33 protein-coding genes (1 of these 33 cut by a window edge) are annotated in these 45,051 nt (G+C 73.1%); 13 read left to right on the forward strand and 20 right to left on the reverse strand.

Annotated features, from left to right (window positions below):
* Window positions 1-565, reverse strand: the beginning of a protein-coding gene (locus tag ACH4SI_RS06660; protein ID WP_398293937.1) for a DUF5941 domain-containing protein. Its footprint begins 1,358 nt before the window's first position; 565 of the gene's 1,923 nt are visible here — the first part of the coding sequence; its start codon is at window positions 563-565; its stop codon lies beyond the left edge, outside the window.
* A gap of 268 nt (window positions 566-833) precedes the next feature.
* Between ACH4SI_RS06660 and galE the strand changes: the two genes are divergently transcribed.
* From galE to idi, 3 genes are all read left to right on the forward strand, one after another.
* Window positions 834-1,823 carry a UDP-glucose 4-epimerase GalE gene (gene galE / locus ACH4SI_RS06665; RefSeq protein ID WP_398293310.1) on the forward strand — a complete coding sequence of 330 codons (990 nt, stop codon included), beginning with the start codon at window positions 834-836 and terminating at the stop codon, window positions 1,821-1,823.
* Window positions 1,824-1,924: 101 nt separating this feature from the next.
* Entirely contained in the window at window positions 1,925-2,836 is a 912-nt protein-coding gene (locus tag ACH4SI_RS06670; RefSeq protein WP_398293312.1) for a cation diffusion facilitator family transporter, read from the forward strand.
* Window positions 2,837-2,891: 55 nt separating this feature from the next.
* Entirely contained in the window at window positions 2,892-3,503 is a 612-nt protein-coding gene (gene idi / locus ACH4SI_RS06675; protein ID WP_398293314.1) for an isopentenyl-diphosphate Delta-isomerase, read from the forward strand.
* On the opposite strand, the gene ACH4SI_RS06680 is transcribed toward idi, so the two are convergent.
* On the reverse strand, window positions 3,436-4,011 hold the full coding sequence (locus ACH4SI_RS06680) for an ATP-binding protein (protein WP_398293316.1): 576 nt from the start codon (window positions 4,009-4,011) through the stop codon (window positions 3,436-3,438). The two genes, idi and ACH4SI_RS06680, sit on opposite strands and share 68 nt — an antisense overlap.
* Window positions 4,012-4,254: 243 nt before the next feature.
* Between ACH4SI_RS06680 and ACH4SI_RS06685 the strand changes: the two genes are divergently transcribed.
* From ACH4SI_RS06685 to ACH4SI_RS06700, 4 genes are all read left to right on the forward strand, one after another.
* A complete protein-coding gene (locus tag ACH4SI_RS06685; RefSeq protein ID WP_398293318.1) occupies window positions 4,255-5,022 on the forward strand; it encodes an enoyl-CoA hydratase/isomerase family protein in 768 nt (255 codons plus the stop codon).
* Window positions 5,023-5,103: 81 nt separating this feature from the next.
* Window positions 5,104-5,967: a hypothetical protein gene (locus ACH4SI_RS06690; RefSeq protein ID WP_398293320.1), complete on the forward strand. Its 864-nt coding sequence runs from the start codon at window positions 5,104-5,106 to the stop codon at window positions 5,965-5,967.
* Window positions 5,968-6,153: 186 nt separating this feature from the next.
* Window positions 6,154-6,297 (forward strand): LPFR motif small protein, encoded by a 144-nt coding sequence (locus ACH4SI_RS06695; RefSeq protein ID WP_398293322.1) that lies wholly within the window; start codon window positions 6,154-6,156, stop codon window positions 6,295-6,297.
* Between the two features lie 142 nt (window positions 6,298-6,439).
* Entirely contained in the window at window positions 6,440-8,836 is a 2,397-nt protein-coding gene (locus tag ACH4SI_RS06700) for a Tex family protein (RefSeq protein WP_398293324.1), read from the forward strand.
* 304 nt (window positions 8,837-9,140) lie between these two features.
* Here ACH4SI_RS06700 and ACH4SI_RS06705 read toward each other — a convergent pair whose 3' ends face one another.
* The 4 genes from ACH4SI_RS06705 to ACH4SI_RS06720 all read right to left on the reverse strand — a co-directional run bounded on the left by ACH4SI_RS06705 (window position 9,141) and on the right by ACH4SI_RS06720 (window position 16,652).
* The gene (locus ACH4SI_RS06705; RefSeq protein ID WP_398293326.1) at window positions 9,141-10,778 is read right to left on the reverse strand and encodes an ABC-F family ATP-binding cassette domain-containing protein; all 1,638 of its coding nucleotides are present in this window, start codon (window positions 10,776-10,778) and stop codon (window positions 9,141-9,143) included.
* 605 nt (window positions 10,779-11,383) lie between these two features.
* Window positions 11,384-13,192 carry a BCCT family transporter gene (locus ACH4SI_RS06710; protein ID WP_398293328.1) on the reverse strand — a complete coding sequence of 603 codons (1,809 nt, stop codon included), beginning with the start codon at window positions 13,190-13,192 and terminating at the stop codon, window positions 11,384-11,386.
* Between the two features lie 84 nt (window positions 13,193-13,276).
* A complete protein-coding gene (locus tag ACH4SI_RS06715; protein ID WP_398293330.1) occupies window positions 13,277-14,608 on the reverse strand; it encodes a M14 family metallocarboxypeptidase in 1,332 nt (443 codons plus the stop codon).
* A gap of 79 nt (window positions 14,609-14,687) precedes the next feature.
* Window positions 14,688-16,652, reverse strand: coding sequence for a Xaa-Pro dipeptidyl-peptidase (locus ACH4SI_RS06720; protein ID WP_398293332.1), 1,965 nt, complete (start codon window positions 16,650-16,652; stop codon window positions 14,688-14,690).
* A gap of 188 nt (window positions 16,653-16,840) precedes the next feature.
* Here ACH4SI_RS06720 and ACH4SI_RS06725 point away from each other — a divergent pair, with 188 nt between their 5' ends.
* Entirely contained in the window at window positions 16,841-18,325 is a 1,485-nt protein-coding gene (locus ACH4SI_RS06725; RefSeq protein ID WP_398293334.1) for a M1 family metallopeptidase, read from the forward strand.
* A 7-nt stretch (window positions 18,326-18,332) separates the two neighbouring features.
* Here ACH4SI_RS06725 and ACH4SI_RS06730 read toward each other — a convergent pair whose 3' ends face one another.
* Window positions 18,333-19,232 carry an oxygenase MpaB family protein gene (locus tag ACH4SI_RS06730; RefSeq protein ID WP_398293336.1) on the reverse strand — a complete coding sequence of 300 codons (900 nt, stop codon included), beginning with the start codon at window positions 19,230-19,232 and terminating at the stop codon, window positions 18,333-18,335.
* 88 nt (window positions 19,233-19,320) lie between these two features.
* Window positions 19,321-23,076: a glycoside hydrolase family 2 TIM barrel-domain containing protein gene (locus ACH4SI_RS06735; RefSeq protein ID WP_398293337.1), complete on the reverse strand. Its 3,756-nt coding sequence runs from the start codon at window positions 23,074-23,076 to the stop codon at window positions 19,321-19,323.
* Between the two features lie 200 nt (window positions 23,077-23,276).
* Between ACH4SI_RS06735 and ACH4SI_RS06740 the strand changes: the two genes are divergently transcribed.
* Window positions 23,277-24,035: a MerR family transcriptional regulator gene (locus tag ACH4SI_RS06740; protein ID WP_398293339.1), complete on the forward strand. Its 759-nt coding sequence runs from the start codon at window positions 23,277-23,279 to the stop codon at window positions 24,033-24,035.
* Between the two features lie 21 nt (window positions 24,036-24,056).
* Here ACH4SI_RS06740 and ACH4SI_RS06745 read toward each other — a convergent pair whose 3' ends face one another.
* The 6 genes from ACH4SI_RS06745 to ACH4SI_RS06770 all read right to left on the reverse strand — a co-directional run bounded on the left by ACH4SI_RS06745 (window position 24,057) and on the right by ACH4SI_RS06770 (window position 32,981).
* Window positions 24,057-24,902: an alpha/beta hydrolase gene (locus tag ACH4SI_RS06745; RefSeq protein ID WP_398293341.1), complete on the reverse strand. Its 846-nt coding sequence runs from the start codon at window positions 24,900-24,902 to the stop codon at window positions 24,057-24,059.
* A 105-nt stretch (window positions 24,903-25,007) separates the two neighbouring features.
* The gene (locus ACH4SI_RS06750; RefSeq protein WP_398293343.1) at window positions 25,008-27,191 is read right to left on the reverse strand and encodes a 3-hydroxyacyl-CoA dehydrogenase NAD-binding domain-containing protein; all 2,184 of its coding nucleotides are present in this window, start codon (window positions 27,189-27,191) and stop codon (window positions 25,008-25,010) included.
* 893 nt (window positions 27,192-28,084) lie between these two features.
* The gene (locus ACH4SI_RS06755; protein WP_398293345.1) at window positions 28,085-29,299 is read right to left on the reverse strand and encodes an acetyl-CoA C-acetyltransferase; all 1,215 of its coding nucleotides are present in this window, start codon (window positions 29,297-29,299) and stop codon (window positions 28,085-28,087) included.
* A 27-nt stretch (window positions 29,300-29,326) separates the two neighbouring features.
* The gene (locus ACH4SI_RS06760) at window positions 29,327-30,493 is read right to left on the reverse strand and encodes a CaiB/BaiF CoA transferase family protein (RefSeq protein WP_398293347.1); all 1,167 of its coding nucleotides are present in this window, start codon (window positions 30,491-30,493) and stop codon (window positions 29,327-29,329) included.
* A 101-nt stretch (window positions 30,494-30,594) separates the two neighbouring features.
* Window positions 30,595-32,046: a sialate:H+ symport family MFS transporter gene (locus ACH4SI_RS06765; protein ID WP_398293350.1), complete on the reverse strand. Its 1,452-nt coding sequence runs from the start codon at window positions 32,044-32,046 to the stop codon at window positions 30,595-30,597.
* On the reverse strand, window positions 32,043-32,981 hold the full coding sequence (locus ACH4SI_RS06770) for a dihydrodipicolinate synthase family protein (protein ID WP_398293352.1): 939 nt from the start codon (window positions 32,979-32,981) through the stop codon (window positions 32,043-32,045). Before ACH4SI_RS06770 ends, ACH4SI_RS06765 begins: the two co-directional genes overlap by 4 nt.
* A 158-nt stretch (window positions 32,982-33,139) precedes the next feature.
* Here ACH4SI_RS06770 and ACH4SI_RS06775 point away from each other — a divergent pair, with 158 nt between their 5' ends.
* Window positions 33,140-33,451, forward strand: a complete 312-nt coding sequence (locus ACH4SI_RS06775) for a DUF1203 domain-containing protein (RefSeq protein ID WP_398293354.1) — start codon at window positions 33,140-33,142, stop codon at window positions 33,449-33,451.
* Here ACH4SI_RS06775 and ACH4SI_RS06780 read toward each other — a convergent pair.
* From ACH4SI_RS06780 to ACH4SI_RS06790, 3 genes are all read right to left on the reverse strand, one after another.
* Window positions 33,448-34,167, reverse strand: a complete 720-nt coding sequence (locus ACH4SI_RS06780) for an endonuclease V (RefSeq protein WP_398293356.1) — start codon at window positions 34,165-34,167, stop codon at window positions 33,448-33,450. The two genes, ACH4SI_RS06775 and ACH4SI_RS06780, sit on opposite strands and share 4 nt — an antisense overlap.
* 31 nt (window positions 34,168-34,198) lie before the next feature.
* Entirely contained in the window at window positions 34,199-35,281 is a 1,083-nt protein-coding gene (locus ACH4SI_RS06785; protein WP_398293939.1) for a WD40/YVTN/BNR-like repeat-containing protein, read from the reverse strand.
* 172 nt (window positions 35,282-35,453) lie between these two features.
* Window positions 35,454-36,935: an RNA polymerase sigma factor gene (locus ACH4SI_RS06790; RefSeq protein WP_398293359.1), complete on the reverse strand. Its 1,482-nt coding sequence runs from the start codon at window positions 36,933-36,935 to the stop codon at window positions 35,454-35,456.
* Between the two features lie 246 nt (window positions 36,936-37,181).
* On the opposite strand from ACH4SI_RS06790, the gene ACH4SI_RS06795 reads away from it, so the two are divergent.
* A complete protein-coding gene (locus ACH4SI_RS06795) occupies window positions 37,182-37,598 on the forward strand; it encodes an SsgA family sporulation/cell division regulator (RefSeq protein ID WP_398293361.1) in 417 nt (138 codons plus the stop codon).
* A 16-nt stretch (window positions 37,599-37,614) separates the two neighbouring features.
* On the opposite strand, the gene ACH4SI_RS06800 is transcribed toward ACH4SI_RS06795, so the two are convergent.
* A complete protein-coding gene (locus ACH4SI_RS06800; RefSeq protein WP_398293363.1) occupies window positions 37,615-38,301 on the reverse strand; it encodes a GPP34 family phosphoprotein in 687 nt (228 codons plus the stop codon).
* A gap of 149 nt (window positions 38,302-38,450) precedes the next feature.
* Here ACH4SI_RS06800 and ACH4SI_RS06805 point away from each other — a divergent pair, with 149 nt between their 5' ends.
* A complete protein-coding gene (locus tag ACH4SI_RS06805; RefSeq protein ID WP_398293366.1) occupies window positions 38,451-39,617 on the forward strand; it encodes a helix-turn-helix domain-containing protein in 1,167 nt (388 codons plus the stop codon).
* 3 nt (window positions 39,618-39,620) lie between these two features.
* On the opposite strand, the gene ACH4SI_RS06810 is transcribed toward ACH4SI_RS06805, so the two are convergent.
* A complete protein-coding gene (locus ACH4SI_RS06810) occupies window positions 39,621-40,583 on the reverse strand; it encodes a LysR family transcriptional regulator (RefSeq protein ID WP_398293368.1) in 963 nt (320 codons plus the stop codon).
* A 110-nt stretch (window positions 40,584-40,693) separates the two neighbouring features.
* Here ACH4SI_RS06810 and ACH4SI_RS06815 point away from each other — a divergent pair, with 110 nt between their 5' ends.
* Window positions 40,694-41,320, forward strand: coding sequence for a LysE family translocator (locus ACH4SI_RS06815; protein WP_398293370.1), 627 nt, complete (start codon window positions 40,694-40,696; stop codon window positions 41,318-41,320).
* A gap of 4 nt (window positions 41,321-41,324) precedes the next feature.
* Here ACH4SI_RS06815 and ACH4SI_RS06820 read toward each other — a convergent pair whose 3' ends face one another.
* Window positions 41,325-44,726, reverse strand: coding sequence for a hypothetical protein (locus tag ACH4SI_RS06820; RefSeq protein WP_398293372.1), 3,402 nt, complete (start codon window positions 44,724-44,726; stop codon window positions 41,325-41,327).
* Between the last annotated feature and the right edge of the window lie 325 nt (window positions 44,727-45,051).

Genomic DNA, 45,051 nt, shown 5'->3' on the forward strand with positions numbered 1-45,051 from the left:
CGTCCACGGCGGCGGTCTCCGCCAGCGCCGCCGCCCGCCGCTCCTCGTCGGCGGCCACGGTGGCAATGAGCACACCCAGCTCGGGCCGGTGCGGGGGGACGCCTTCGGCGTCGAGGGCGGTCGCGATGTCGTCCACGAGGGAGGGCGTACGGGCCTCTCCCGTTTCCTCGGCCGTCTTCTCGGCGTCGCCGACCGTGGCCACCTGCCCGGCCGCCGTGGCGGCGGCGCCCGCGGGCGACGGCGTGTGTCCGGCGTCACCGCCGGACCGCGTGGCGGCCGTCACCGCGCGGGACAGCGCGGCCCGTGCCTCTGGCTGCGCCGTCAGCGCGCCGGGCACGGCGGCCGCGGGGAACCGGGGGTCGGTCAGCGCCAGGCGGAGGGCGTGGCCGTGTCCGACGAAACGGGGGTCGACGAGGGCCACCCGCTCACGCGGCGGGACGGCGGCCAGCTCCGTCGCCACCCCGGCCGCGTCGATCGCCGTGCGCACGTCGAAACCCAGCGACCGCAGGTCGTCCTGGACAGACGAGCCGGCGACCGGGGACCCGGTGAGAATCGCGGTCGACAGACGAACTCACTCCTTGGAGCTGACATGTGGCCGCGCCGCTCTGGCACAGGCCTGGAGCCCTGGAAACAGGGGGCATCGCGCATCCCGGTCCCGGGTGGGGCGGGCGGCATGTCGGCAGAGGCTATCGGATCGATGGAAGCAGCCGTTCACCGCGCATTCACCACACGATCGGGGGAACGACCGCTTCCGCGCGCCGTCGATCATCATGGTGGATGGCGTGTCCCCTCGACAAACGGGCGCCGCGCTGACCTGTGGATAGGGTGCCGTCATGACGTGGCTGATCACAGGTGGTGCCGGATATATCGGGTCGCATGTCGTGCGGGCGATGGCCCAGGCCGGCGAGCGGGTGGCCGTCCTCGACGACATCTCCAGCGGAATCCCCGGGCGGCTGCCCGAGGACGTTCCGCTCGTGCGCGGCTCCACGCTGGACCGTGCGCTGCTGGACCGTACGTTCGCCGAGCTGGACGTCACCGGTGTGGTGCATCTCGCGGCGAAGAAGCAGGTCGGGGAGTCGGTCGAGCAGCCGCTGCGGTACTACCGGGAGAATGTGCACGGCCTCACCGTGCTGCTGGAGGCCGTGGTGGCCGCCGGGATCGGCAGCTTCCTCTTCTCCTCCTCCGCCGCCGTCTACGGCATGCCGGATGTGGAACTGGTCACCGAGGACACCCCGTGCGTGCCGATGAATCCGTACGGAGAGACCAAACTCGCCGGAGAATGGCTGGTCAGGGCCGTGGGGGCGGCGCATTCGGTGTCGACGGCCTGTCTGCGCTACTTCAATGTGGCGGGTGCCACGCGGCCCGAGTTGGCCGACACCGGAGTGTTCAACATCATCCCGATGATGTTCGAGCGGATCACACATGGGGAGGCCCCGAGGATCTTCGGTGACGACTATCCGACCCCGGACGGCACCTGCGTCCGCGACTACATCCATGTGGAGGACCTGGCCTCCGCCCACCTCGCCGTGGCCCGCCGACTGGCCGAGCGGCCGGGCGCGGGCGATCTGACGGTGAACATCGGCACCGGTCAGGGGGTCTCGGTGCGCGAGATGGCCGACCTGATCGCCCAGGTCACCGGCCGCCACGAGCCCGCCCCCGTGGTCGAGCCCCGCCGCCCGGGCGACCCGGCCCGGGTCGTCGGATCGACCGAACTGATCACCAAGGAGCTGGGCTGGAGCGCCCGGCACGACGTGCGCGCGATGGTGGAGTCGGCCTGGGAGGGCTGGTGCCACCACCACCCGGAGGCTCGCGGTAAGGGCTGACCCCGGGGCTGGACCGGACGGCGGTACGGCCCGCTGAGGGCATGGCCCCGGCGTAGTTCACTGGGGAAAGGGGCCGCCCCGGGCAGGAGGGCCGTACCGACATGGTCGCAGGTCATGACCACCGCACCGCGGGCGCCGGGCATCGGTGGCGGTTGCGGATCGCGCTCGTCATCACCGTCACCGTGATGGTCGTGGAGATCGTCGGCGGGCTGCTCGCCGATTCGCTCGCGCTGCTGGCGGACGCCGGGCACATGGCCACGGACGCGCTCGGTCTTGCCATGTCGCTGCTGGCGATCCACTTCGCGGGGCGCCCGCCCAGCCCGCGACGTACGTATGGATACGCGCGCGCCGAGATCCTGGCGGCGCTGGGGAACTGTCTGCTGCTGTTCGGGGTCGGCGGCTACATCCTGTGCGAGGCGGTGCTGCGCTTCCTCCACCCGGCCGCCACCCAGGGCCGCCTGGTGATCGTCTTCGGCGCGGTCGGCCTGGCCGCGAATCTGGTGTCGCTCGCCCTGCTGCGGGGCGGGCAGCGGGAGAGCCTGAATGTGCGGGGCGCGTTCCTGGAGGTCCTGGCGGACGCCCTGGGCTCGGTCGCGGTGCTGGTGTCGGCCGGGATCATCCTGGCCACCGGGTGGCAGGCGGCGGATCCGATCGCGTCGCTCGGGATCGCGCTCATGATCGTGCCGCGTACGTACACCCTGCTCCGGGAGACGCTGAACGTCCTCCTGGAGGCGGCACCGCGGGATGTCGACATGGCCGCGGTGCGCGCCCACATCCTCGCCCTGCCCGGCGTGGAGGGGCTGCACGATCTCCACGTGTGGACGATCACCTCCGGGATGCCGGTGCTCTCCGCGCATGTGGTGGTCGGCCGGCCGGTGCTCGACGCGGTGAGTCATGAGCGGCTGCTGCACGATCTCCAGGGGTGTCTGGGGGAGCATTTCGACGTCGCGCACTGCACGTTTCAGCTGGAACCGGGTGGACATGCTGATCATGAAGCCCGGCTGTGCCAGTGACACGTGCCTGTGTGCGGCAGACTTGGGGGCCAACGTCGTAACTATGAGGACGGTCATGCCGATCACACCCGCCAACGGCCCTTCCGCCGAGACCGCCGCGCCTCCCGGGCCGGACGGTTCGACGGAAGACATCATGCTGGAACTGGTCGATGAGGACGGCACCACGATCGGCACCGCGGAGAAGCTGTCGGCCCACGTCGCACCCGGGCAACTGCACCGGGCCTTCTCCGTCTTCCTGTTCGACGCGCAGGGGCGACTGCTGCTCCAGCGCCGCGCGCTGGGCAAGTACCACTCCCCCGGCGTCTGGTCGAACACCTGCTGCGGCCACCCGTACCCCGGTGAGCCGCCGTTCGTGGCCGCGGCGCGGCGTACCGGCGAGGAGCTGGGCATCGCGCCCGCGCTCCTCGGCGAGGCGGGCACGGTCCGCTACAACCACCCGGACCCGGCCTCGGGTCTGGTCGAGCAGGAGTACAACCACCTGTTCGTCGGGCTGGTCAAGGAGACGCCGCGGCCGGATCCGCAGGAGATCGGCGAGACCGCCTTCGTCACGCCGGAGGAGCTGACGAAGCTGCACGCGGAGGGCCCGTTCTCGGCCTGGTTCATGACCGTGCTGGACGCGGCCCGGCCGGCGATCCGGGAGCTGACCGGGACGGCCGCAGGCTGGTGAGCGGGCCGCCCGGCACGGGTCCGGCTGCGGCGGCGGACAGCGGCAGGGTGGCCCAGACCGCCTTGCCTCCGCTCGCCGTGTGATCGACGTCGTACTTCCCGCCGGACTCCTCCGCGATCGCCTGCACCAGCAGCAGTCCGCGGCCGCCGGTCCGCCCCTGGTCCGCCTCCAGCTCCAAGGGCCTGGGCCGGTACGGGTGGTTGTCCTCGACGGAGACCCGCACCCAGCCCCGGCCGATCGACACCTCGACGGCGATCTGCGGGGAAAGCAGCGCCGCGTGCCGCACCGCGTTGGTAACCAGCTCGGAGACGATCAGCAGCAGATTCGGCATCAGATCGCCGTGCCCGGACACCCCCTGATGGGTCAGCAGGTCACGCACCGCGTGCCGGGCCTGCGGTACGGAGGACTCCAGGGCCGGAGCGGTGAACCGCCACACCCCCTCGCCGACCGCCGGTCCGCGCGGCGGGGCGTGCCCCGGTTCGGAGGGGACTCTCCCGACGATCTCCATGCCCGACACCCACCCATCGCCACGGCTCGACCTCTCAGGTCGAGTGTTGGGAATGGTCTGGTACGGATCGGCGAAGTGAACACAACTTTGCACTTATCGACCGCTTTTGTTCGTTGGCGTATGCCAGGGTCACTCGCTCGACTGTTCCTGCCCGTCTGAAGAACGCCCCCTGGCACCTATGACGTGACCCCGGCTCTGACACCCCGGCCCGGTGTCCCGGACGGCCCGGATACGATCCGCCGCATGGAGCCCACGGAGCCCGGCCTGCGGCACGACGTCACGGACGGCATAGCGACCGTCGTCATCCGCAATCCCGCCAAGCGCAACGCGCTGACCCCCGCCATGTGGAGCGCGCTGCCCCCGCTGCTCGACCGGCTCGCCGCCGACCCCGCCGTACGGGCGCTCGTGCTCACCGGCCACGGGGACACCTTCTGCGCGGGCGCCGACATCGGCTCGCTGAGCGCGACGTACGAGCGGACGACGGGCCTCGCGCTGCCCGCCGAGGAGGCCCTCGCGGCCTTCCCCAAGCCGACGCTGGCCGCCGTGCGCGGCTACTGCGTGGGCGGCGGCTGCCAGCTGGCGGCCGCCTGCGATCTGCGGTTCGCGGAGGAGGGCGCGCTCTTCGGGATCACCCCGGCCAAGCTCGGAATCGTCTACTCCGCGGGCTCCACCCGGCGGCTGGTGGAGCTGATCGGACCGGCGAGCGCCAAGTACCTGCTGTTCTCGGGCGAGCTGATCGACACCGCGCGGGCGCTGCGCACCGGGCTGGTCGACGAGGTACTGCCGACCGGCGGGCTGGAAAAGCGGGTCGCGGAGTTCACACGGACGCTGGTGTCCCGGTCGCAGCTCACGCAGGCGGCGGCCAAGGAGTTCGCGGCCGGGCCGGCCGATGCGGAGCGTATCGCGTACTGGCAGGAGCAGGCGCGGATCAGCGGGGAGGCCGGGGAGGGGGTCGCCGCCTTCCTGGAGCGCCGGGCGCCGCGCTTCCGATGGACGCCGCCGGCCCCCTGACCGCGGCGGGGCCGCGAGCCCGGGGCGCGGGCTTTCGGACCCGGCTGACAGCCTTTCCTACCAGCCGGTAGCGTGCGGCCCATGACCACTCTTCCCGAGCGCGCCGTACGGCGCTGCCACTCCGTCGTCAATCCGCTTCACTCCACCGTCTACTTCGCCCCGGACTATGCCGAAGAGCTGGCGAAACTCGGCCTGGAGGAGCGCGGCGCCGTCTACTTCGTGGGCCGTGCGGCGGCGTTCGGCCGGGTGGGCGCGGGGACCGTCACCGCGACCTTCTACAACTTCAAGCACGAGCTGATCGCCCGCCACATCCCGCGCGCCTGGGACGTGGTCTCCCCCGAGGCCGCCCTGGACGCCCGGTTGCGGGCGGCCGACTCCGTGCTGCGGCGGCTGCTGGGGGACGACGCGCTGGCCTCGAAGGAGATGGCCGAGGCGGCCGAGCTGGCGCTGCGCGCCGCCGAGGGGTGTTCCCGCTCCGCGCGCCCCCTGTACGCCGCCCACGCCGACCTCCCCGTACCCGAGGCCCCGCACCTGGCCCTGTGGCACGCCGCCACCCTGCTGCGCGAGCACCGCGGCGACACCCATCTGATGACCCTCGTCGCCGCCGGGCTCGACGGGGTGGAGGCCCTGGTCAGCCATGCCGCGACCGGCAAGGGCATGTCCCCGAAGTGGCTCCTGGCGACCCGTGGCTGGAGCGCCGAGGAGCTGGCCGCCGGGCAGGACCGGCTGCGCGAGCGCGGGCTGCTCGACGCGGACGGCGAGCTGACGCAGGCGGGCGTCGACCTGCGCGAGTCCGTGGAGGACGAGACGGACCGCCTGGACGCCGCCCCGTACGAGCACCTGGGCGCGGCGGGGGTGGCCCGGCTGACGGAGCTGGCCGGGGCGTTCACGACGCGGGCCATGGAGGCGGGCGCCTTCCCCGCGGACCTCCGCGGCAAGGGCTGACGCACCCCCTGGGGTCGGGGGCGGGTTTGCGCGAAACGAGGCGGGATACCCGATCGTTGAGCGATCGGCCGCCCTTTCACCGGGCGCCCAACCGCGCGCCGCACGCCGGCGAGTGCCCGTGCTCCGCGTACGCGCGGCGCCCAGCTGCGGCTGCCGACCGGCTCCCGACCCGATGGGAGGTCTGAAATGTTGCGCGCTGTCGCCGATGTGCCTCGCACCATCGGATCCGCGATCGCCACAGTGGTGACTCTTCCGTTCCGTGCCATTGCCCGGCTGTTCGGCGGGGCCGCCGACACGGCGGGTGGCGCACGCCGCCGCAGGCACGTGTGAACCCCGCACGTGTGAACCCCGTACGCCCCTTGAGACCCGATTGGGCCCTTCTGCGGCCCGCCGAACACGTCGTCCGTGACCGCTTCGTCAGTGCCACCTGCCACAATGCAGATGCAGTGCAGACCGAAAGCGGAGCGTGATCGTGACGACGTCCATCGAAGGCAGGATCGCCGAAGAACTCGGCGTACGGGAACGGCAGGTCAAGGCCGCCGTCGAGCTGCTCGACGGCGGCTCCACCGTGCCGTTCATCGCGCGCTACCGCAAGGAAGCGACGGAAATGCTCGACGACGCGCAGCTGCGCTCCCTGGAGGAGCGGCTGCGCTATCTGCGCGAGCTGGAGGAGCGGCGCACCGCGATCCTCGAATCGGTCCGGTCGCAGGGGAAGCTGGACGAGGCGCTGGAGGCGCAGATCCTCGCCGCCGACTCCAAGGCCCGGCTGGAGGACATCTACCTCCCCTACAAGCCGAAGCGCCGCACGAAGGCGCAGATCGCCCGCGAGGCCGGTCTCGAACCGCTCGCCGACGGGCTGCTCGGCGACCCGACCGTGGAGCCCACGGCGGCGGCCGCCGCGTTCGTGGACGCCGAGAAGGGCGTCGCGGACGCCGCCGCCGCGCTGGAGGGAGCGCGGGCGATCCTCACCGAGCGGTTCGGGGAGGACGCCGACCTCATCGGTGAGCTGCGCGAGCGCATGTGGTCGCGCGGCCGGGTCGCCACCAAGGTGCGAGAGGGCAAGGAGGAGGCCGGCGCCAAGTTCGCCGACTACTTCGACTTCGCCGAGCCCTTCACCGAGCTGCCCTCGCACCGGGTGCTGGCGATGTTCCGCGGTGAGAAGGAAGAGGTCCTGGACCTCACCCTGGAGCCGGAGGAGCCCTCCGAGGACCCCGGCCCCACCTCGTACGAGCGGTCCATCGCGCAGCGCTTCGGCATCGCCGACCGCGGGCGCCCGGCCGACAAGTGGCTGGCCGACACCGTGCGGTGGGCCTGGCGCACCCGTGTCCTGGTCCACCTCGGCATCGATCTGCGGCTGCGGCTGCGGCAGGCCGCCGAGGACGAGGCCGTGCGCGTCTTCGCCGCCAACCTCCGCGACCTGCTGCTCGCCGCCCCGGCCGGCACGCGCGCCACGATGGGTCTCGACCCCGGCTTCCGGACCGGCGTGAAGGTGGCCGTCGTCGACGCGACCGGCAAGGTGGCCGCGACCGACACGATCTATCCCCACGTGCCGCGGAACCAGTGGGAGCAGTCCCTGGACCGGCTCGCCAAGCTGGCCCGCGAGCACGACGTCGAGCTGATCGCCATCGGCAACGGCACGGCGTCCCGGGAGACCGACAAGCTCGCGGGCGAGCTGTGCGCCAAGCACCCCGAGCTGAAGCTGACCAAGGTGATGGTCTCCGAGGCGGGCGCCTCCGTGTACTCTGCCTCCGCCTTCGCCTCCCAGGAGCTGCCCGACCTCGACGTCTCGCTGCGCGGTGCGGTGTCGATCGCGCGGCGGCTCCAGGACCCGCTGGCCGAACTGGTCAAGATCGATCCGAAGTCGATCGGGGTCGGTCAGTACCAGCACGATCTGTCCGAGGTGAAGCTGTCACGCTCGCTCGACGCGGTGGTCGAGGACTGTGTGAACGGCGTCGGGGTGGACGTCAACACCGCCTCCGCCCCTCTCCTCAGCCGGGTCTCCGGCATCGGCGCCGGGCTCGCGGAGAACATCGTCACCCACCGCGACACCAACGGGCCCTTCCGCAGCCGCAAGGCCCTCAAGGACGTGGCGCGCCTCGGGCCCAAGGCGTACGAACAGTGCGCGGGCTTCCTCCGCATCCGCGGCGGCGACGACCCGCTGGACGCCTCCAGCGTGCACCCCGAGGCGTATCCGGTGGTGCGCCGCATGATCACCTCGACCGGTGGCGACGTGACGTCGCTCATCGGCAACACGGCCACGCTGCGGTCTCTGCGGCCGGATGACTTCGTGGACGACGCCTTCGGGCTGCCGACCGTCACGGACATCCTGCGGGAGCTGGAGAAGCCGGGCCGCGACCCGCGCCCGGCCTTCAAGACCGCGACCTTCAAGGAAGGTGTCGAGAAGATCGGCGACCTGGCGTCCGGGATGATCCTGGAGGGCGTCGTCACGAACGTGGCCGCGTTCGGGGCGTTCGTGGACGTCGGGGTGCATCAGGATGGGCTGGTGCACGTCTCCGCGATGTCCAAGACGTTCGTCAAGGACCCGCGGGATGTGGTGAAGCCGGGTGACATCGTGCGGGTGAAGGTCCTCGATGTGGACATTCCGCGCAAGCGGATCTCGCTGACGCTGCGGCTGGATGACGAGGCCGGTGGGGGTGGCGGGCGCGCCGAGCGCTCCGACCGCTCCGACCGCTCGGAGCAGGGTGGCGGCGGCCGCCGTTCCGCCCCCAAGCAGCGCCAGGGCGGCGGCGGGCGTGGCGCGCGCGGCGGCGGCCAGCGCGGTGGCGGTGGCCGCGATGCGGCTCCCGCCAACGGGGCGATGGCGGATGCGCTGCGGCGGGCGGGGCTGGTGGATCCCAAGCGGCGGTAGCCGTTGTGGGGGCGGGTGGGTTGTTCCCCACCCCGCCCCTTCCCGAACCGGGGCTCCGCCCCGGACCCCGGTCCTCAAGCGCCGGACGGGCTGGATGTGGTGCAGGTCCGCCCCCGGCCTCCGGTCCGGAGCGCGGCACGGGCTGGATGTGGTGCCGACCCGCCCCCGGCCTCCGGCACGCAGCACAGCACGAGCCGGACGTGGTGCCGACCCGCCCTCGGCCTCCGGTCCGGAGCGCGGCACGGGCTGGGCGTGCGGCCCCCGCTCAGGCCCTGAACCCGAGGTCGCCGGGCGGTCGGCGGGGTCAGGGCTCGGTGATCCGGCCGTCGGACACGTGGAGGCGGCGGGTGGTGTGGACCGCTTCCAGCATGCGGCGGTCGTGGGTGACCAGGAGCAGCGTGCCCTGATAGGAAGCGAGAGCTGACTCCAGTTGCTCGATCGCGGGCAGATCCAGGTGGTTGGTCGGCTCGTCCAGCACCAGCAGGTTGACGCCTCGGGCCTGGAGCAGGGCCAGGGCCGCGCGGGTGCGCTCGCCCGGGGAGAGCGTGGACGCGGGGCGCAGCACATGGGCGGCCTTGAGGCCGAATTTCGCCAGCAGGGTCCGTACGTCCGCGGGCACCATCTCCGGCGCGGCCGCGCCGAAGGCGTCCAGCAGGGACTCGCTGCCGAAGAACAGCGCGCGGGCCTGGTCGACCTCGCCCACCACCACCCCCGGTCCGAGCGACGCATGGCCCTCGTCCAGCGGGAGGCGGCCGAGGAGGGCGGCCAGCAGGGTGGACTTTCCGGAGCCGTTCGCGCCGGTCACCGCGATCCGGTCGGCCCAGTCGACCTGGAGGTCGACCGGGCCGAAGTGGAAGTCTCCGCGCCGGACCTCGGCCCCGCGCAGGGTCGCCACGACCGCGCCCGAGCGCGGTGCCGCGGCGATCTCCATCCGCAGCTCCCACTCCTTCCGCGGTTCCTCGACGGTCTCCAGCCGCTCGATCAGCCGGTCGGTCTGGCGCGCCTTGGCGGCCTGCTTCTCGGTGGATTCGATGCGGGCGTTCCGGGCGATCTTGTCGCCGTCGGGGGCCTTGCGGCGGGCGTTCTTGACGCCCTTCTCCATCCAGGCGCGCTGGGTACGGGCCCGGGCCTCCAGGGTGGCGCGGGTGTCCGCGTACTCCTCGTAGCGTTCGCGGGCGTGGCGCCGGGCGGTCTCCCGCTCCTCCAGGTAGGCGGTGTAGCCACCGCCGATCAGGTTCACCTGCTGCTGGGCCAGGTCGAGTTCGAGGACCTTGTCGACGGTACGGGCCAGGAATTCGCGGTCGTGGCTGACGAGCACCGTACCGGCACGCAGGCCGCCGACGAACGTTTCCAGGCGCTGGAGCCCGTCGAGGTCGAGGTCGTTCGTCGGCTCGTCGAGCAGGAAGACGTCGTACCGGCTGAGCAGCAGCGAGGCGAGACCGGCGCGAGCCGCCTGGCCGCCGGAGAGGGCGGTCATGGGGCGTTCGAGCGAGATGTCGAGCCCGAGGGAGGCGGCGATCTCGTCGGCGCGTTCGTCGAGGTCGGCGGCGCCGAGCGAGAGCCAGCGCTCCAGGGCGACGGCGTACGCGTCGTCCGCGCCGGGTGCGCCGTCCGCGAGCGCCTGGGTGGTCGCGTCGAGGTCGGCCTGTGCGGCGGCCACGCCGGTGCGGCGGGCCAGGAACGCCCGTACGGTCTCCCCCGCCCGGCGCTCGGGCTCCTGCGGAAGGTGGCCGACCGTGGCGTGCGGCGGGCTGATCCGGATGACGCCCTGTTCGGGGTCGGTGAGCCCGGCGAGCAGCCGCAGCAGGGTCGATTTCCCCGCTCCGTTGACCCCGACGAGGCCGATGACCTCGCCCGGGGCGACGACGAGGTCGAGCCCGGAGAAGAGAGGGCGGTCACCGTGTCCGGCGGCCAGGTCCTTGGCGACGAGAGTGGCAGTCATCAGACGCCCGATCCTAGCCGCCGCGCGGGGCCGCGGGCCCGGCGTTTTCGCCCCGGCACAGGGTCGCCCCGCACCACGAGACGGACCCACGGTGCCCCACCCCACCTTGGGAGCATGGGGCCCGGGGGCGCCCCTACCTCCACTCGGCACCCCCACCGAGCGAACCGGGAACCGGGACAGCCCGGTGGTCGGCGACGGCGCGCAGGGAACAGGGCGCGTACACACCCCCACCTGACGGCCGCCGCCTGGCGAACCGGAACCGCAGCAGGGCCGCGGTCGGCGACGGCGGGGAGGGGGTCGGGGTCGCAGGGGTGGGTTTGGTACGTGCCGCCGGGCAGAACGCCGCCGGCGCGCATGGCCGGTACCAGCCCGAAGGTCGCGTACGCGGAGGTCATGCCCCAAGTATTCCCGTATCGGGGCGGCGTCGCCGCGACGCGCCTGCAACGGGAGGAAACCGGAGTGCATACGGGGGCGGGGCCCGCCTCTCGCCGGAGCCCCGCGCCCGGCCGGGAGGGCGCTGGGCCTCGGCCGGGGTCCGGCGAGAAGGCGCGTCGCACCGCGTGTGTGCGGGGTCAACGCGCCCCGTAGGGCGGTGCGGACAGGACCTAGCGGGTTTCGCTCGCCCCGACCCGGTCTTCGTCCGTATGGGCGGTCGAGGTCGAGGAGGTGTCGGCCTCGCCCGTCCCGGCGGCGCCGTCGATGTTCTCGGCGGTGTTCTCGGCCGGGGCGGCCGGGCCGATCCGGATCTCGAAGTCGCCGTCGTACTTCTCGTGTCCGGCGATGACGGCCATCTCGACCGCTTCCTCGCCCCGCTCGCCGCGCACGATCAGCGGGTCGCGGCGCAGGTCCTTCAGCAGGGCCCAGCACAGCCCGACCATCACCAGGGTGAAGGGCGCTGCCACCAGGATCGTCAGGTTCTGCAACCCGGTGAGCGCGTCGGCACCGCCGCCGCCGACGAGCAGCATGACCGCCGCGACGGCGCCCGTGACGACACCCCAGAAGATGACGACGAAGCGGCTCGGCTCGAAGGAGCCCTTCTGCGAGAGGGTGCCCATCACGATCGAGGCCGCGTCCGCGCCGGAGACGAAGAAGATGCCGACGAGGATCATCACGATGACGCTCATGATGCTCGCCATCGGGTACTGCTCGAGCACGCCGAACAGCTGGCCCTCCGGGGTCGTCTCCTTGCCCAGCTTGCCCGCGGCCTGGAGCTTCATGGACGAGCCGCCGAAGATCGCGAACCAGATCAGGCTGACGGTGCTCGGCACCAGGATCACACCGCCGACGAACTGCCGGATGGTACGGCCGCGGCTGATCCGCGCGATGAACATGCCGACGAACGGCGTCCAGGAGATCCACCAGGCCCAGTAGAAGACCGTCCACTTGCTCAGCCAGGTCGCGACCGTCTGGCCGCCGGTCGCCTCGGTACGGCCGACCAGCTGCGGCAGGTCACCGATGTAGCTGCCGATGGAGGTGGGCAGCAGGTCGAGGATGATGATCGTCGGGCCCGCCACGAAGACGAACACGGCCAGGAACAGCGCCAGCACCATGTTGATGTTGGACAGCCACTGGATGCCCTTGGCGACGCCGGAGACGGCGGAGGCGATGAACGCGACCGTCAGCACCGCGATCACGGCGACCAGCAGCCCGGTTCCGACGTCGCTCTTCCAGCCGAGCACCTCGATACCGCTGCCGATCTGCAGCGCGCCGAGCCCGAGGGAGGCGGCGGAGCCGAAGAGGGTGGCGAAGATCGCGAGGATGTCGATGACACGGCCGCCCGCACCGTTGGCGTGCCTGCTGCCGATCAGCGGGGTGAAGACGGCGCTGATGGTCTGGCGGCGGCCACGGCGGAAGGTGCTGTACGCGATGGCGAGGCCCACGACCGCGTAGATCGCCCACGGGTGGAGCGTCCAGTGGAAGAGCGTCGTCGACATGGCGATCTGCATCTTCTCGGCCGCGGTGCCGGGGTCGGTGCCCGGCGGCGGGGTGACGAAGTGCGACAGCGGCTCGCTCACCCCGTAGAACATCAGGCCGATGCCCATGCCCGCGCTGAACATCATCGCGACCCATGAGACGGTCTTGAACTCGGGATCCTCGCCCTCCTTCCCGAGCGTGATCTTGCCGTAGCGGCTCATCGCCAGCCACAGGGCGAAGATCACAAACCCGGTCGCGGCGAGGATGAACGCCCACCCACCGTTGTGGATCAGCCCGGACAGCATGCTGTCCGAGATGTCTTCGAGCGCGCCCGTGAACAGGCACCCCCAGAGCACGAACGCGAGGGTGAGCCCGGCGGATACGCCGAAGACCACGCGGTCGGTCTGGGGAGCCGGCGTCGGGTCGGGACTGCCGGGAAGGTCTGCCGTGACCGGAGGGTCGTTTCCTACGTCCCCCGTGGCCTTCTGTGTCTCCGTCACGCATGAACCTTTCACTGGGTTTAATGGGTCGACGATGCGGCTACCCACTAGTCGGAGACGTATGTCAGCACGACTCCCGCCGTGTCAGCACGTGTTCACGGGTTGACCTGCGGTCAGGTGATACGCGGCGCGGCCGTCGAGCAGCAGCGGGACGAGGGCCCGCAGCGGCTGACGCAGCGATACGAAGACGTCGCCTCCGGCGCCGCGGAGCGCCCGGACACGTATGCCGTGCAGGGCCAGTTCGTCCCGTACGTCGGCGTACTGGGCGGCGTCCAGCCGGTAGCCGCACGGCGGGTCCTGGAGGATGGCACCGTCCTCGGCCGGGTCGTTGTCCGCGCCGCCGAGGTACACCGGGCCCCGGTCCGCGTACCCGGAGAGCCGGGCCGCGGTCGTGGCGGCCTCGATCTGCGGACGCCGCTCCTTCACGAAGTCGAACGCACCCTTCAGCGCGGCGAGTTGGGAGCCCACCCGGCGCTTGTTGTTGACGGCGGGGTCGGCCTTCTCGGCATCGGTGAGCGGATCGACGCGGGTCTCGACGAGCTGCCCGACGCTGTTCTTGACCCCGGCGGTGTTCCGCAGGATGCGCTCCTGGCCGTCGCCCGCCACCTGTTTGATGGGATCGCCGGTCCCGGGGTCGGTCCATATGCCGTAGACGCCGGTGGAGAAGCCCGCGGCCTCGGCGCGCGGGCGCACGTAAGCGTCGGAGAGGGTGCGCGCCTCGCGGTGCACGGGGTCGGCGGTGTTGAGGTTGCGCGGCCACAGGGCCAGCAGGTCCTTCATGTAGTACGGGACGGTGGCCCCGTACTCGTGCAGGTCGTACACGGTGTCCGGGCGCCAGTCGCGGAAGACGCGGGCCATGGCGCGGGACTCGGCGGTGGTGAGTGCGATGTGGTCGCGGTTGATGTCCGTGCCCGCGGAGTTGCCGCGGGTGTCGGCGGCCCGGCCGTCGGGGTTGGCGGTGGGCACGACGAGGACGTTCGTACGCTCCAGGAAGCGGCGGGTCCCCGGGTCCTTGGCGTAGGCGAGGTCGCGGATGGTGGTCAGGCATGCCTCGCGGCCTGACGGCTCGTCACCGTGCTGGGAGCAGATGAGCATCAGGGAGTTTCCGCGTGCGGCCCGGGCGGCGTCGTCGGGCGCCGCGGGGGCGCCGATCCGCACCAGGTTGAGGGGGCGTCCCTGCGCGGTGGTGCCGATGGTGTCCACGGCGACGCGCGCACTGGCCTTGTCGACGGCCGCGAGGAAGCCCGCCTCCTCGCCCTGCGTCGTCCAGCGCGCGCCCTGGCTGGTCTCGAATCCGGTGCGCGGTGGCGCTCCCGGCTCGGCCCGTGCGGGCGCGGCCAGGAGCGATCCGGTGAGCAGCGCGCCGAGCGCGCCGCAGGTGACGGCGGAACGGATGAGGGGCGCGGGTGAGAACACGGTGCGGACCTCCGGTGACGAGGGACGGGGTGCCTGGTGAGGCGCCCGGGCGTCGCGCGGGCGCCTCACCGGGTTGGGTTCAGCGCAGGGGCAGGGGCGATGCGACGTGCGGGGTGCGGACGCCGCGCAGACGCTTCGGGGCGGCCTCGGGCGCCGCGCCTTCGGCCTTCAGGGCGCCGGCCAGCGGGAGGCGGGCCGAGGTGCGAGGGAGGTCGAGGGTCAACCGGGGCGTGGTGGTGGGCGGTTCGAGGAGTCCGGCGTCCGTACCGGCGATGATCAGGCCCAGCCGGTGGCCCGCCGGGATCACATGGTCGGTGGCGGCCAGGTCGAGGGTGAGGGTGTACGGCTTGCCGGGGGTCAGCGGGCGGCCCTTGCGGCCGTCGCCGTAGTGGCCGAGGTCGGCCCAGCCTCGGCTGAAGACGGTGTAGTCGACGGGCTTGGTGTCGGCCGCGGTCACCTTGAAGCAGGCGCTGTCGCCCGCCGTGCTGCTCCCCCAGCAGGTGCGGTCCTCCAGGGTGACGATGCCTTCGCCGTCCGCGCCGTAGTCGCGGATGGTGTCCGGGCCGAGATCGACCAGGACCGCGCTCAGACGGGCGCTGGTGGTGGAGGGGGTGGCGGTGACCGTCACGGTGCCGGAGCCGGACAGCCGCAGGTCCCGGGTCAGCGGCCGCGTGGTGAAGCCCGCCTTGGCGGGGGTCGGCCGGTCGATGTCGGCGGCCCAGTCGGTCTCGCTCAGCCGGGGGTCGTCGGTGAAGGCCGCGACTGAGCCGGGCCTGGCGCGCTCGGTGCCGAGGACGCCCACCCCGGGAGTCTCCCCCGTGCTCGGCCGCAGGGTGGTCTGCCGGGTGCCGGACGGGGGCCAGACGCGGTCGGTGGACCACTGGTCGGGGGTGCGCTCGATGTCGGCCATGGGGGTGCGCTCGATGTCGTTGTCGAGGCCGAGGAGGTAGTGGTCGAACCAGCGGTGCAGCGTCTTCACCCACTCCCCGCGCCGGAAGTCGAACGGGTCGACGTGTCCGGTCTGCGACAGCCAGATCTTGCGCTCCACGCCCGCGTCGGCGAGCGCGTTCCACCACTGGCCGAGGTGCTTGGTGCGGACGTTGAGGTCCTGCATGCCGTGGACGGCGAAGACGCTGGCGCGCACCTTGCCCGCGTCGGGGACGTAGTCGCGCGCGCTCCACAGGCCGGTCCAGTCGCCGGTGCGCGGGGCGCCGTCGACGAGACGTTTCTGTACGGCGGCGCAGCGCCCGTGCGCGGCGTCGCTCTCGATGTTGTCGGCCAGCCCGTCGGGGCCGGAGCCGAAGAGGGCGGCGCCCTTGGCGAAGTAGTAGTCGTACCAGGAGGAGATGGCGCCGATGGGCACGATGGTCTTCAGGCCCTTGACGCCGGTGGCGGCGACGCCGTTGGCGATGGTGCCGTCGTAGCTCTTGCCGATCATGCCGGTGCGGCCGTCTGTCCAGGACGCCGTGACGGGCTTGCCGCCCGCCGGGGCGCTGTATCCGGTGGCGCGGCCGTTCAGCCAGTCCACGACGGCCTTGGCGGACTGGATGTCGGAGCGGCCGCCGACGTCGACGCAGCCGTCGGAGCGGTTGGTTCCGGCGAGGTCGACGAGGACGGTGGCATAGCCGCGCGGGACGAAGTAGTTGTCGTAGAAGAGCGGGAACCGGACCGGTTTGCCGCCCGCGTCATAGGTCTTGGTCTGGCTCTCGTTGCCGCGTCCGCAGCAGGAGTAGTACGGACTGGCGTCCATGATCACAGGGATTTTGCGACCCTGCCGGGCGGGCTCGCGCGGCCGCACGATGTCGACGGCGACCCGGTCGGTCCTGCCGTCCCCGTCGCCGTCGAGCTTCGTGTCCACCCATACGGATTCGCGTACGGCGTCGTCGTACGAATAGACGGGTCTGCTCTCCCGGACCGTGGCCGCGTGGGCCGGTGAGGTGCCGAGGGGAGACAGCGGTAAGAGGGTGGCGGCCACCAGTGCGGTGACCGCCGGGACGAGGTGCCTGGCCCAGTGGATGCGGGGTTTCCGCCTACGTAGCAGCACGGCCGGACGTTAGCGCGAGTGAACTCCTGTGCAGAAGAGGGCGGACGGCGCGGCGTCCTGATCAATGAGGCGGGGCCCGTGTGGCGGCTGGATGTCGATTGCATGTCAGATCACGGATGGACGGGAAGTGCGCACAGGGAGTACATAGAGTCGCGAGTGATCGTTCTCCCCTACGAGTTGGAGGACTCGTGCGTCACCACAAGCTCATCGTCCCGAGCGCGGCCGCGGCCTGCCTGCTGCTGGCGATCCCGGCCTTGGCGGCCGAACCGACGCCCGGCGCGCCCGGCATCGGGGACTCCTACTACCCGTCGTACGGCAACGGGGGCTACGACGTCTCCCACTACGACCTGCGGCTGAAGTACCAGCCGAAGACGGACGGGCTGGAGGGCACGGCGACGATCGTCGCCACCGCCAAGCAGGACCTGTCCCGGTTCAACCTCGACTTCGCGCTCGATGTGCGCGAGGTGCTGGTGGGCGGGAAGAAGGCGGCGTTCGCGAAGACCGGCGACCACGAGCTGGAGATCACCCCCTCCGCGGCGCTCGACTCCGGCCGCCCGTTCACCGTCGTGGTGCGCTACAGCGGTACGCCGTCGAAGGTGGAGGCGGGCGGGTTCACCAGCTGGCAGCGGACACCGGACGGCGGGGTCGCGGCCAATGAGCCGGAGTCGGCGTGGTGGTGGTTCCCGAGCAACGACCATCCGCTGGACAAGGCCACGTACGACGTCTCGGTCGCGGTGCCGGACGGTACGCAGGCCATCAGCAACGGCATCCTGACGTCCAGCAGCTCGCGGCTGGGCTGGACCCGCTACAACTGGCGCTCTGCCAAGCCCCAGGCCACCTATCTGGCCACGCTCGCGGTCGGCAAGTTCGACATCACGACGGACACCACCGCGAACGGGCTGCCCGTGATCAACGCCTACAGCAAGGACCTCGGCGACAACGCGGGCGCGGCGCGGGCCAGCATCGAGCGGACGGGCGAGATCGCCGACTGGGAGTCCACGGTCTTCGGCCCGTACCCCTTCGAGGCGCTGGGCGGCTATGTGCCGAACGTGTCCGCCGGATTCGCGCTGGAGACCCAGACCCGGCCCTTCTACGGACCGAAGAAGTTCGCCAAGGGCTCGAACGTGTCGGTGGTCGTGCACGAGCTGGCCCACCAGTGGTTCGGCGACAGCGTCTCGCTGAAGGACTGGCGCGACATCTGGATCAACGAGGGCTTCGCGAGCTACGCGCAGTGGCTGTGGTCGGAGAAGGAGGGCGAGGGCACGGCGCAGGAGCTGGCGGACTACACGTACGCCTCCTACCCGGCCGACGACCCGTTCTGGAAGGTCGAGCCGGGCGACCCGGGCGCGGCGAACCAGTTCCACGAGGCGGTGTACGACCGGGGCGCGCTGGCCCTCCAGGCCCTGCGGAACCGCGTCGGCGACAAGGCGTTCTTCGCGATCCTGAAGGGCTGGACGACGGAGCACCGGTACGGCAACGCCTCGGTGAAGGACTTCGTGGCCTACGCCGAGAAGGTGTCCGGGAAGCCCCTCGCCGCGTTCTTCGACGCCTGGCTGTTCACCCCGTCGAAGCCGGGGGCGACGCAGGCGAAGGCGGCGGAGCTGAGCCCGGCCGGGGCGCCGGCGCGGCCGAAGTCCTGGCAGCGGATCCAGGCGGCGCACTCCGAGCGGTGACGCGGCGTCAGCCGTCCCCGGCCCGCTGAGCGGCCGGGGACGGGCCCTTGTGGCGCGCGGCGCGGCGTGCCTCGCGGGCCACCGGGAGGTACCGCCACCGCTCCGGCAGCAGCGGCACCACCACCCGCACGGCGAGGCCGAACCGGCGCAGCCGCCGCTCCCGCGCCGCCGTCCACGGCAGCCCGATCGCCTCGCGCGCGTCCGGCGGCATCAGCCCGACGGTGAGGAACGCCCGCAGCCGGGCGAACGGCGACACGAGGACCGGCCAGGCGGCGCGCAGCGCCAGCCGCACGGGCCACGGGCCCCGGTCGGGCGGCGGCAGGGAGCGGTCGACCGTGACCAGCTCCCGTACGACGGCCGTCGCCTCCAGCTCCTCGCGCAGTACCCGCCGGTAGTACGGCCAGAACTCCTCGACCGTCGGCGGCATGTCCCGGTCCTCGATGCCGAGGACCCGGCCGACCCGGAGCAGCTCCGCGTAGAGCTGCCGCTCCTCCGCCCCGGTGAAGGGGCGGCGGCCCAGGTGGCGCTGGGCCTGGAGGTAGGCGGGGAAGGCGGTGGCGTGCACCCAGGCGTAGAGTGCGGGATCCAGCGCACGGTACGGGCGCCCGTGCGCGTCGGTGCCCCGGATGGTCTCGTGGACCTTGCGCAGCCGGCGGCCCTCCTCGGCCGCGTCGTCCCTCCCGCCGTACATCCACAGCTGCACCGAGCGCAGCGACCGCTCGCCGCGCCCCCACGGGTCGGTGCGGAAGGCGGAGTGCTGGTCCACGCCCGCCCCGACGCCCGGGTGCGCCACCTGCAGGGCCGTGGCGGCGGGCAGGGCGAGCACGCTGCGTATGTCGCCCGCGATGGACCACAGGATGCCGCCGACGGGCGGCGGCTCCGGCGCGTTCCGGTGTGTGGTGCTCATGCTTCCATCGTCACGCGCGCCCCCGGAGTGCGGAAAACACGCCGATGCCCGGGCGGTGGCCCGGGCATCGGCTGTGGTGCGGTCGCGGTCAGTCCGTCGCGAGCGGCCGGAGCGTCACCGAGTAGTCGTAACGCTTGTCGGCCTTGACCCGGTACTGGTCGCGCACCGGGTTCGGGGTGTCGCCGACACCGGTGACGGCGTGGTCGGCGTGCAGGGTGTTCCAGCCGTCGTTGCGCTTCAGGAAGTGCGGGTAGGCGGCCCGGTCGAGGTCGTCGTACGCGCTGGCGCCCACCTCCAGGTCGCCCGAGACCAGCAGCCCGCCGCCGCGGCCGTCGGTGAGCGAGGCCCAGCGCACGTCGTCGTGGTTGCCGTGGTCCTGAGGCTTGAGGTACTCGACGTACTGGTCCTCGACGGAGGAGGACCATACGCCCATGGGCGTGCCGTCCTTGCGGTCGTTGACGTTCTCGACCGGTCCGCGGCCGTACCACCGGAACGTGTCGTACCGCTCCGGCACCCTCAGCTGCATGCCCACCCGCGGCAGGTACGACAGCTCGGCGGCCTCGTCGCGCGCCTGGACCTGGTGCCGGATGCCGATCTCCCCGGAGCCGTCGACGCGGTACGTCATGGTCTGGTCGAAGGACGCGTTGGTCGCCTCCGGAGGGGTCACGGTGGTGGTGAAGGCGACGGTGACCGTGCCGTCGTCGCCCGGGGTCACGTTCATGCCGACGACGGTGGCGCGCAGCCGGTCGAGGCCGAGGGCGCGCCACTGCTTGCCCTCCGCGGTGCCCCATTCGGAGCGTTCGTTGCTGATCGGGGCGCGCCAGACGTCGAGTTCGGGGCCGGACGTGATCAGTTCGCGGCCGCCCGCGCGCATCGACGTGAGCGTGCCCTTCTTCTTGTCGAACGTGTAGCGGAAGTCCTTGCCGGTGACCTCGACGGTGTCGCCCTTGACGGACGAGGTGGCCTTGGTGCCGCTCGTACGGGTCGGCTCCGGCTCGGGGACCTTGTCCCCGCCGACGGCGAACTGCCCGAAGGAGACCACGTGTCCGGCCTTGGCCCAGTCGGTGTCGTGGGCGGTCACCGCCTGGACGGTGAGGTAGCGCTCGTAGCCGCCCGGGTTCGCGGGCGGGGCGGGCAGCTGGACCTCTTCGCTCGCGTCGGGCCCGACGTCCAGGGCGCGGGTTCCGCTCGCGACGGTTTTGGCGCCCTCGGTCACCTTCCAGCGCAAGCGTAGATCGGACGTTCCGGTGAAGACGCGCTCGTTGGTGACCTTGACCTTGCCGCCGCGGGCGTCGGCGTCGGTGATCCGGATCGGCGCCTGCACCCAGGCGAGCTGGGCGGTCTCCGGCTCCGGCTTGCGGTCGGCGGTGACCAGGCCGTCGACGCCGGATTCGTAGAGGCCGTAACTGAGGTAGTCGCCCTTGCGCTGGAAGGTGTCGAAGTCCAGGGCGATCAGGGCGTCCCGCTTCGGGTCGTCACCGGCGGCGAGCCGGGCCGCGCCGAGCGCCTTGCCGTAGACGCGGACCTGGTCGATGGTGCCCTTGGCGGTGCGTCCGGGGTAGCCGTCCTCCATCGTGTCGGCGTTGCGGCCGACGCCGAGGTCGTAGCCGGTGTAGTCGATACGCCCGCTCCACTCGGTCTCGGCGAGCTGTTTGCCGTCGACGTAGAGGCGCAGGCGCTCACCGTCGTAGACGCCGGTGACGCGGTGCCAGGCGCCGGTCCAGCCCTCGGGGACGTCCGCGGTCACCGTGCGGGGCTTGCCCCCGCTGGTGATCGTGAACTCCAGGGTGTCGGCGTCCTTCATCCGCAGCACGTACTGGTCACCCTTGCTGACCATGGTGAAGTCGCCGGTGAACGGCTCGGCGGGCTTGACCTGGGCGTCGAGGGTGACCGCCTTGCCGGTCAGGTCGAGCGAGGGGTCGCGGTAGGTCTCGACGAAGTCGTCGAGACCGGACAGATACAGCGCCTTGCCGCTGCGGCCGTCCACGACCTTCGGCTTGCCGGACAGGCCGACGACGATGCGGTTGCCGGAGGAGTCGGGGGTGGTGATCAGGGGGCGCTTGATGTTCTGCTCGGCCCAGTCCCAGATGAAGCCGCCCTGGGCCCTGGGGTATTTCCGCATGACCTCCCAGAACTCGCGGAAGTTGCCGAGGCTGTTGCCCATCGCGTGCGCGTATTCGCCCATCACGATCGGCTTGGTGAAGGTCTTGGCCTTCTCTTCGAGCTTGGCGGGCGTGGGGTAGCGGGGGCCCGCGATGTCGGCGAAGGGCGCGTCGCCGTCGGGCCGGTTGGGCTGGTGGTAGAGCGGCCGGGTCGGCTCGTTCTTCTTGGTCCACTCGGCCATGGCGTAGTGCGCCTTGCCGAGCCCGGCCTCGTTGCCGGTGTCCCACATGATGACGCTGGGGTGGTTCTTGTCCCGCTCGACCATGCCCTGGTGGCGCTCCAGGAACGCCTTCTGCCACTCGGGCTTCTCGGCGAGGCAGCGGTCCGGGCAGTCCTCGAAGCTGTGGGTCTCGACCTCCATCTCGTCGTCGATGAGGATGCCCTCGCGGTCGGCGAGTTCGTAGAGGTACGGGTCCGAGGGGTAGTGGGAGGTGCGGATCGCGTTGACGTTCAGCCGCTTCATCAGCCGTACGTCCTGCTCCATGCGCTCCCGGGTGGCGTGCCGGCCCGTGGTGGGGTCGGTCTCGGCGCGGTTGACGCCCCGTATGAGGATGCGCTTGCCGTTGAGCGTGAGCTGCTTGTCCTTGACCTCGACCTCGCGGAAGCCGACGCTCTGCCCGACGGTCTGTGTCGCCTTGCCGTCGGCGTCGCGCAGCGTGAGTTCGAGCTGGTACAGGTTCGGCGTCTCGTCGGACCACTTGGCGGGGTTCTTCACCTCCGCCGTCAGCTCGGCCTTGCCGTCCGCCTCCTCGGCGGACAGCCGCCGCACCTCGCGGCCGCGCGGGTCGTACAGCACGCCCGTGACCCGCTGCTTGCCCTCGTCAGCCCCCTCGGCGCGCGCGATGTCGACCTCGGTGCGCAGCGTGGCGTCCCGGTAGTCGGCGTCGAGGTCGGTGGTGACGTACGCGTCCTCGATCCGGGTCTTGGGGGTGGAGTACAGCGACACCGAGCGGAAGATGCCCGCGAAGCGCCACTGGTCGTAGTCCTCCAGGTACGAGCCCGCGCTCCAGCGGTGCAGCTGGACGGCGACGCGGTTGTGGCCGGGCCGCAGATAGTCGGTCACGTCGAACTCGGCGGGGACGTAGCCGCCCTGGTCGTAGCCGACGTACCGGCCGTTGACCCAGACGAACGCGCCGGAGGTCATCCCGTCGAAGCGGAGCACCTGGCGCCGCCCGTCCCAGCTTCGGGGCACCTGGACGTCCTTGAGGTACGCCCCGGTGGGGTTGACGTCGTGCGGGACGTTCGGGGGGTCCTCGGGCACCATCTCGCCGTCGATGTTGCGGAAGATCGGGTGGTCGAGGTCGTCGGTCTGCCAGGTGTGCGGGACCTTCACGCGCTGGAATCCCTGGGAAGAGGACGCGTCGTAGTCCTCCTTCCAGAAGCCCTCGGGGGCGTCCTCGGGCTTGTCGGCGAGGGCGAAGCGCCAGCTGCCGTCGAGGCTGCGCTGCCACTTCTCCGCGTCGGGACCGACCGGCTTCAGCCGGGTGTGCGGGGGCTCCTGGCCCTCACCGGTCTTCTCCGGATTCTCGAGGTAACTGTGCACATCGGCGGGGAACTTGCCCGCGTCCGGCGCTCTTCCGGCGGCGCTGTCCGCCGTGGTGAGGGCGGCTCCGAGGGCGGTGGCCATGGCGGCCACCACCGCGATCAGCCGTGCGCCGTACCTGTCGCGTACCGTGCCCAATCCGACTTCACCTCACATATTCGCAAGAAAACGAACAGAGCTGAACAGCGATGCACGCTATGGGCCGGGTAAAGAGAGCGTCAACGGTGCGGACGGATCTCTGTGCGATCGGATAAGGCCGGAAGGTTTCACAGTGATGATGAGACAGCAATACTGATGCACCCGATCAGGCAGCACAGCGGAGAGCGAGGCGCGCGCCGATGACCACCCCTGACAGCGAGGGGCCGACCAGCGAGGAACCGACCCTCACCATCGACGAGCTGGCGGCCCGGGCCGGGGTGACCGTCCGCACGATCCGCTTCTACGGCACCCGTGGACTGCTTCCGCCGCCCGCCATCGGCCCGCGCCGGGTGGGGCACTACGGGCCCGGGCACCTGTCGCGGCTCGCCCTGATCGAGGAGTTGCAGCACCACGGCATGACCCTGTCCGCCATCGAGCGCTATCTGGGACAGCTCCCGGCGGACCTGAGCGCCGACGATCTCGCCATCCACCGCGCCCTCGTCGCCTCCTGGGCCCCCGAGGCGCCCGAGGAGGCGACCCGTGAGCAGCTGGCCCGGCGCGCGGGGCGCGACCTGTCGGACGAGGACATCGACCGGCTGGCCGCCCTCCACGCGCTGGAGCGCACGGACCGGCCGGACGTCTTCCGCGTCGACCCCGGAGTGCTGCATCTGGGCCTGCGGCTGCTGGACATCCCGATCGACCTGGAGACGATACTGGCGGCCCATACGGTCGTCCTGGAGCACAGCCGATCCGTGGCCCGCGAGCTGGGCCGGCTCTTCCGCGACGAGGTGTGGGGCCCGGAGCGGGAGCCGGAGTGCTGCGGCGGGGCGGAGCGGGTGGCGGCGAAGAAGTCGCTGTCGGCGGACATGCAGCCGCTGGTGGTGCAGGCGCTGGTGATCGCGTTTCAGCGGTCGATGAAGCAGGAGCTGCGGGCCTGGTACGGGACGGACGCCGGCTGAGCCTTCTACGACCGTGTGCTCTCAGTCCCCTACGAGGGCGGCCGCCAGCTCGGCCGGGCGGATGGCGAACGGCGCATGGCCACCCGGCAGCGTCCGCACGGCGAAGGGGTGGTCCGGCATCGCCGCGTCGGCCTCCGCGATCATCAGGTCCTGCATGGCGGGTGTGAGGGCATGGTCCTCGGCACACCGGAGATACGTCCGCGGGATACGGCCCCACCGCTCCCGGGTCAGGGCGACCGGGGTGGTCGGTATCGCGAACGGCAGATCGGGGCTCAGCGCGTGGCGCCAGCGGGCGAAGGACCCGGCGGGGACGTCCTGGTAGTACGTCAGCCGCAGCTCCTCCGCGTACTCCGGGTCGGTGGACAGCGGGTTGACGCGGAACGCGCCGATGGCCTCCGGGTCGCCCACCATCAGCCCCCGGCCGCGGGCGGTCGCGGTCTGCTCCGGGGCCGCCATGTAGTCGGCGAAGCGAGGGCGTCCGGCGGGCACGACGGACGCCAGGTAAACCAGCTCGTCGACGAGTTCGGGAGCCCGCTCCGCGGCCAGGGAGGCGGAGACGCCGCCGGCGCTGTGCGAGACGAGGACGACCCTGCGGTGGCCGCGCACCGCGCGCAGCGCCGAGACGACGGCCCCGGCGCACTCCTCCAGGGTCAGCCCGGCCAGCGCGGACTTCTCGGTGGCGAAACCCGGCTGGCCGGGGTCGTGATAGCCCGAGGGCACCGGTGCGTCGAAGCCGTGCCCCGGCAGGTCGACCGCGAGGCTCAGCGCCCCGAGCCCGGCCAGCGCGCGCTGGGTGGACGCCCACTGCCAGGAGGAGTGCCAGGCGCCGTGGACCAATACGTACATGGTGGGTTGATCATTGTTCATGGGGACAGTCCACCCGGTCGGCACGGCGCGATGCACCCCCATATCTCGCCATAGCTGCGCCGATATCCGCCGGATATCGGCGCAGCGGTGTGGCGTGCCCGGCCGCTAGTCCGTGAAGAGTTCGCCCCGCTCCGCCTTCTCCAGCAGCAGCGGCGGCGGCGCGAACCGCTCCCCGTACGCCGCCTGGAGTTCCCGGGCGCGTGCCACGAAGCCCGCGACACCGCCCTCGTAGCCGTTGATGTACTGGAGCACTCCGCCCGTCCAGCCGGGGAAGCCGATGCCCAGGATCGAGCCGATGTTGGCGTCGGCGACGGACGTCAGCACGCCCTCCTCCAGCAGCCGCACCGTGTCGAGCGCCTCGCAGAACAGCATGCGCTCCTGCATGTCCTCGAAGGGAATGCTCTTGTCGCCGGTGCTGCCGAAGTGCTCGCGCAGCCCCGGCCACAGCCGCAGGCGCTTGCCGGTGGCCGCGTCGTACTCGTAGAAGCCCGCTCCCCCGCTGCGCCCCGGGCGCCCGAACTCCTCCACCATGCGGTCGATGACCGTATCGGCCGGGTGCGGCCGCCACTCGCCGCCCGCCTCCAGCGTCGCGCGCCGCGTCTCCTCGCGGATCCTGCGCGGGAGGGTCAGGGTGAGTTCGTCCATCAGGGAGAGCACCTTGGCCGGGTAGCCCGCCTGGGCGGCGGCCTGTTCGACCGAGGCCGGGTCGATGCCCTCGCCGATCATCGCCACGCCCTCGTTGATGAAGTGGCCGATGACGCGCGAGGTGAAGAAGCCGCGGGAGTCGCGCACGACGATCGGGGTCTTGCTGATCTGCCGCACCAGGTCGAAGGCGCGGGCCAGCGCCTCGTCCCCGGTGCGCTCGCCCTTGATGATCTCGACCAGCGGCATCTTGTCGACGGGTGAGAAGAAGTGCAGCCCGATGAAGTCGTCGGCGCGCTCCACGCCCTCCGCCAGCGTCGTGATCGGCAGGGTGGAGGTGTTGGAGCACAGCAGGGCGTCCGGCGCGACGATCGGCTCGGCCTCCTGGAAGACCTTGTGCTTGAGCGCCGGGTCCTCGAAGACCGCCTCGATGACGGCGTCACAGCCCGCCAGGTCGCGCGGGTCGGCGGTCGGGGTGATGAGGGCCAGCAGCGCGTCGCGCCGGGCCTCGCTCGTACGGCCCTTGGCGACCGCCTTGGCCAGCAGCCCTTCCGCGTACGCCTTGCCCTTGGCCGCCGCCTCGTCGGAGACGTCCTTCAGCACGACCTCGATACCGGCCTTGGCACAGGCGTACGCGATGCCCGCGCCCATCATCCCGGCGCCCAGCACCGCGACCTTGCGCACCTTGCGCGGCTCGATCCCCTGCGGCCGGTTGGCACCGGAGTTGACCGCTTGGAGGTCGAAGAAGAACGCCTGGATCATGTTCTTGGCGGTCTGGCCGACGACCAGTTCGGTGAAATACCGGGCCTCGATGGTCTGCGCCGTCTCGAAGTCGACCTGCGAGCCCTCGACGGCGGCGGCGAGGATGTTGCGCGGCGCCGGGTAGGGGGCGCCGCCCAGCTGCTTGCGCAGATTGGCGGGGAAGGCGGGCAGGTTGACGGCGAACTTCGGGTCCGCCGGGGTGCCGCCGGGGATGCGGTAGCCCTTCTCGTCCCACGGCTGCCGCGACTCGGGGTGGGCGTCGATGAAGGCACGCGCCCGGTCCTGCATCTCCTCCGGCGTGTCCACGACCTCGTGCACCAGCCCCGCCTCCAGCGCCCGGCGCGGGGCGTACCGGGTGCCCTGGAGCAGCACCTTGAGCAGCGCGTCGGCGACGCCGAGCAGCCGCACCGACCGGACGACGCCGCCGCTGCCCGGCAGCAGGCCGAGGGTGACCTCGGGGAAGCCGATCCGGGAGGCGGGGATGTCGAGCGCGATCCGGTGGTGGCAGGCGAGGGCGATCTCGAATCCGCCGCCGAGCGCCGCGCCGTTGATCGCGGCGACGACGGGCTTGCCGAGCGTTTCGATGCGGCGCAGTCCGCGCTTGATGCGCAGGTTCGTCTCGAATGTCTGCTGGGCCTGATCGGGCCCGAGCGTGACCATGTCCTTGAGGTCGCCGCCCGCGAAGAAGGTCTTCTTGGCGGAGGTCACGATGATCCCGCGAACCGACTCGCGCTCGGCCTCCAGCCGGTCGGCGACCGCGTCGAGGGAGGCGATGAAGGCGGCGTTCATGGTGTTGGCGGACTGGCCGGGGTCGTCGAGGACGAGGGTGACGATGCCGTCGTCACCCTGCTCCCAGCGGATGGTCGAGGCGGTGGCGTTGCTCATCTGACGGTCTCCAGGGGGCGAGGGGTGAAACGGAAGCGGTTCGGAAGCGGATCGGAAGGTTGTTTGCGGACGACGGCCGAGGCGGGCCCCGCCCGGGCTCCCCCGCCGCCCCCGCGGCCCCACCCCGCGAGGCCCGGAGGGCCGGTGGACCGGTAGGGCCGGTAGGGCCGGTAGGGCCGGTGGGCCGGTAGGGCCGGTAGGGCCGGTAGGGCCGGTGGGCCGGTAGGGCCGGTGGGCCGGTAGGGCCGGTGGGCCGGTAGGGCCGGTGGGCCGGTAGGGCCGGTGGGCCGGTAGGGCCGGTGCCGGTAGGGCCGGTGGGCCGGTGGGCCGGGTGGGGGCCGTTGGCGGGCCCCCGGAGGAACTCCCGGCCCGGAACCTCGGTGCGGCCAGGGCCGGAACCCCGGGAGGGGACCCGGGACCAGAGCCCCGGAGGACCCCAGAGCCAACACCCCAGGCGGACCCAAGGGCACGACCCCGCAGCCCACGGACCGGAACCCCGAACAGGGCCCACGACCCGAACCCCGGAGGGGCCAGGACCAGAGCCCCGGAAGGGGTCCGGGACCAGAACCCCGGAGGAACCCAGAGCCAACACCCCAGGCGGACCCAAGGGCACGACCCCGCAGCCCACGGACCGGTACCCCGGACAGGGCCCGACCCGAACCCCAGTGGAGCCAGGGCCCGAACCCCAGCAGGCCCAGGGGCACAGCGCCCGCAGCCCAGGGATCGGGACCCCGGACACGGCCCAGGACTCGAACCCCGGAGGGGGTCCGGTCGCCCGAGCTCCGGGCGGGGTCCGGGGGATGCACCCCCGGGCAGGGGCCAGGGGCGGAGACCCGGTGGGGGCCGGGGGCGGAGTCCCCGGTTCGGGAAGGGGCGGGGTGGGGAACAGGCACCTACAGCCGCTCGACCACCGTCGCGATGCCCATGCCGCCCCCCACGCACAGCGTCGCCAGACCGTAGCGCTCGCCGCGGCGCTCCAGCTCGTCCACCAGCGTGCCGAGGATCATCGCCCCGGTGGCGCCCAGCGGATGGCCCATGGCGATCGCGCCACCGTTGACGTTGATCTTGTCCAGGCCGAGCCCCATGTCCTCGGCGAAGCGCAGCACGACCGCCGCGAACGCCTCGTTGATCTCGACCAGGTCGATGTCGTCGATGGCCAGCCCGGCCTTGGCCAGGGCCTTGCGGGAGGCGGGGGCCGGGCCGGTGAGCATGATGGTCGGATCGGCGCCGGAGACGGCGGCGGAGACGATACGGGCGCGGGGCGCGAGCCCGTAGCGCTCGCCGGTCTCGCGGTTGCCGATGGCGACGAGGGCCGCGCCGTCCACGATGCCGGAGGAGTTGCCCGCGTGGTGGACGTGGTCGATGGCCTCCACCCAGTGGTACTTCTGGAGCGCCACCGCGTCGAAGCCGCCCGCCTCGCCGATCGCCGCGAACGACGGCTTGAGCCCGGCCAGGGTCTCGGGCGTGGTGCCCGGCCGGATGTGTTCGTCGCGGTCGAGGACGGTCAGCCCGGCGCGGTCGCGGACCGGGACCACGGAGCGGTCGAAGCGGCCCTCCTTCCAGGCCAGGGTCGCCCGCTCCTGCGACAGCGCGGCGAAGGTGTCCACGTCGTGGCGGGTGAAGCCGCCGAGGGTGGCGATGAGGTCGGCGCCGATGCCCTGGGGGACGAAGCCGGTCTCGTAGTTGGTCATCGGGTCGGCGAACCACGCGCCGCCGTCGGAGCCCATCTTCACGCGCGACATGGACTCGACGCCGCCCGCCAGCACCAGGTCCTCCCACCCCGAACGGACCTTGGCCGCGGCCAGGTTGACGGCCTCCAGGCCCGAGGCGCAGAAGCGGTTCTCCTGGACACCCGCCACGGTGACCGGGAGCCCCGCCGCGATGGCCGCGACCTTGGCGATGTCGGAGCCCTGGTCGCCGAGCGGGCTGACGACGCCGAGCACCACATCGTCGATCGCCGCCGGGTCCAGTTCGGGGAAGCGCCGCCGGATCTCGTGGATGAGGCCCACGACGAGGTCGACGGGCTTGGTGCCGTGCAGGGCGCCGTCGGCCTTGCCGCGTCCGCGCGGGGTGCGGATGGCGTCGTACACGTACGCTTCGGTGCTCACGTCAGCTGCCTTTCGGGGGTGGGCGGATCAGGGGGCCGGGTCGGTGGGCGTCGCCGGAGCGACGCCGGGTACGCCCCAGTCGCGCGCCACCTCGGCGGCGTGCGCGCCGGGCCGGGCGGGGCCGCCGCGCACCCGCCCGGGGGTCGCGGAGAAGCGCGGGGCGGGGGCGGGCTGGGTGATGCCCGCCGCGTCGACGAAGGTGTCGCGGGCGGCGAGTTGCGGATGCCCGGGGGCCTCGCGCAGCGACAGGACGGGCGCGACGCAGGCGTCCGACCCGGCGAAAACGGCCGTCCACTCCTCGCGGGTGCGCTCCTTGAAGCGGGCGGCGATGACGTCGCGCAGCCGGTCCCAGCTGTCGATGTCGCGGCGGTTGGGCGCCTGGTCGGCGACCCCGAGCAGTTCGGTGAACTCGGTGTAGAACGCGGGCTCCAGCGCGCCGACCGCCATGTAACCGCCGTCGGCGGTCTCGTAGGTGCCGTAGAAGGGGCAGCCGCCGTCGAGGAGGTTGCTGCCGCGCCGGTCCTGCCAGCCGCCGGCCGCCATCATGCCGTGCAGGACGGCGGTCAGATGCGCGGTGCCGTCCACGATCGCCGCGTCCACCACCTGGCCGGTGCCGCCGGAGCGGGCGTGCTGGAGGGCGGCGAGGACGCCGATGACGAGGTAGAGCGAGCCGCCCGCGTAGTCCCCGAGCAGGTTCGCGGGCGCCACCGGCGGGCCATCGGCCTCCCCGATCATGCCCAGGGCGCCGGTGATGGCGATGTAGCCGATGTCGTGCCCGGCCGTACCGGCGAGCGGGCCCTCCTGCCCCCAGCCGGTCATCCGGCCGTAGACGAGCCGGGGGTTGCGGTCCAGGCAGGGGTCAGGGCCGAGGCCCAGCCGCTCGGCGACGCCGGGGCGGTAGCCCTCGATGAGGATGTCGGCCCGCTCCACGAGGCCGAGCGCGGCGTCCCGGCCCTGCTCGGACTTCAGGTCGAGCAGGACGGAGCGCTTGTTGCGGTTGGTGAGGTCGTACTCGGGGTCGACCTTCAGGCCCCCGGGGCGGTCGGGCCGGTCGACCCGTACGACATCGGCGCCCAGGTCCCCGAGCAGCATGGCCGCGAATGGCCCGGGCCCGATCCCGGCCAGCTCCACCACCCGCACCCCGGCCAGCGGCCCGTGCCCCGTCGTTCCGCCCACGTCTGCTGCCGCCGCCATCCGGGTCCGCCCTCAGCCTGAAGTTTGACACCACCGCTGTAACACCGCCGATGCTAGGAACGCGCCCCCCTTTCCACAAGCCCCCACCCGGGGCGGGGCGTTCAGCCCGGCGTGTCGGTCCTGTCGGCCGTAAGCGGGCGCCCCCGCACCAGGTGGTCGCCGGGCAGGGCCGGGTCCGCCAGACGGCCCAGCCGGCGCGGCACATCGGCCCCCACCAGCACGATCACCACCAGTGTCAGACCGGACGTCAGCACCGCCAGGGCCTGGCCGAGCGGCATGCCCTCCGCCAGATGGGCGCCCAGCACCGGGGCCACCGCGCCGCCGAGTGCGCCGGTGTTGTAGACGAAGCCGAGCGACGCGGCGCGGTTCTCCGTGGGGAAGTGGCCGGCGATGTACTTCGGCAGGATGCCGGAGATCCCCTGGCTCAGGGCGAGCAGACAGAACAGCAGCACCCCAAGACCCACCAGCGTGTCCCGCACCGCGAACACCGGGAAGACGAAGCACAGCGAGGCGAGCAGGGTGTACGCGTAGGCCCGCCGGGTCCCGAGCCGGTCACCGGCGAACCCGGCCAGCCAGCACCCGGCCATCGTGCCGAAGCCCGCGTAGAACATCGCGTCGGTGACCTCGGAGGGCGCGTACCCCAGCTCGGTCTTCAGATAGGTGGGCAGCAGCGCCTGGATGGGCCAGCTGTAGAGGAAGGCGCAGAAGACCGTGCCCATCAGCGCCACGTACAGCAGCCAGCCCCGGCGTCCCCCGAGCTGGGCGGCGAAGGCGAGCAGGCAGCCCGCCGCCAGCAGCGACAGCGGCCACCGCGAGCCCGCCCCCAGGGGGGTGAAGACGCAGAACAGCGCGGCGCTCGCGGCCACCGCCAGGGCCGCGTTGAGGTATCCGCGGCGGCCGGTGAACAGGGGCCGGAACGGGTTGGGCCGGGCGGCGCCGGACGCGGCCACCTCCGCGCGCCAGTCCCCCGCCTCCGGGAGCGCGCGCCGCACCCACAGCGCGACGAACACGGGCAGGACGCCGATGTAGAACATCCAGCGCCAGCCCCAGTGCGGTACGACCCACTTGTACAGCTCGGCGGCGAGGATCGTGCCGCCCGCGTAACCGGAGATCAGAAAGCCGGAGGCGCGGTTGCGCAACTGGGCGGGCCAGCTCTCCAGGGCGTACGTGGCGCTCGCGCTGTACTCACCGGCCATGCCCATGCCAATCAATAGCCGGGCGGAGAAGAGGCTGAAGTAGTTCCAGGCGAAGCCGCACGCGAAAGTGCCCAGCGAGTAGAGCAGAATGCTGGCGATCATCGCGGGCTTGCGCCCGTACCGGTCCCCCATCGCCCCGAGCAGCGCCCCACCGAGCCAGCGGGTGATGAAGGCCCCCGAGACCAGGCTCGCCGCCGACGCCGCGCTCAAGTCGAACTCGTCGGCTATCTCGGTCAGCACGAGCGTGATGAGCACGAAGTCGAAACCGTCGAGCAGATAGCCGATCCAGGCGGCGAACAGCGACTTCCACTGCCGCCGGGAGACCTCGCGGTACCAGGGCGATTGCACACTCGTCACGACAACAGTCCTCCGTCTTCGAGCAGTTGACGCACCGTTTTCACGGCATCGCCTCCGAGCGGCACCTGCGGCGCGGCGGTCGCCGGGCAGGCGATGACGCCCAGCAGATGCAGCGCCGCCTTGAAGGCGCCGAGCGCCGAGGAACTGCCGCCCATCGCGGCCGGATCACCGGCGTCGGTGAGGGCGAACAGCGCCGCCAGCCGGTCCTGTTCGGCCGCGGCCCGGTCCCAGCGTCCCGCGCGGGCGTGCTCGTAGAGCCGTACGTAGCCCGCCGGATCGACGTTGCCAAGACCGGGGACGACGCCGTGCACACCGGCCAGCAGGGCGCCGTCCACGGCGAGTTCGGAACCGGTGAGCACGGAGAAGGAGTCCAGGAGGCCACGGCGCCGGGCCTCCACGATCAGCCGCCGCAGCGCGCCGTCGTCGCCGCTGCTGTCCTTGAGCCCGGCGAGCGTGCCGTCGGCCGCCAGCGGCAGCACGATCCGGGGCGTCAGTTTGGAGTGGACGGAGGCCGGGATGTCGTACGCGAACAGCGGCAGCCCCGCGCCCTCGCGCACCCGCCGGAAGTGGTCGGCGATCTCCACCGGATGGGTGCGGGTGTAGAAGGGCGCGGTGGCCACGATGGCGTCCGCGCCCAGCGCGGCGGCGGTCCTGGCGTGGTCCACGACCCGCTCGGTCGCCATGTCGATCGCCCCGGCCAGCACCGGCACCCGCCCGGCCGCCGCCTCGATCACCGTCTCCAGGACGGTACGGCGCCTGCCGTCGCCCAGATACGCGGCCTCGCCGCTCGACCCGAGCGCGAACAGGCCGCTCACGCCCGCGCCGATCAGCCGCTCGGCGAGGGCGGTGAGAGACGCCCGGTCGACGTCACCGGCGGGGGTGAGGGGGGTGCACAGGGGCGGGACGACACCGGTGAGCGGAGCCGGAAGACTCATCTGGACCCTGCTTTCTGGATGGGACGGTTCCGAAGGAGCGGTTCCGAATGGGGCAATCTGGACGTCGGACGTCCTATGTTTTGGGGCGAATGTGACGGAGCACCAGCCCCCTGTCAAGTACGCCCGGCCTCCAGCACCCCGTCCGGATACCGCCAGACATGGCGCCCTCCGCGCAGACGGGCGCCGAGCCCGGCCCGTACGACGAGGTGGGGCCGGTCTACCTCCACGCCGAGGAGTGCGGCGGCTGGAGCGGCCCCGGCTTCCCGACCGGCATGTGGGGCGACCGCCGCGTACTGCGCGCCTACTCCGCCCAGGGCAACATCGTCGGCGGCCGGCTGCTGACCGGCGGCGGGCAGCGGGCGTGCGAGGAGAACCTGGCGGAGCTGTACGCGGACCCCGAGGTGGCCGCGGTGCATGTGCGCTGCGTCGAGTTCGGCTGCTTCGTGGCCGAGACGCGACGAGTCGGCTAGCCGGCGTCCGCCAGCGCGCGGCGGCACAGGGCGTCGGCGCGGCGGGTGGTCTCGGGCTGCCGGTAGTCGCGGGCCAGATGGAGGGTGTACGCGCAGGCCTCGTCGATGGTCACCCGGTGGCCGACGGACACGAACACCGGCTTCACCCCGTCCCGGGTGCGCAGCGCCCGGCCGACCTCCTCGTCCCCGTCGAGCAGCGGCGTCCAGTCGCCGCGGCGCGGGCCGGGCGGGTCGTGGCGGAAGGCGAACGGGTTCTTGGCGACGCCGATCGTCGGCAGCCCGGTGAGCACCCCCAGATGGCTGGCCAGCCCGAAGCGGCGGGGGTGGGCGATGCCGTAGCCGTCGCACACCACGACCTCGGGGCGGTGGCCGAGCCGGTCCAGGGCGCCGAGCGCGTCCAGCACGGCCGGGATCTCGCGGAACGCCAGCAGCCCGGGCACATACGGGAAGGTGGTCCGGCCGACCGCCGTCGCCTCCCCGGCGACGGCGAGGGTACGGGCGTCCAGCGCGACGGCGGCCGCCGCGACGACGCCCCGCTCGTCGTCGTACGCCACGTCCACACCGACGACCGCCCCGGCCCCGCCGCCCGGGGCGGGCAGCGCCCCGCCCTCCGTGCGGACCGACCCCCGCAGCCGCTCCTGCACTGCGGTCGCCTCGGCCTCGGTCGTGGGCCAGTCGTGCGGGAGTTCATAGCGGGGATCGATGGCGCTCGTCATGACCGGTCACGCTACCGCCCGGCGCAGCTCCCTACCGGGTCGGCTCCAGGCGGGCGACGCGGCCCTTCTCGCCCGACGCCCAGCAGCCGCCGTCCTGCGCGCAGTCCACCGTGTCGTACGAACCGGAGTCGAGGGCGCGCCAGGTGCGGCCGCCGTCCGCCGTCACGTCGGTGCCCGTCGGGCCGACCGCGAGGGCGCTGCGGTGGCCGTACGGGAGCCAGGCGACGCCCGAACGGTAGGCGGGCGGGGGCTGGGTGGCCGGGGTCCAGGCGGCGCCGCCGTCCGCGGTGACCGCGGCCGCGCGCGGGGACGGCTGGTCGGGGCGGTAGTCGCCGCCGACGGCGAGGCCGTGGCGGGCGTCGCGGAAGGCGAGGGCGAAGACGCCGCGGGCCGGGTCGCCCGCGGGGAGCGGCGCCTCGGCGACGGTCCAGGTGCGGCCGCGGTCGGCGGTGTGGAAGACCCGGGCGGTGGTGGCGCCGCCGGTGGCGAACCACGCGTCCCGGCGCCCGGCGCTCACCAGGCACTGCCCGCTCGCGGCGAACGCGGCCTCGCCCGGTTGCGCGGCGGGCATCCCGCCGGTGGGCAGCACGCGCCAGGTACGGCCGCCGTCGCCGGTGGCGAGGGTGCGGTACTTCCCGTCGACGGGGTCGCCGAGCGCGATGCCGTGGCGGGTGTCGAAGAAGGTCAGGCAGTCGTAGAAGGCGCGCGGATCGGGGTTACGGAACGTCTCGCTCCAGGTGGCGCCGCCGTCATCCGTGCGGAAGACCCGCGACGCCTCGCCCTCGCCGATGGCCAGCACCACGGCGCGCCGCGCGCCGAACGCCTCGACGTCGCGGAACTCCAGCCCCTCCGCACCGGGCGGGGACACGTTCCGCCAGGTGCGTCCGCCGTCGCGGGTCCGCAGCACCGTACCCTTCGTCCCCGCGACCCAGGCGGTCCGGCGGTCCACGGCGGCGAGTCCCCGGAAGCGGGCATCGGTGCCGCTGTCCTTCGGCCGCCATCCGGTGTGCACCCCGGCGCCCTCCGCACCCTGGGCGGGCGCGGCGAGGGCGGCGGCGAGGGCGGCGGCGAGCGCCGCCCCGCAGAGTCCGGCGGCCGCCATGCGTCTCACCATGCCCATGATCCCCGTGCGCGTCATGGAGGGGGAAGTTAGCCCATGGGCGGTACGCCGTCCATAACGCCGTATGACACCCCGGACACCCCGGACACCCCGGACACCCCGGACACACAGCGGCGCCCCCGGGGATCCCGGGGGCGCCGCCGATCGGCCGTTCAGCCGTGCCGGTTCACTTGTTCACGCAGAGCTTGACCAGCAGCGACACGCAGTTCTGCGAGTCGTCGGTGGGCGCCGCGGTCGGGTTGCCCGGCTTCCCCTGCTGGTCCGACGTGCCGCCGCCACCGCCGGAGTCACCGCCGCCGTTCGTCGGGTCCTGCGACGGCGACGAGGGCTCGGAGGTGGGCTTCGACGTGGGCTTCGATGTCGGAGTCGACCCGGATTCGGACGGGTCGGGCGACGTGGTCGGCTTCTTTGACGACGGGGCCGAAGGAGCGGACGACGGCGTGGACCGCGACGGGGACACCGCGCTCGACGGCACATCGGACGGTCCCGGCGCCTTCGCGGACGGCCGGCTCCGGGACGCCTCACGCGTGCCGTCCGCGTGCGGCGCGCTCGGCTTCCGCGACGCGGCGTCGGTCGCGTCCGTACCGGACGTACCAGAAGAACCGGAAGAACCGGAAGTAGCGGACGAGTCGGGGGATTCCTTGTGCGGTGCCGACACCGCCGCCGGCTGCCCCGCCTCCGCCGCGCCGCCGTTGGTGAGGGCGAGCCCCGTCATGACCGCCGCACCCGCGACGAACAGCACCCCGGCCCCGGCCACCGCGACGGCGACCGGCCCGGCCTCGCGCACCTGCCCGTGCATCAGGTGACGCATCGAGCGTCGGCCGGAGACGAGCGGTCCGTTCGCCGGAGCCGCGTGCGACGCACCGCCGATCGGCACGGTCGCCGGGCCGCCCACCCCTGCGGTCCCGGCGCCCGCCGCGGCGGCTCCCGTCGTTGCCCAGCCGCCCGCGGCGGCCAGCGGCCGCAGGTACGGCGCGGTGCCCCGGTCATACAGCGCCAGCAGCGCGGGGCCGGTCAGCGCGGCCAGTCGGCCATCGGCCGCCACCAGCCGCTCCATCCGGGTCCGGCAGTCCGGGCAGCCGTCGATGTGCACCGCGATCTGCTCGGCCTGATGCGGGTCGTCCGTGCCCAGCACATGACCCGGCAGCCCGTCCCAGTGGCCACCGCAGGCAGCGCTCACCGGGGTGCCGGGGTGCGCCCGCAGGAACTCGTGGCGCAGGCTCTCCCGCGCCCGCTCCACGAGCGCGGCCGCGGCCTCGGCGCTCGTACGCGTACGACGGGCCGCCTCCTCCGGCGGCAGGGCTTCCGCCTCGGCGAGCCAGAGCGCCGCGACCCAGCGCTGCGGCAGCTCGCCGAGGACACGTATCAGCGGTTCGAGGAGCGAGGCCTGCTGCGGCGGACCCCAGTTCACGGAGGCCACGGCGAGCCCGCGGACGGCGCTCGTCAGTTCGCCCGGCGCGGCGTCGGCGTCGATGGGCTCCCCTTCGCGCAGCCGCCGCCAGATGCGGAAGTGCGCCTCGGCGACGAGATCCCCCGCCGTCCAGGGGTTGCCGGTGAGGGTGCGGGCGTACCCGACAAGTCTCGGATATTCGGATTCGTAAAGCCGGGTGTACGCGGCCGCATCCAGCGCCGCGGGACGGATCGTCATGGTGGAACAACCCCTGGGGTGGGTGCCTCGGGAGAGCGGAGTGCGGCGGAAGTTTTGTAACAGCTCCGCACGGCACCCGAGACCGTGCATGGATTTCGCAAGCCTAAATGCCGTATGTCCCCCCGAAAAACCGGTCGTGACGCACGTCACGCCCACGACGGGTGCACTGGCCCGTCAGCCCGTACGTCTTATGGACGTAGAGACGGCGAGGATCGCACCGATCGCAATCGCAAGGGAGCAGGCGTTGTGACCACTGTCATCGACCAAGCAGTCCAGGCTCACCTCATCGCGTCGACCCCGGAAGCACGCGCCATCCCGGCATGCCTGCGCTACGAACGCGACGACCCGTTCGCCGTCCGCGTCTCCTTCCCGCCCACCGCGTCTCTGGACGGTTCCGCCGTGGAGTGGACATTTGGGCGCGAACTGCTCGCGGCCGGGCTGCGCGGGCCCGCGGGCAGCGGTGACGTCCAGATGTGGCCGTGCGGAACGCAGCGCACGGTGCTGGAGTTCCACGCGCCCGAGGGCATGGCGATGGTCCAGTTCGACACCGGGGACCTGCGGCGGTTCCTGGGCCGCTCGTACGCGGTGGTGCCGGAGGGGGCCGAGGGAGGGGAGCTGGACCTGGACGACGGGCTGGCGTCGCTGCTCAGAGACGCCGCCTGAGAGAAATCCGTTCGGATCAGTTGGTGGTCGTGGTCGTGACGGCGGTCGCCGCCGACAGCGCCGTGGCGACCGCGGCGGCGAGTCCAGCCCGCACATGGTCGACCACGCCCTCCAGCGCCGCCCCCGGCGCGCCGCTGCGCGCCTCCAGCTCCGCGATCCGCTGCCGGTGCGCCTTGAGGTCCTTGTGCGTGACGACGGTCGTCAGCCCTCCCGCGGCGGCGAGCGCGATCAGCGCCGCGTCCCGCTCGGACACCTCGGACGCGGGCCGGTCCCCGTACAGGACGCGCACCGCCTCGTCCCGCATCCCCGCGACCAGCTGCGGCCGTTCCACCGCGTACTCCTTGACCGGGAACAGGCCGAGCACCCGCCGCCGTGAGGTGGCGCGCACATACCCGGCCGCCCGCAGCTGGTGCCGTACGGCCCTCTCGGTCAGCCGCGTCTCATGCCCCACCCAGGCCCCCCAGCTGCGCGGCCGGGACTCCTCGATCACCTCCAGCAGCCCGTCCAGCGCCGGGTCCCCGGTCCGGGCGTCCGGCAGCGGCCTGGGCCTGCCGTCCGCGTCGACGAGCAGCTCGCGCTGCGCGAGTTCGGTGAGCGCCCCGGCCTGGACCAGATAGCCCAGATGCGTGACGGGTTTGCCGGTGCCCGGGTCGAAGGCGAGCAGGTAGAGCGTGGCGGCGAGCGAGAGCGAACCGTTCGGCACGGGATCCTCCGGGCGTGTGCGTGCACCGACCCTAGGGCGTGTGCCCTCCCCGGCGACGGCGACGCGCACCACCGCTGCGGCAGGCGTGGCATTCGGGAGGCGGGAATGCCTGCACGTACGCTGACTTGGACGGAATGGGGGATGGGCCGGTGGGCGGAGCCGATGAGGTCGAGGAGTTCGTGGAGAGCCTGCGCGCGCTGAAGGAGCGTTCGGGCCGCAGCTACGGGGCCTTGGCCACACGCCTGCACGTGAGCGCGTCCACCCTGCGCCGCTACTGCGACGGCGACGCGGTCCCCACGGACTTCGCCCCGGTGGAGCGCTTCGCCCGCCTGTGCGGCGCCACCCCGGAGGAGCTGATCGCCCTCCACCGCCGCTGGCTCCGCGCCGACGCGCATCGCTCCGCGGCCGCGCGGAGGTGGTTACGGGTCGTTCCCGGCGACGTGGCGTCGGGCGAGGCGGCCCGCGCCCCGTGGCGCGCCCGGCCGCGGGGCCCGTGGGGCCTGGTGGCGGGCGTGGCCGCCGTCATCGTCCTCGCCGTCACGGCCGTGGAGGTGCGGTCGACGCCCGGCGACGGCGCACCTCGGCACGACACCGCCGCCTCGCCCCCGGCGACCGCGACGCCCAAGGCGCCCGCGACGCGCCCGCCCACCGCCGGGCCCACCGCCCGCGGCCATCTGGCGCGGCAGAACGGCCCCGCGCGCCCGCCCCTCACCCTCGGCACCCGCTCCCACGTCTGGGAGAGCGGCTGCGACCATCGCTACCTCATCGACCGGCCGCCCGCCGACGTCGCCCCGCCGCCCACCGAGCGCGACGCCCCGGCCTGGGCCGCCGCCCATCACGCGGTGCACGGCGGGACCACCAACGTCGAGGTGACGGTCCAGGGACCGGCGGAGTCCGCGGTCGTGCTGCGCGCCCTGCGCGTACGGGTCGTGGGGCGCCGTACGCCGCTCGCCTGGTCGTCGTTCGCCATGGAGAACGGCTGCGGCGGCTCCCCCACCCCGCGCGCCTTCTCCGTCGACCTGGACGCGGCCCGCCCCCGGGCGCGCCCCACCGACGGCACGGACGAGGGCAGGCCGATCCCCGCCGTCCGCTTCCCGTACCGGGTCTCCGCGTCCGATCCCGAGGTGCTTCTGGTCAACGCCCGCACGGCGGGCTGCGACTGCCGCTGGTACCTGGAGCTGGAGTGGACCAGCGGGGACCGCTCCGGGACGGTGCGGATCGACGACAGCGGCGCACCGTTCCGTACGAGCGGCGTCAAGGGCCGCCCCGAATACGGCTACGACTACGGCGAAGGGGCCTGGCGCAGGAGGACCTGAGCGCTACTCGGCCCCGCACTCGCGTTCTTCTCGCAGGGGAGCCTCCCAGGTGGCGGTGATGTCGCGGGCGACATCGCGGAGGAGGTCGATGAGCATGTCGGCGAGTGGGGTGAGGCTGGCGTCGGTTTTGGTCAGGGCGTAGAGCTGGCGGTGGGGCCTGGGGAGGGCCAGTTCACGATGGGTGGTGCCGGGCGCGTGGGTCAGGGCCAGGCGCGATACCAGAGCCACGGCGCTGCCCGTGCCGACGAGGGCCTGGACAACGTCGTAGGACTCGGTCTCGAACCGCACGGTGGGAGTGAAACCGGCCTCGCGGGCAGCGTCGTGGAACTGTTCGCGGGCGGCGTGGCCGGCCAGGATGGAAACCCACGATTCGTCGCGCAGTTGTTCCAGGCGCAGTTCGCCGTCCGCAGGCTGCCCGGTGGCCAGTGGGTGGTCGTCGGGGAGAACCACGACCATCGGGTCCAACAGGAGCGGGTGAGCGCGTAGATGCGGGGGCGGCGCGAGCGGTGCGCCCCAGGACGCGACGATGGCGAGGTCCAGGCGCCCCGCGCCGATCTCGTCCGCTCCGCGTCCGGACACCACGTCCACGACGGAGACGTCGGCGTCCGGATGGCGGTGCCGCAGGGCCGTCAGGGCAGGTGGCAGCAGGTGCAGGGCGGCCGCCTGGAACGTTCCGATCCGCAGCCGTAGGGAGAGGTGGCCGAGCAGTGCGGCCAGTTCCGCCTCGGCCCTGTCCGACACCTCCTCCACGGTTCGGCCGTGGGAGGCGAGCAGCGCACCGGCCGCGGTGAGCGTTGCTCCGCGGGGACCACGGATGACCAGGGGCACCTGCCAGTCGCGTTCGGCCTTGGCCACCTGCTGGGTGATTGCCGCGGGCGTGAGGTGGAGTGCGTGAGCCGCCGCCGTCAGGGAGCCGTGCCGCTCGATCAACGCGAGAAGCCGCAGCTGTCCCGGATCCACGATCATTCACAAATCCTAACGCTGCACCCTTCTCTTTTAACTTCTCTTAGGGGCGCGGGACAGGAAGCCTGGTGGTACACCCATCGGTCGCACTCCCCGGAAGGGGTTCCTTTCCCATGCCCACGCATGTGCCCGTTTTCCTCGCCACCACCTTGCTGCTGGCGATGCTGCCAGGTGCGAGTCAAGCCCTGATGATCCGGCAGGTTCTGGAAGGCGGCCAACGGACGCTCCGGGGCACGCTCGCGGGCAATGCCAGCGGCTTCCTGCTGTGGTCCACGGCCGCCGCGGCCGGGCTGTCCGCCGTTCTGCTGGCCAGCCCCACCGCGTACGCGGTGCTCCGGATCGCGGGCGGCATCGTGCTGATGATCCTCGGGGTGAAGACGTTACGGACCGCGCTCACCACCACCGTCTCCACCGGCCCGCCCTCCGGGGACGGGCGCGGCACTGGCTTCGCGGGCGGATATCTCACCGGCCTGGTCACCAACCTCGGCAACCCCAAGGCGGGCGTGTTCGCCGTCTCGGTGCTGCCCCAGTTCGTGACCTCGAAAGGCCCGGTGTTCCTGTCGACCGTCGCCCTGGGAGCCCTGTGGGCGCTCGTCAGCGCCTCCTGGTACATGTTGCTCACCTGGGCCGTCAGCCGAGGGCGCGCCCTGGTGTCGCAGCCGACCGTCCTGCGGGGAATCAGCGTGACCACCGGCGTCGTGCTGCTGGGGCTGGGCGCCGCGGTGGCAGCAGGTGTCTGAGGGCCTACTCCCCCGCCGTCGTCAGCCGCAGCGCCGCGTCCCGCACATCCGGGTGCGGATGCCGCCGCAAGGCCCGCACCCGCTCCCGCCAGGGCTCCGCCCATTCCGTACGGGGGCCGCCGACGCCCGTGAGCACCGCGGCGAAGAGCCCGGCCGCGTGTCCGCCGTCCTCCTCCAGTTGCCAGGCGGCGCGCAGCAGCGCCTCGCCGCCGCCCGGCCGCGCGGCGGCGCCGAGCCGGTCCCGCAGGACGTCGGCGGTGCGGGCGGCGAGCGCGGGGCGGGAGGCGTGCAGCCGGGCGAGGCGGGCGAGCGCGGCGGTCAGCGCGCTCGGCCGGGCGTCCAGGTCGAGCGCCTGGACCAGGACCTCGGCGGCCTCGGAAACGAACGTCTCGTATCCGGCGAGGAGTTCGGCGGCGCCGAGGGCGTGGCGCCGCATCTCGCGCGGCCGCATCCGCCCGTGCTGGGCGAGTCGCGTGGCGAGGTGGCGGATGCGCTGGCGGGCGGGCCGGTCGCGGTCCGGTTCGGCGTCGGGTATGCCGGTCCGGGCGTCGGCGGTGACGAGGGCGGCCAGCGCCCAGGCGAGCGGGTTGTCCTCGGATGTGCCGTCGGGTGCGGCGGCCATGAGGGCGAGCAGGGCGTCGGCGGCGGACCGCCAGCTCGCCCGGTTGTTCAGGTCGGTGACGGCCGCGACCAGCAGCGCGGCCGCGTCCGGCGCCCAGGGCGACCAGCGGGCGAGCGCCGCGTGGCCGGAGGCGGCCACCTCGGGGTCCTCGGTGTCGCAGACGACGCGGATGAGCTGGGCGTAGCGCTCGCGGTGGTGTTCGGGGAGGTCGAGGGGCTGGGTGCGCAGGACGGCGTGGCGCAGTTCGCGGCGCCCGCCGGCGGCGGCCGTCAGCAGTTCCCAGGCGCGTTTGGTGCCGAGCAGCCGGGCCGCGAAGCGGACGCAGACGGCCTGGACGTCGGGGTGCTGGGCGGGGAGCCCCTGGGCGTCGGCGAGGAGGGTGGCCGCTTCGGGGACGGGGAGGTGGGTGGCGGCGAGCCGGGCGGCCTCCTTGCGGCTGGTGACCTTGGCCGGGACGAACGGTACGGCGGTGGCGACACCGTCGGGCGCGAGGACACCCCGTATGAGCGCGTCCAGCCGGGACGGCGCCACATACCGGGCGGCCCTGCCCGCCGCGTACACCGCCACCCGCGCGCGGTCGCCGCCCGCGTGGGCGAGCAGCACGGGCAGGGCGTCCCCGGGGAGGCGGGTCCGGGGCAGGGCGGCGAGCGCGGCCTCGGCGAGCACCACGTCGTCGGCGGCGGCCCACCTCCTGACAAGGGCCCCGTCGAGCGGCGCGGCACGGGCGATCGCGGAGGCGCGGTCGGCCGGCGGCAGGGTGGTATCGGCGGCGGCCTCGGCCAACAGGCGTACGGCGGCTGCCTGTTGGCGGGGCAGCCAGCGGGCCGCGTCGCGGCCGGTGGGCGGCGTCCAGTGGGTGCCGTGGGTGAGGAAGCGGCCGTAGGGCGGGGTGTCGCCGAGCACGAGGTCGAGCAGATCGGTGCGGCGCCGGGTCAGCTCCGCCAGGACCGGCGACAGGACGGCGGCCGAGGGCTCCTGGGCGAGGAGTTCGGCCACCCGGGCGTCCCGTTCGCGGGGCGGCTCCAGCCACAGGGCGATCGCGGTGCGGGCGGTGTCCCCGCGGCCGAACGCGATGGCCTGCCACAGCAGTTCCTGCAGCTCGGGCATGGTGTGGGCGCGGCGCCCGAGGGAGCGGGCGAGCGCGAACGTCAGCTCGTGGTCGACGCGTTCGGCGCCCGCCTCCAGCCAGGGGCGCAGCGCCTCGAAGACGGTGTGTTCCTGGCCGCACCGCAGCTGGTGGTCGAGGCGGCCGAGGTCGGCGGCGCCGACGCTGCCCGCCAGCCGGGTCACGGTGCGCAAGCCCCAGCCGAGCAGTTCGCGCCGCCCGGTGACGGCGTGTTCGCGCAGCAGGGCGACGGCGAGGCGGCGCAGCGCCCGGCGGGTGGCGGCGGAGGAGTCGCGGGCCTGGATGGCGTCGGTGGCGACCCGGTCCAGCGGCTCGGCGGCGTCGTCGGTGAACAGGGCGGGCGGGGTCGCGGCGAGCGCGTCGAGGGCGGCGTGGCGCACCGGGTCCTGCTCGTTGCGCAACCGTTCCAGCTGCCGCAGCAGCGCGGTGACGGCGTCCGGGTCGCCGGAGCGGGCGGCGTTGCGGATCAGCAGCGGGTAGGCGGTGGCCCGGTCGTCCGCGGCGGGACGGCGGGTGGCCGCCGACAGTTCGTCGTGCGCCTCCTCGACCGGCAGATACGCGACCGCTTCGAGGACCGTGGTCCAGTGCGCGCCGCGCTCGCGCGCCTGCGCCGCCATCCGGCGCGCCTCGTCCTGGCGGCGCGGGCGTGGCAGTGCGTCGAGGACGGCGGGTGCCAGGACGGCGTGGGCGGGGTCGCGTTCGGCGGTGGCGGCGTCGAAGAACGCGGCGCGGCGGGCGGGCGGCAGGGCGGCCAGCAGCCGCGCGAGGGCCTGGGGGTCGTGCGCCAGGGCCCGGCCCAGGGCGTCGAGTTCGGGCGGGTCGGCGCGTACGAGCTTACGCAGTACGGCCCGTTCCAGCCCCCGGCCGCGCAGCAGGTGCGCGTGTTCGGGCGTGAGCAGCAGATCGACCGTACGGCCGGGGTCGGCGGCCACCAGCGTGCCCAGCCGGTGCCGCAGGGGTGGGGGCAGCGGGCTGTGGCACCGCCGTTCCAGCAGGTCCAGTACGCGGTGCGGTTCGGCGCGGGCGGCGAGCGCCACGCCGGGCGCGTACCGCAGCCACCAGTCTGCGCGCAGGGCCGCGGGCAGCGCGGACAACTGCCGCTCGGCCTCGTCGAGGACCACCGCGGGGTGGCGGGTGGTGAGGGGCCGCCAGCTGCCGACCGCGTGGAACAGCGCGGGCAGCAGCCGTACGACGGTGTCGGCCCCGCAGCCGGGCAGCAGCCGCGCCGCCTCGGCGTCGCCCCAGCGCTCCCGCAGCGGTTCGATGAGCCGGTCGGCGAGCGCGGTGCGGTGCCGGGCGACGACGGCCCGGATGAGCTGGCGACGTACGGTGGCGGGCGCGTCCTCGAACGCCGCCTCCAGCGCCTCGTCCCGGACCCGGGCTCTGAGCGCATGGCACCGCACCAGGGGGTCGGGGTCGGTCAGCAGCGTCTCCAGATGGCCGGTCCGCCCGCCGACCGCGGCCGCGGCGGCGGCCAGCCGCCGTTCGTAGGTGCCACGCCCCGACAGCTCCTCGACCAGCCCGGCCAGTTGGCCCCGCGCGCTGGCCGCCCGCACCCGCACGGCCAGTTCCCGCATGCGCCGCGGGTACGGCAAGGGGTCGAGGGCGGCGATCAATTCGTCGGCGAGGACGCGGGGCGCGTCGGGGTCGTACACCATGCCGAGGATTCTCCCCGCCACGTGCCGCGCACCCGCAGGGGGTCGCCCTCCCCCACCCCGCCCCTTCCCGAACAGGTGGCTCCGCCCCCTGGCCCCCGAAGGCACCGGCCGGACGACCGGGGCCGCCAGGAGTGCCGGACGGGCGGCCGAAAGGGCCGGGCAGGTCGCCGGGAACGGCGGGGGCGGGGGTGGGCCCGTGCCCCCGGGGCGGAGCACCGGACACGTCCCCGCGCCGGGCGCAGGCGGCCGGGCACGGGTGGCCGAGCGCGGGCCACCGGGCACGAGCCACCGACCACAGGCCGCCGGGCACGAGCCACCGGGCGCA

The organism is Streptomyces sp. NPDC021212, from assembly GCF_044332925.1.
Classification (GTDB): Bacteria; Actinomycetota; Actinomycetes; order Streptomycetales; family Streptomycetaceae; genus Streptomyces.

Excerpts from the sequence above, each read along its gene's own strand:
- galE (WP_398293310.1), top strand. The coding sequence starts at position 834 with ATGACGTGGCTGATCACAGGTGGTGCCGGATATATCGGGTCGCATGTC.
- ACH4SI_RS06670 (WP_398293312.1), top strand. The coding sequence starts at position 1,925 with ATGGTCGCAGGTCATGACCACCGCACCGCGGGCGCCGGGCATCGGTGG.
- idi (WP_398293314.1), top strand. The coding sequence starts at position 2,892 with ATGCCGATCACACCCGCCAACGGCCCTTCCGCCGAGACCGCCGCGCCT.
- ACH4SI_RS06680 (WP_398293316.1), bottom strand. The coding sequence starts at position 4,011 with ATGGAGATCGTCGGGAGAGTCCCCTCCGAACCGGGGCACGCCCCGCCG.
- ACH4SI_RS06685 (WP_398293318.1), top strand. The coding sequence starts at position 4,255 with ATGGAGCCCACGGAGCCCGGCCTGCGGCACGACGTCACGGACGGCATA.
- ACH4SI_RS06690 (WP_398293320.1), top strand. The coding sequence starts at position 5,104 with ATGACCACTCTTCCCGAGCGCGCCGTACGGCGCTGCCACTCCGTCGTC.
- ACH4SI_RS06695 (WP_398293322.1), top strand. The coding sequence starts at position 6,154 with ATGTTGCGCGCTGTCGCCGATGTGCCTCGCACCATCGGATCCGCGATC.
- ACH4SI_RS06705 (WP_398293326.1), bottom strand. The coding sequence starts at position 10,778 with ATGACTGCCACTCTCGTCGCCAAGGACCTGGCCGCCGGACACGGTGAC.
- ACH4SI_RS06730 (WP_398293336.1), bottom strand. The coding sequence starts at position 19,232 with ATGAGCACCACACACCGGAACGCGCCGGAGCCGCCGCCCGTCGGCGGC.
- ACH4SI_RS06740 (WP_398293339.1), top strand. The coding sequence starts at position 23,277 with ATGACCACCCCTGACAGCGAGGGGCCGACCAGCGAGGAACCGACCCTC.
- ACH4SI_RS06745 (WP_398293341.1), bottom strand. The coding sequence starts at position 24,902 with ATGAACAATGATCAACCCACCATGTACGTATTGGTCCACGGCGCCTGG.
- ACH4SI_RS06750 (WP_398293343.1), bottom strand. The coding sequence starts at position 27,191 with ATGAGCAACGCCACCGCCTCGACCATCCGCTGGGAGCAGGGTGACGAC.
- ACH4SI_RS06760 (WP_398293347.1), bottom strand. The coding sequence starts at position 30,493 with ATGGCGGCGGCAGCAGACGTGGGCGGAACGACGGGGCACGGGCCGCTG.
- ACH4SI_RS06770 (WP_398293352.1), bottom strand. The coding sequence starts at position 32,981 with ATGAGTCTTCCGGCTCCGCTCACCGGTGTCGTCCCGCCCCTGTGCACC.
- ACH4SI_RS06775 (WP_398293354.1), top strand. The coding sequence starts at position 33,140 with ATGGCGCCCTCCGCGCAGACGGGCGCCGAGCCCGGCCCGTACGACGAG.
- ACH4SI_RS06780 (WP_398293356.1), bottom strand. The coding sequence starts at position 34,167 with ATGACGAGCGCCATCGATCCCCGCTATGAACTCCCGCACGACTGGCCC.
- ACH4SI_RS06785 (WP_398293939.1), bottom strand. The coding sequence starts at position 35,281 with ATGGTGAGACGCATGGCGGCCGCCGGACTCTGCGGGGCGGCGCTCGCC.
- ACH4SI_RS06790 (WP_398293359.1), bottom strand. The coding sequence starts at position 36,935 with ATGACGATCCGTCCCGCGGCGCTGGATGCGGCCGCGTACACCCGGCTT.
- ACH4SI_RS06810 (WP_398293368.1), bottom strand. The coding sequence starts at position 40,583 with ATGATCGTGGATCCGGGACAGCTGCGGCTTCTCGCGTTGATCGAGCGG.
- ACH4SI_RS06815 (WP_398293370.1), top strand. The coding sequence starts at position 40,694 with ATGCCCACGCATGTGCCCGTTTTCCTCGCCACCACCTTGCTGCTGGCG.
- ACH4SI_RS06820 (WP_398293372.1), bottom strand. The coding sequence starts at position 44,726 with ATGGTGTACGACCCCGACGCGCCCCGCGTCCTCGCCGACGAATTGATC.